This is a genomic window from Thermoactinomyces sp. DSM 45892 (assembly GCF_900107305.1).
In the GTDB taxonomy this organism is placed as follows: Bacteria; Bacillota; Bacilli; order Thermoactinomycetales; family Thermoactinomycetaceae; genus Baia.
The window spans coordinates 56530-111757 of record NZ_FNPL01000009.1 but is presented as its reverse complement, the minus strand read 5'-3'; the positions used below and the strand labels follow the sequence as shown (position 1 = coordinate 111757).

The following is a 55228-nucleotide window of genomic DNA, read 5'->3' as shown; positions in this document are numbered from 1 at the left end:
TTTGAAGAAATCGCGACAGAAGGATTTTATACTATATTCCCAAATGCAAACCACCTATCATTCTGGGAGGGCTTTGTAAAAGTAATGTTATTCACCTTCCCAGTAGCACTGATTTTTTATCTAGTGCCTTTTGCAGCAATGATGTCCCGTGATGATTCAGAGGACTACTTATTACAAAAGGCGGAAACATGAAGAATCAGCCGATATGACAGTCTAGCGAACGAGATTAAATCGTTCGCTTTTTTTTGTTGGTTATTGTTCGATAAAGTCTGTCTATTTTGTTCGCACTTTGTTTAACTGTGAAATGGTTATATCATGAATTATCATGCTATATTTAATATTTGTTGTATAATAATACTTTATTTTAAATTTTTAGTTTAAAAAGAGAGGAGGAGGAAATCACGGAGTTTAGGTACTTTACTACAGAGCAAGTGGCGGAGCGGATTCAGCATAGCAAGTCATATGTGGCTAGAATTGCACGCAAGGCTCAAAGAGAAGGTTATCCGTGGCCTCAAAAGAGAGGTCGTGCATGGGAAGCTCCTATACAGGAATGGAGAAACGTACTTGTAAAGTTTGGGAGTAAAAAAATGATAGAAGGGGTAAAAGTGTGGTTCAGGGATAGTGAAATGCTGGATATTCCATACATAAACAATCAGGAATACTCTGCTTCTCGTGCGGCCAAAATCCTAGGGAAATACTCTATAAAGTGGTTAACCCAATTAGCACTGCGTTGCAACAGAATTGGTTTGGAATGGCCAAAGAGAGTTGAACAGGAATGGATTGCACCTCTTGAGGAGTGGAAGAGAATAGTCCAAGATGAGACATTACGCTCTTGGATGACGAAAAAATAAAAATGGATTTATTTTTACCAAACACTTGAAATAATTCATGAAAATGAACATAATAGGAAAAGATTCATTTTTTTTGAATTAGTTCAGGGTGGTTTTCTCCCACAGAAGATCACGACAACCTGACAATAGTTCCTGCTTCCTCGATAGAAGCTCGATGATGAATAGGTGCGAAGATCCTTGTTTGTGAGACTTGTGGGGGTCTTACGAAGCGTTGAGCGGTGATCCTTGTTTATAGGGGGAGCCAGCGCAAGCCAAGGGAGCATCCGAAGATCATTCGAACCATAGGAACCAATATACAACACGGGGGAATACCTTTGAAAAAAAGACTTACCGCAACAGTGTTAGCTCTATCTTTAAGCGCAGGATTGGTATTAGTACCAGCATACGCTAATGAAAATCCACCAGTTATACCAGGTGGAGGAACGATTGTACCTCCTGGTGGTGGACAAGATCAGCCGAAGCCTGAGCCGAAGCCAGAACCAAAGCCAGAACCAAAGCCTGAGCCGAAGCCAGAACCAAAGCCAGAACCAAAGCCAGAACCAAAGCCAGAACCAAAGCCTGAGCCGAAGCCAGAACCAAAGCCAGAACCAAAGCCTGAGCCGAAGCCTGAGCCGAAGCCAGAACCAAAGCCAGAACCAAAGCCTGAGCCGAAGCCAGAACCAAAGCCAGAACCAAAGCCTGAGCCAGCAACCCCAGCGACAGGTGGAACAGTTCAACCACCAGTAGCTAGTGGTAGCAGCAGTAGTACTCATTCGGCTAAATCATCAGCTGGTGTTGTAGGAACAAAGGGTAATGAAACAAATATTGCTCTTGGTGATGGAACGAATGGAACTTCTGAACAAAAAGCAAGTGTTGATGGAACTGTTGTTGCACAAAACGATAGTAAAGAACCTATAACAACCGATCCTAACGAAGTAGCTAGTCCACCAACTACCGAAACTACATACAAAGTAGTCAAAGGTGATTGCTTATTTGACATCGCTAAGGAAAAACTAGGTGATGGCAACAAGTGGACAGAGATTTGGGAACTAAACAAGGATATGCTAGTGAAGCGTGACAAACGTAATGCCAAGGATCACGGTCACTGGATCTTCCCAGGACAAGAACTAAAACTTCCTGAAACAAAGGCCAAATCATAATAGAGTAGAATCATAGCTTATTCCAGTCAGGCTTACTATTTTTCGTAGGTCTGACTTTTTTTCTGGAAAGGAGTGCACAATGAAAGTATTCCAAAATCATAAATTTCGTATGGTGGCCAGTTGGTTGTTTGTAGCTGTTATAGCCCTATCCATAGCGACTGGAGTTATGGCAATATATCAATTGCAAAATGCGGTTATTTATGTTCAGGAGATTCGTGCAAATGTAAAGAAATCACAAATCCCGAAACCAATCCCTACCCAAGCAAAAGAAGTTGCAAACACCTTTACAAGTATCTGGCTATCCGATGCATATGGAAATGATACAGATAAAAAAATCGACTGGTTGAAACCTTATATATCAGCTAAATTCGAAAGTTTTTTGAGTGCAAACAATGCCTATCTGGTTAAATTCAGTAAAGAGCCTATCAAGGTGACTCAGCTCTTCGCTTTTGATGAAGCTTGGGCACAAGAAGATAAAAAAGCACGAGTGAAGCTTCGTGTTCACTTAAATGATGGTAGAATTCTTTACTTCGAATGTCCTGTTGTTCGTTCAGGTTCGGGTTGGTTCGTCGATCAATTCCCAAGCGTAGTTGATCCACCGAAAAAAGATCTGGAATCAGAGAAGGCCGAGGAAATTCCGCTTGATGATAAAAAGCAGGAAAAACTCAAGACCACACTAGCTAACTTTATGCAAGTTTGGATGAAAGGTGAGCCAGAAGCCGTTCAAAGATATACATTGGACAAAAAGAGCATACCTTCAACCCAGTTACCGACAGCATACAAAGAGCTAAAGAGTATTCAAGTATTATCGAGAGCGGATCAAGAGTATATCGTTCGGGTTTGGATAGCAGTAGAAGATCAGTCAAAATCTACTATGACATTGAGTTACGATGTGAAAGTCATGGAAAAAGAAAAGGATTGGTTCATAGTGTCAGTGAACAAGTAGGAGGATTTTAAATGGACAAGTTGTTTAGTACTTTGCCACAAAACATACTGAATGGTATAGCCATTTGGATTTTGGTTGTTGGCGTAGGAGTCATGATTTGGCATAAGGCGAAAGGTAGAACCTTAAATCTGTATACTACATTGTTGGATATAGCAGTAATCGGGGCGGTGTCTTTAGGAGGACTTGGATTATTAAAAATCCTAGCGGATGGATTTAATAAGATGGCAGGACTTGATTAATATGGCAGATCAAAAACCATATACCATCAGGACGTATTCAACAGGCTTTAAAGTTAAAAAAGAGTTGTATCATTGGGAAGGAATTAAGCTTCCTCGTCCTATCATGGTATCTGTTGCAGTGTTCTTAGTTCTTTGGGAACTGTTCTTTATACCAGCTACTCTTGTAGGATTTATTCCCCTAATGAACTTTGAGTTTTTAGGCGTGGATTTCCTTGTGATTGATGTCATGGGGCGATTTTTGGTATTTCCCTTTGTCATTGCATGGGCTATCTATAAAGCACCAGCTCAAGGAAGGAAGCTAACTGTTTTTGTAGCTTCCTTCTTAACAAGGATATTACGTTCTAAAGTAACGAGATTGGGGCATCCAGTCAGTCACGGACGAATTGAAAATAAACAACTTACTAGATTGGATGGTGGAAAACAGAAATGAACTTTTCGGATACCCGTGTCCCGACACAGATAGTAGAAAACATAGCTTTTTTCAAAGAATCAAATCCGGTAGCCTTCTATGGCTACCTTTTTACTCCCTATCCCTCTAAGAGCATGGATGAGAAGAAGGGGAAATGGGGAAAGGATGTACGCTTATTCACATACCTTCAAGAAAATGGGTATCAAGTACGTATGTGGAGAGTCAAGGTACCCGATACCTACCATGTACAGCTCGATAATTTGGTGAAGAGTATTGGAGATGAACATGCGGAAGTAGCAGCACAAAAGATTTTTGATCAATGGAAGTACGTTGTTGATTCCAATGTAGCCCCAAAATACATCACTATTTTTGGAGTAGAATTACCCAACAAGACAAAAGTGAAGGATCAGGATAACACAACAGGACATGTATTTCGATGGTTCCAACGGGGGCTGGGAATTGGTGGAGATCAAGTTTTTAATGACGAATTAGAGAAAGCATTTGAAGAAGATAAAAAAGTTGAAAAACGCATAGGAGTAGACGTATTTTCAAGTTCAATGGTACGACTTCTCCCCCACGAGATATGTAACTATGTGTATCGTCACCATACGTATAGAGGGATGGAAATGCCACCACTTCCAGAGTGGATGAAGCGTGATTTCCCGATGAAAAAGAAAGCTTACACTTGGCTTTGTGAGGCACAAGTGACAGAGTATCATGACTGTGTTCAGATTGACCATGACAACGATCAACGCTTTCTTTCATTCATCACAGTGGCTTCGCTTCCAGATACCATAGAAATGCCTGGAGATGAACTCCTTTATAAAGTGCCGCTTAGATGTAAAGGCTACAATGTTGATTCTATGCTTCACTACACTCATATTCCTCCAGTAGAGACACGAGAGTTTGCGAAGGCTAAACAACGAGATGTGAATGATGAAGTGAGTCATGTTTTAGAAGGCAACATTCATCCAAGTATGGAGATGCTTGAAAAACACGAAGAGGTAGAAGCCTTTGCTGAGTATATACGAAAGTCAGAGGTGCCTATGCTACACTCGCATATAGTTTTTTGTGTAGATGGAAGGACAAGGGAAGAAGTAAACCTCAACGCAAAAAACTTGATTCAAAAACTGGAAGGTTTCCAACTCATAGGATATCAACCAAGCAACATACAGTTAGAACTATATCAGAACTGGTTGCCTGGACCATGGGATTCCAAAATCGGATACGATGAGCCAATGTTGCCAGAGATAGCAGCTACATTTGCTTCTCCTGGATCTGCTGACTTGTTAGGAACAGCAAGTGGTGTCCCTCTAGGATTTACGGAATATGATGCGTTGGTATCTTTAGACATAGCATTAGGTCCCCAAAATAATAAAGATGCTGGGCTGGGCATTGTAGGTCCCTTGGGATCAGGTAAATCATTCTTAATCAATACACTGATATACTACGCTGCTCTGGTCTGGCGAGCAAAAGTATTTGTAATTGATATCAAGGAAGAGCGTACTCACTGGGTAAAAACAATGCCAGGACTCGAAGAAAATGTCTATCGACTAGTATTAGATGGTAGACAAAGACCTGGTAGTATGGACCCATTTCTTCGTATGGAAGATAAAGAGATGGCTCGTGCGGTTGCAGTATCAATGATTGGTTTAATGAGGAAGCGTGGTTTAGAGGACGATGAAAATACAGTTCTTCTAAGTGCCGCAAAAAAAGCAGTAGAAAATGAAAAGCTCCATGGTATCAAAGCATCAATGCGTAGAATGATGGAGCATTTGGAAGCTGATACTCGCCCTGTAGCTCAACAAATATCGGGATTTTTAAAGGAAGTTGCTGATTTGCCGCAAGGAAAGTTGTTATTTGGGGATCGGGAGAAAGAACAAGAGGCAATCCAAGATGATCTCTTTGCAAACGAAGATTTACCTGAGTATGGAATCGTTCTGCTACAGTTGGCAGGATTAAAGCTTCCCAACCCAAACAAAACAAGGGAGAGTATGGAGTTAGACGAGCGTGTTACTCTTGCGGTAATGATGTCTACTGCAATTCTTGCTGAAAGTTTTGTGCTTCGGGATCGATCCAAGTTTAAAGTTGCGGCACTTGATGAGGCGTGGGCTTGGTTACGGACTGAATTGGGTAACGAATTAGCGAACAAGTTACAAAGGGCTGGAAGATCGGCGAATGCTGGCATCTGGTACGCTACACAGAAGCCCAGCGACCTCAAAGATGTTGTGGATCTCATGAGTACCTATGTATGTTTAGGGACAACATCTGAGGAAGAAACAACTCTAGCTATAGAAGCCCTGCGTATGCAAGATACAAAGGAAGTACGTGAAAAACTACAAAATGTCAGAAGCAACGACTCTCGATCATCCAACCGAGAGTTTGCAAGAGTTGCGCAAGCTCAAGCAGCGCAAACATCCAAAGGATATCTGAGAGATTTGGATGGACGAAGTGGATACTGTGAGTTTGTTCTACCAGATGAGCAATTATCAGAGATATTTAACACAAAACCAGAGGCTGTAGCGGCTTCTAAAGTATAGAAAGGAGGTATTTAGTATGATTCGTTTTTTAAACGCACAGAGGGGCTTTCTAGCTCTTCTGGGTTTGTGTATAGTGGTTGCAGTTTGTGGTTGTTCATCCGAATCAACTTCAACAAGTGAGCCTAAGAAGATTGAGGACCAATCACTAGATGAAGTAGAAGGGCTTGCGATCAAATATTGGCAGGCTGGTATTCGTGGTGATGTAGCTGAGTTGGAATCTATTGAATATGTGAGTGAATATGGGAAGATAGAGGATCAAACCTACCACAATGTCCAGAGTATAATGATAGAGCAATCAGGTGCTGTTTATATAACGACGTTACCAGAAGGACCTAACGAAAAAGAGGTATATGCCTATGTTTCGCCAGAGATGACAAATGGAAAATTACTTAAAAAATTTGATTTTCGAAAGGTAAGTGGAGGATGGAAGCTTTCTAGTATTCAAGAGTACAAAGTGGGTCGAAACACCTTTCAACATTTCACTGGATCTAGTATGTATAGTATGGAATTCGGTTCAAAACCTGTATCTGAATGGAAAGAGGTGACGTTGAAAAAATGAAGAGATTCCTGAAAAGGAGTGTCATTATTGTCATGACACTCCTTTTGTTATGTTCTTCGTCGATAAGTTTAGCAGCGGATCGAGATCCCAATAAGCTACCTGGAGCTGAGGAACAAAAAAAGAGAATAGATCTACACAATAATCCAGCACCAACAGGATGTCAGGTTCCTATAGGCAAGTTCGAGGAATGCCCTTCGTCATATTTTAAACTAGACTACGTTGGAAAAGATGTTGGTACATTTGATGTAGAAGGCTATATGGAAGAAGGAATAAATGAGGCTTTTACCTTCATCATGGATTTGCTATGGAGCTTATATACTTTGATTGTTTACACAGTCATTTACTTCTACAAGTTCTTTTCAGTTGGCTTATCTAAGGTAGTTACGTTTGCAGACTCTGCTAAGAAAGTACTTGATAAATCTGAAACGTATTTGTGGATACCAATTTCAGCGTGGTTGTTTACGATAAGTTTTATAGTGGTTGTGTATCGCTTTTTCCAGGGACGAAAAACAGAAGGGTACATGTTGTTACTTCGGAATGTGGCCATTATTGCATTTGCTTCAGTGTTCCTTCAATTCATGCCAACCGTGATTAAAACGTCGGCTAATATGGCCGAAACTCTATCCAATTCAGTTTTGGTCGGGTTCATGAGTGATGATAAAACTGAAGATACCCGACCAGATAATGAAAAAATGAGAGATTATCAACGATGGAATAAATTAAGTGCTGAGGAAAAGGTGAAGGAGGAAAAGAAAGAAGCCGAAGAGACATCAATAGATCGGGTTGCAGACTTTCTGTGGACACAACTTTACTTTAAACCGTATCTGGTTTTGGAATTTGGGTCAGTGGAAAATGGACAAAAAAATATTGGACCCCTATTTACTTATGGAAAGGACAACTCCGAGGATAGAAAAGATTGGTTTAGAGGCAAAGGTGACAACAATACAGAAAAAGTCACAGACAAGGGGAAAGCCCAACCTGGATTTGAGATGGTTACGGAATCGCATATGGGGAAACGTTTTTCATATGGAACAGTGACTTCTCTGGTTAGTATTGTCCTTTGCATTATGCTCTTTTGGTACTGTGTTCAATCTGCAAAGTACTACTATTACGGTGTTGCTTTATCCATGTTCGCAATAATACCTCTCATGAAGGCCATGTGGTACAACCGAAATCTGAGTGAGTTAACTGGATGGATTCTCAAAATTGGATTCGCATTCTTCATGAGAGTTATTATGTCCCTGCTTCTAGCTGTCTGTTTGTTGTTATTCAAAATAATGTCAGATGTAAAAATAGATAGTGGTGGGGATTATGGTTGGCTCATGGATTTTGTGATCAAAAATGTCCTGACAGTCATTCTTTTCTACTCTCTCTACTTGGTAATGAAAGAGTCAAAACAACAACTTGGCGAGCTGGTAGGATCAACTGTTCCTGTAGGTTCTGGATTCACTAAAAAAGCAGGTGGATTCATTGCAAATAAACTTGCAGGCGGATTAGGAAAGTTGAAAAAAGGAACGCATCAGGCAGGTAGGCTAGCTGTAGCAGCTACAGGAAAGAAGGCATGGCTACGTGAGAATGGTGGCATATCAAATGCTATCGCTACAGCTCAACAGATCAAAAAAGCCGAGAATGATTTGACCGAAATGGGCTTTGATCCATACACTGAGCAAGGTCGCTTGGATTATCAGAACCATATGAATGAACAAGATGCTGGTCATGAAGCGGCAGCAACCCTAGCAAAGTTACCATATCTGCAAAAAGGAGCTAAGAAGGCCGAAACTCGACCTCAATTACAAGCTAATATGTCCAGTAATGCATCTGCAATCTACAAACACATGAAGGATAAGGGATATAATCCGCATGATCCTAAGAGTCGGGAAAAATATTTACAAAAAAATCCTAACAACACTAACTATGTTGAAGAAATCGCCAAATGGACGGATCTACCTGTGGAGCAAAGAGTATCGGGTGTAAATGCAAATAGCCTACCTCCATCTCGTCCTGAATCTGGTACCCCTGAAGCATCTGTATACTATCAGATGAAAATGGATCAAGATCAAGCTTTATATGATCGCACGGCCGACCAACTAATACAAACGAGGAAACGTGAATATAGTGATCAGAAACAAGCTCATCAAGCTCAATCTATTCTAAAACGTACTTTTGCAAAGAAACCACAGTATCAACATCCTGGACAAGAAGACATCACACAAGCGTATCTGAAAGCGAAACATGCGAGGAACGATATATGAGAATGATGAGAAGCCTATATTATAAATTCAGGGGAGCTTACAACAAGGCTCCCCTTGCTGTTGTGTTTTTCGCCGTTATCTTGTGTCTTGGAGTTATTTTTTTAATCATAGGGATGCGAGCTAAACCTCCCGTAAAGAAAAGTCCTTCCACAGAATCAACAATAACAATGCCAGTTAAAGAGACTATCGAGAAAACACTCAAGAAACCAGCTTACAATTTTGTTGACATAGGAGAGGACAATGCCCCTACTGAAGCTCAAGAAGTTGCAGGGAAGCTCTTATGGTTGCTGAATGTACCCACAAAAGAGTCTGAAAAAATACTTCAAGAGATCCAAGCTATTGTAAGTCCAGCTCTGTTTTTTAGTATCAGGCAAGAATATTTTCCTCCAGAAGAAGAAATGAACTGGACAGAGATTAAAGTTGTCACATCTAAAAAGTATGAGAACGAAGACGATTGGTGGCTTCTCTATGTGTCGGGTATGGCTGGAGAAGAACAAGATGCTATGGTATCAATCCAGATTAGGAAGGTGGATGGTACATGGTTAGTAACCTCGCTCGAAACGCCATCGACCAATTAAAAGAAACGATAAAGCTAAAACTCTTACTCTATGTTGGATTCCCATTACTTGGTGCTGTACTAGTATTATTGCTTTTTATTTTTCTGGTGATCGGTTTGAATCAAGGAATACCCTCGATCACCGAAACGGCAAAATCAAAACAAGAAGCAAGCCAACTGGGAATAGATCCCGAACTCATGAAGATATACCAAGAGATAGCTGAAAAATATGGGATTCCATGGGAAATTCTAGCGGCGGCTCATCAAGCATCTGGTGTTGCTGTTAGTAGTACAGGAGGCGGTACAACCAATGTTAATGTATCAGGTCAGTACGGTACAGAGATAGCAGCTGCATCCTCCAAATATGGTGTTGATCCAAACTTGATTAAAGCAATCATCCAACAAGAAAGTGGATGGAAACCGACTGTAGTGTCAAGTGCTGGAGCGGTTGGCCTCATGCAAGTGATGCCTTTCAACTGTCAGTCGAGCGGACTAGATCCACGAACAACTTGTCGTGAGCCAGCGAAAAATATTATGACGGGGACGAAGATTATATCCTCGTATTTGAAAAGGGTAAACGGAGATCTAAAATTAGGACTCGCTTCCTATAATGGTGGTCCTAATAGGGTATCTGGTCTTCAAAAGAAGTACGGTCAAAGCTACGAATCAATAGCCTCCTATCTACCAAAAGAAACTCAAAACTACGTTGTAAAGGTAACTGGATACTATGCAAAGTATGGAGGTACAACACCGATTCAGGGTGTGGACCAAAGAAAATCAATTGAAGAATTAGCACAAAAAATAAGTGACAGCAAGAAAACTCCAGCCGCTGGATGCTTAGATCAAGCTAAATCACAAACAAAACTCAATCCTGATCTTGCTTGTGGTCTGTATGGAGTCAAGAATGACTGGGCGTATGTGAAGCAGGTAGAATCCTCTTCCCAAACATTTAAAGCGATATCATCACCAGCACCTGGAGAGATCAACTCAAATATGAAGTATTCAGGCGGAAGGTTCCCATGGCCAGTAAATGGTAGGCTTACATCCAAATTTGGGCCTCGTTGGGGACGGAACCATAATGGACTTGATATTGCAGCTCCTATAGGAACTCCAATCTATGCCCCAGCAGATGGAGTTATTAATATCAGTAAGGCTAATCCTGGAGGATTTGGGTGGTATGTGAAGATTGACCATGGTGGAGGTTTTGAAACACTCTACGGGCATATGTATCCCAACACAGTAACGGTCAAGGTAGGTGATAGAGTCAAAAAAGGACAGAAGATAGCCGAAGTTGGGAATAACGGGCATTCTACAGGGCCTCACCTCCATTGGGAGGTTCATGTACATGGAAAGCCAGTTAATCCAGAACCATATTTGATGAAATAGACGGGAGTTGATAGATATGAAAGAAGAACAAGAGACGATTGCTGGTCTGTGGCTTCGAGTTGGTATTCTTGGAGCTATTGCCCTCTTGGGTGGTTTCTGTTGGTTCATAACTAGTACAGATATGCCGATGGATCAGATATGGAATCTGTTAGCGGAGAAATCAATTTACTATGGTAAGCTATCGCTTGCGATCTTAGTAATAGGTAGCATTTCTGTATGGACTATTTTGTCAGTGGGCCGTTTGATCCTGCATATGAGATATAGAAAGAAGGCTTCTGTGGATGTGAGATACATCCGCATCCTTCCATCTATCGAAAAGATGGAGACTAGCAAGGTTGTAACCTTTGTGAAGGCTTTTGCAGGCATGACACGCCATTTAGAGGAACGCTGGAAGAAAGGAAAGCCGTGGTATCGATTCCGCTTTGTAATGCCCGAAAATAGCAACGAGATTGCAATTTATTTAGGGTACCCACAAGACAAACACAATGGGGTATATGACACTATCAGAAGTGTCTATCCCCAAGCTGAGATCCACACTATTTCTCATCAAGAATTCCCTCAACCCACCAAACAGGGAGAGGGTGGCCATTTCTTTTTGCCAAATAGTCGTAAGCGACAAGGTTTACCACTTTCTTCTATTACGGAGAAAAAGGAGAGCCAGCTAGGTATGATTTTAGGCAGTATGAGATCCAATACCATAGTTGACCTTCAATTCTCTCCAACCGATTGGGAGAAACTAGAGAAACGCTCTGAGGATGTTCTTCACGATCTACGAGACAAGAAGATATCAGAATTAAGTCCAGAGGAGAAAGCAAAGAAAACGAATTTATCTAAGAGGCTAACAGGGCGAGAGGATACGCTGTTTGTGAAAATTTCGTTATGGTCTGATCACAAATATGCAAGATCTGTGATTCGATCAATAGCAAACAGTATACAGGCTACCTTGAGGCATGATGGAAAGATATCGTTTTGGCGATGGCGGAACAAGTTCTATCGGCATCCATTAATTGATAGGAATCCGATTCCTCATCGAATCCCCAAGACGATCATGACATTGACTCATGAGGAGTTAGCAAACCTTCTTCATATACCATCAGGGGATTCAGAGATTTACAAGAAGCCTGCCAGTAGTGGAGATAATGAACGTGGTTACATACCACATTTACAGATTGGCCATCGCACACTAAAAGACAATGAATTAGCTGTTGGAGCCTTCATTGGGGAGCAGATCCATCCTATTAAGCATCGAAACATAAAGATCGACTTTGAACAGCTTACCAAGCATTTTTTGCTTACAGGGTCTCCTGGTATGGGGAAATCGAGTCTTCTTATTGAGATGATCGATGGCATGATACGAGAGTGGGTTGAAGATCCTAACCATCCAGGAATCACGGTGATAGATCCGAGTGAAGAAACTGTAGCTGTCGTACAGAATCGACTTGCTTATATGGAGAAGAAATTAGGATTGAAGATTCCAAGAGATCGCATTCGTTCCTTTGATTTGACTAACCAATCTAGGACCTATCCAGCACTGAATATCTTACATGTACCAAGAGGGGTCGACTTCCAAACGGCAGCTGATGACGCTGCTGATGTGATTCTCCACTCTCTAGGGAGTGGGGATAGCCTTACAGAAGCCAAACGAATCCTTAAAAATACTATTCAAGCCCTCATCATGGATTCAAAGAAACATTCTATCCTAGCTATTCCAGAATTTTTACGAAGCCCTAAATTTCGTTCTGATGTATTGAAACGCATTAAAGGAAAGGATTCATATGTCTATCGTGAAATATTGGCTTGGGGAGATGAGGAGATAGAGAATGAAGCCATTTTGAACCGTATTGACCCTCTTCTCAGAAATACCTCTATGAGACGGATGTTCGGCCAGAAAGAGTGGACATTTGATATCAGAAGATATATGGACGAGGGGTGTTTTACATTCATCAACACGTTAGGTATGAGTACCGAGGGTATGAGGGTTGTGGTTGGAAACCTCGTGAATCAGTACCATCAAACAGCTAAGAGTCGTCCAAAAGGATCAAAATACCACTTTATGTTAGTCGATGAATCCCATTTAGTTCAAATCCCAATCATGGCTAAGATTATAGCCGAGGATAGGAAATTTGGCTTTGGCATTGGTTTAATAACGCAAATGGTTGATCAGATCACCAACAAAGAGCTGCTTACAGCACTTAACCTGATTGGTACGATCATTACTTGCGCTCAAAGCGGTACAGGGGCCTCTAAAATCGAAAAGATGACTGAGGGGCATTTTAAAGCAACTGACATTTCAAGGCTTCCGGAACGTCATGCAGCTGTCTTTACACGTACTAAGGTTGAGGGCGAGAGCCAAATCATTAGTTGTGTGGTTCGCAACCGTCCTCCAACTGTCTACCTGCCTAGTGGGAAAGAAGCTGATTATCGAAACCACGAGAAGGGAATCGCAGAGCGGTATGGGCTACGTTGGGCAAAGGGGTTTATGGAGTCAAGTGGAGAGGTTCAGTCCAGAGAAACGATTGATAAATTGATTCAAGAGTACTTTGATGAGATTGATCGTATTGTATCGGAACCAGGGCCAGAGGAAAAAGGAAATAAGCCTACTAAAGCAGTACCACTTTGATGTTATGATAAGTTGATAGGAATAGACTTTCCTATCAACTTATCTATTTATCTATTTGAGGAGGGGAATAGAATTGTTATTTCGATGGATAGGACATGCATTTTTACGTCCACATGAAAGACTAATGCTAGTGCTGTTTGAAATGAAGGTTTCTAGTTTGGAGGATCTGGCAACTGTTTCAGGCTATACAACTAACCGCATTCTTCATCTGTACAAGCAGATTCGAAATATACCAACCAAAGCAAGAGTAGATGAGCTTAAAAAGGAGTTTAATGTGATTGCGAAGTCAGATCTTCCAGACAAACAAAAAAAGAAGAAAATGACTGAAATTAAAGTACAGATACGAGAATTAAGAAATCAATGGGCAAAACCTCATCGCCAGATCTACGAGAAGCAGGGGAGTAACAAAAGACTATACTCACTTGGTCCTAAAGGCATAGAGTATTGTCTTCATATTATGCAAGTGAATAAAGGTACATGGGATATAACTGGAGAACAGAATGCACATCATAACGGCGTGAATGGGATTCTAACTCGTCTGATTCATTTGTTGGGACATAGAGAATTCAAATGGTTTTACTCTAGCGAATCATCTGATCTGATAGTCAGAACATGGGAGATGATAAAAAAGGATGAATGGAGTAGTGATCCAAAGTTGGCCCGCAAGGAGAAAAAGGAAATGATTCGCCCTGATGCCTTGTTAGTTATGCCTAACAATTTTCGATTGTGGTTTGAGTTTGACAACAACACAGAGTGGACCAAACAGATCACCGAGAAGTTTAGAGCGTACAGAAATACCATTTCTCCAAATTCAGCAGAAAGTATAAATTATCCGGTTATTTGGATAACTCCAACAGAGTATCGTGCTGAGGAGCTAAGAAATATCTGGGAATCTGTTAAAGATGAGTTTTATTCGAATCAGAAAGTACCCGATATGCATTTCTTTGTTGAGGGCGAAGAAGTTGAATGGATTAGAAATAATGTAGCCCAATTAGTTACCAGTTAATAGTCTAGTTAATGATTCAATTAACTACAAAGACAACTATAAAGATGACTACAAAGACAATTACAAAGATAACTACCAGTTGGTACAAATCGAAATCGGCTAGATCGCTTGATATAATTGGGTAATCCCAATTATAAAATCTCGGACTTGCTTACCTGTTACACATACTTTTTTCGACTTTTTTTCACAGCTCCGCTACGGGTCTGATCGGACGGCAAAATACGCCGTCCTTCTCATCCCCCAGCTCGCCCTCTCCAGGCTCCCCTTCCCCGCTTCCTCCCCCCTACCACACAATATAAGTGTAATATTCTGTCTAATAAGTATGCTTACTAATTATGGATTTCATCCTTATATAACCATTTTTTATATTGATCAATTACTGCAAATTCTAAAGAAGAAAATGTCTTGATTAGACGTTCAAGACATTTTTTAAATGATTATTCTTTTGTAATTTCTTTCCAAACATACCTATCAGATGCATCTGGATGAACTAAAAGTAACTGACCACCATTATCCCGATCCCATTCAGTGGTATCGCCTATGTCATTCATCTCGTCTAACGCATCCATGATGGCTTCTATATCCTCATCGCTCAGATGTAGATCTTCATCTGCAACTAAATAATATCCTCGAAGCTCACCAACTACACAATAATCCAAATCTAGCACTTTCTTTCGTGTCACAACGGGACGATAAGTGTAATTCACTTGGATTAATTTATTTTCTTCGAGCGAACCATCTTCAAGTACTTCATCATATATTTCCATGTTAGAATCCCATGTACACTCACTCAAAAAATACTCTATACTTGCTTTCCAGCCCAGACGATCCATGATTATTCTCAGATAATCACGTCTAATTTTAAATTCAAGGTAGTTGTATGTATCTAGTGTGATCCATTGTTTATTCAAACTATCAGCTCCTAATTTGTGGTGAGGGTATTCTCTACTAGATTGTGCATAGAAGAGACCTTTATATGTTAGGCTCTTCTATTTCTCCATAGTGACAATGTCCACAGTATACCCAACCAACAGAGGTTCTTTTGAGGGTTGAATAGGTATTTCTACCGTTCACAAGGTTGTAAGGTTCACCAACTTGAATGAGATAGGGAGAATCATAAGCAGGAGGCAAACAATTTTCAAAATCGTCCTTGATCTCATCGGATACTAAGTCACCAACTTGTAAGGGTTCCTCCTCTGTTACATTTGTGTATGTTCTAAATGGAGTACCATTATAATCTCCAGTAATTCTTGCGCTAAGTAGCCTAATTGCTTTGTGCGCATCCTCTCTTGTAGGAAATCTTTCTACATCTACTATATGTGTGAAAGACATCTTCCCCTTTGTATAATGAGCTATCTCAAAATTTTCACCTGGGTACCAACATTCTTCCATCTCAATTAGTGAAAAACTATGCACTTCGTTAACTTTTACCATTTCTCTACTGATCACCATATATATCATCCTCCAGATGCGATTTTATGTAATGGGATTGCATAGCTCGTCGTGGCGTACCTTTCGGATCTAGGTGGCTCGCCCAAAATGGGGGTCATGGCTCACTCCGCTCAAAGCGTTGTACCTTGCTTACATATTTATTATAACATAATGTAAGGTATATTGCCATACATTATTTATATAAAAATCATTTAGATATTGATAATTTTAATAAAATAAATCAATAAATGTATGGACATATACCTTACATTATGTTATTATATATTTAAGGCAAACAACAAGAGGAGCTAACAAAATGACAAACTATCTACTACCACAAACAACAAAAGAAGCTGTGTTCTTGCTAGGACCTCCAGCCGCAGGGAAATCTACCACACGCCAAAAACTATATCCAACGTATCAAGTGATTGATCCTGATGAGATCAAGAAGGGACTTGATGGATATGATCCAAAAAATCCATCTACGGTACATACAGAAAGCAAGATCATAGCTCGTGAGATGTTCGAGAATATGATCGGAGGTAACGAATCGTTTGTGTATGACACAACGGGCGGAAACCACAAACGTATGATTCGTGAGATGTACGAAGCTCACGAAAAAGGCTTCACGATCACGATCTTGCAGGTTACTTGTCCACTAGATGAGTGCTTGAAACGGAATCGGATTCGTGACCGAACCGTACCAGATCGGATAGTCAGGGAAATCTGGCAGGAGGTTGAGGAAGTCACTTCCAAGATACTCCCACACTCTGACCACCACATACTGATTGATACCTCCCGATAATGGGGGGTATCATATCACCAAATAAGAGGATTTTTAAAGTGTTCGATTTTGTCAAAAAGGGAATAAAATCAATGACTTGTTTGATCGGCGGAATGAACAAGAGGAGGCTACAACATGGGAAAAAATGTATATATAAATTTTTCGGGTAAGAAATGGGTTAATGAGTGTGTAGAGGTGGATATAAAGGTAGGCGTAACAAGGAAAAATGAAATTATGCTAGAGGCAAGTAGATCGGTTGAGCAGGTAAGGGATATACTTCTGGAATCGGAAGAAAAAGGATTTCCACTGGTAACAGTGATTGTACCAGATAACGGGGTATTGTCGGTGGCTATCATCCAAGCAATTCGAGGACTAACGGGGAGCATCCCGTTTGTGCAAGGATTAGAGACGGAAGCGGTTGACACGGAAAGCATCCGTGAGTCGGCGAGGGACAGTTTAACGTAGCATGTGGTATAATAATAGTGTAGTAGTAGATAGTTTTTAAATAGAAACGGGAGCTGTGGTAGGCTCTCGTTTATTTGTCGTAGGGATTAGGTGAGATGGAACTTGTTCAATAAATACGAAGTTTACATTCGCGAAATAATTTATTTTATTTAATATAAAATTGATTTATAATAAATTAGTAATAAATGCTATACAGCAGGAGGATAATACTTAGATGAAAAAATTAACTAAGCTCTTTACAGTCTCAGTCCTATCATTGATGGTTCTTTTCAGCGGTGTTTCAAGTGCTGCTGAAAATGTTCCTCCAGGTGGTCATACTGGCAGTGCAGTTTCAAGTGCGCCACCCGTCGAGTATGGGCAAATTAAGTTTAAAATCTGCACAAACAAGAAAGCTAATCTATTGGTTTATCTACAAAGAAAAGTAGGAGGAAAGTGGAAAAATGTAGGCCACACTGGATATAGTCCGAATGGATGTGGAGATCTATACTTTGGTACTGAGTACGGAAAAAGTCCTCTTATCAGAAAGTTCGCTGCATATCGAGTACTAGTTGTAAATAAATCTTCAAGTACTGTGAAAATCGATATCAAAACATACTTTAAAGCACCTTAATAAGAAGCCACCCTTTGAGGTGGCTTTTGTTATGTGCCCTCCTAGTGTCCAGGTGGACCTACTTGAAATAGGGGTACAGACAGCATTTTAACGGTTTTCTACGTTAAGGTTGTGTTTCAAAAAGTAGGATTTTTGAAATGGATAATCAAACTCCAGTCATATCAATACTCTCAGCCTTAGCGTGTGTTTTTCTCCCATCGGTACCGTGACCCCAAACTATTAGCATAGGGGATTTTGTAGAAGCAAAAAAGCACCTAATGGATATAGGTGCGAGGGAAAATTACAATGACTAGTGTGGTCTCTGGTACTACTAATTTGGCCAAAAAAAATGGAATTCAAACTTAATGTGTTTTATTACATATCACAGCATCAAGCTGATGGTAAATGAGGGGTCCTGTTTATTAGCGTTCTAACAGGAGTTTCGACAAAAAACACAGAACTAACAGTTATATAGGTTTTAAGAGAGGTGTCTTATATGGGATGGATATCTGTTTATGCAATTATCGAGAAATACCCGAAAATGAAGGCAGACATGGTCTATTCATTAGCAGAGAGTAGACTCAGGATGTTTAGTGACGAATTTGAGGTTCCTGAATATGAAGCCCCTTGTGAGTGTTATTGGCTTAGTCCAAATAAAAAGGAATATCAGAAAGACTGTGAATATTGCCTTGGAAAAGGAATAAGAAAAACTAATGTAAATCCATTATCACGCTATAGTTTCTATGAACTGGGAGATGATGCTTTATACATGGATATGGAGGAATCTATGCAAGATTTTCGCACTTTAATGTCCAATGGTAAGCCAACTGATATTCTTACGACAGGACAATTGCTGAGTTTAAGAACAGTTCCAAATGGAATTATCACTCCCGAAAAGCACTATTTTGATTGTGATATTTATAGAGATAGTGAAGATTGGACTAAGCAGTTTAGGGAACTATGTAAGAAGTATTCAAATCATTATGTGGTTCCTGCATCATGTCATTGTTGATAACATGTGTAAGCAACCACTAATTATCCGTGACGGGGAAGAGAAAGAGAAACATTTTGCACACTTTCGTCCTCAAGAAGAGTGTGTGCTACGTAGTTTTAGTGAACAATCAGTGGTGTTGTATTAGGAATGGGGGAATCACTAATGAAGGAATCTAATCTCATTAATGTTATCGAAACAGAAGTAGTCAACATGCATGAATACTTGATGTCGTACCGAATCAAACACAATATCATGAATGACCCGTATATGGCGGAAGAATTTCACTCTATTGTGGATTATTTGATGAGATCCTACATCCGCTTTTGTAACGCAACCCTTGAAAAGACTGGATATTACGAAACCACAAAACAGTTAGATTATGTAAGGATGAGGATAGATTTACTTGAGGCACGTATTAAAAGCAGTAAAACAAGTTCCATCATTAAATGATTCTCATGAGCTGAACAGGACGTTTAATAAAGAGAGAGCTGCTGGTCAAAATTAGTAGCTTTCTTTTTTGTCATGTCAGGCATGAGAAACTTCACCGATCCGCAACTGGATCTCACTGATTGCAAGTGAGCCATCCCCACCCGTCCCTAAACTGATCGCACCTCCCTCCACAGGTCCCCCTTTTCTTCTCACGATTCCCTAAAATTGAGATATTAGGGAATGCATTTCCGCTGTCATTAAACGGATTGAGATGAATTGCGAAATCGCCCCGATCAATTGGATAATGAGTTCCTTCAGCTGATCCTCTCATCATTTCTCTTTATTACAGGTGTCTGAGAAGGTGTACCTTTATCGAAGGACCGTTTTTTACCTTAATATGATCTGTAAAAGGCACTAAAATTATTTATAGATGTCTATAAAAAATCATACACCTTTATAGACTGATACGTGCTATAATATCCTTAGTTGGACAAGTTTATATATTTTGTTTTATTTTTCTAAGGAGGGTCAATTGATCGTAGATTTGATACAAAGGAGAATGTATTATGAAAAGTTTAGTGGAATCTAATGTGGATTTTTACGAAGAGATGATACAAACAATTTTTACAAAAGAGTGGACTACTAATCAAAAAGGAGAGGCCCTCGCTGAAGTCCTAACTGATCTGGCGAGAGTATGGTCAATCCCCATGGAGTCGCACGATATGCCAACTTGGTTAGCGGAAAACCCTACACATGGACAGATATTAGAGTTGTTTTTAAATACGACGAAAAAATTCGCAATGGAATTGAACAAAAATGATAAAGAAGTGCTAGAAAAGGATTTTGATGAAATAATCAAACAAATATCAGTGAATCCTGAGGGCATTACTCCAATACTGGACAAGATAATTCCAATATTGGATACATTGGATGAGAAGGTTGCGCAATTTATCGAGGAGGAATCCAACTGAAAAGGAATGGTGGGAAAAATGGAATTGACCACACAACTCATAAATCATCCATACTTAATCAAGAAGGGATATAATGAGGAACACCAGAAGTACACGGGATTCATGTTTTCTTTCCCTAATGGTTGGAAAGCTATCGTCAATTGTACATACGATCCCCTCTATGAAAACTGGTTCAATGATTTTATTGCCTACCCACAGGAGTCAAAAAACTATGATTACATAACACTTTTTGCTCCTGTTAGAGATCAGTTTCCTGATTGGTTTCAACAGGATCTAGATCCATTGGATGAGGGGACAATCATGACCTATCTGCAAAACATTGAGAAGGAACTGCCAGCAAGTGAAATGATCGAAAATTTGATAAAGATTGTGAGTGAAAAATACTTTATTCTCCACTGTACCAAGAATGGTATAGATCCAGATAGCCATCCGAAAATGCGCCAGGTGTACGAATTGGCATGTCAGATGAATGAAAAATACCGTTTTGATCCAAAGCCTATTCAAGATATAGGTTCATGGATGCGGTTAATTCTGGATATAGAACGGACTCTAGAATAATATTCCTAGAGTTTTATCAATACATGTTACCTTCCAATGTGTCATTATCTTAATACTATCCTAGTATTTTAGTATAGGGAAATGTTGGAGAAGGATTTACCCAAGATATTATCTGTAGCATAATTGTAGGGGATCAGCCAACATTTTAACGGAAATATACGTTAAGCACTCAAACAGGGACAAAACCTGATTTTTCACTACGCTAAGAGATTGTGTATCAAATTGTCTTCAAGATCATCGACATGTTTCAAATATCGTTTTGTTGTAGTTCTGACACGCAAAAACAACTGATAAGGCACATGTCAAAGAGTCTACTTTTTGAAACACAACCTTAACGTAGAAAAGCGTTAAAATGCTGTCTGTACCCCTTGTATGAATAAACTTGTAAGAGGAGCTTTATATGCGAATAGGCAATCAGATTTTTAAAGGACTTCTTTCTGTAGCAGCAGTCATTTTAATTTTTATGGCCTCACGGATGAGTACGAGTTATATCTATGAGATAGGCCATTTTTTTAAATGGAATGTCCCACTATCCTACTTTGATCCATCTCTGACGAAGGCCGTACCAACTATTATGTCAATGACTGCCGTTCTGTTTACAATGCTTTTCCTAATAATTGTACTAAGAAGGGAACAGCAGCCAAATCTGTACAGGATGATAACAGTAGCTATTACCATCTTGTTTCTAATTCCTGGGGTTGTAGCATTTACCCTAAACTACACATCTGACAATCACTTATCTCCTCTTATTAAGGACGGGGTTGCAACAAATAAGGCAGTATTGGACGTACGTACTGATGCATATTTGGTAGCTGAATATAGAGATGGAGTTTTACTACCATGCTACTCATTTGAAAAAAGGTTTGATAATACCTTAATTAACGAGATCGGAACTGGAATTAAGCTGAAACCTTATACGCAACAAGGCTCTACATCATCAATCAAATGTGGAAAATAGTCATAAATGAACAATACCCCTATTCCTTAAAAGGAATAGGGGTATTGTTTTGTCCTCCTGGACGTAGTAACTTCAAAATCTCGGCTCTCCTGAGCGTAGTTGTTCTGTTACCGTCATTATATGAGATATTGCTTAGAGAGTCAACATTTCGGAAGAACTAGTCTTGCGAAGCTGCTACCTGAATCTTAGTATATGCGATTTCTTGATTTCTGATACGCTCATCTTTAGTCCTACCAGTCGCATTTGCCCATTCATATAATAATTTCTTTCTTTCAGATCTACTTAACATCGTCTTTTTGCGATAAAGAGTGTATATCTCATTAGGTTGATTGTGGAGTGTATATCTCAGCTGATCGTGACTACTCGAATGGATAATAAATGGTCTGTTTAAATGGGTATACTGAACACTATGATCATCAAATATCGGAAGACAATCCTGACGATGTGTCAAAATTTCCTGGAACAACGTATTCTCTTTAAAGTCTTTCACACGAAGACCATCTTGTATTCTTTCCATTTGTTGATTATTTAGTCTCACATTCTTTAATTTTCCTTCAGGATCATGCGGATCAAGATGTCTGTTGCTTAGTATTTTTTTACGGGTGACAGATGTGGCATCTTGTAACTTTACAACAGTCTCTTCTCGGAGAAAACCAACTTGTCCAATGTTAAACGTTAGACCGTTTTCCTTTGTTGAATTAGGTTTAAAACTGGTAGTTGGTAAAATAGAAACCTGGTCAAGAGCATGTTTGACATCCCACACAACTCCATAATGGATATCGTCTAATTCAGACCCTAGACCAGCAAACTGAATTACGACAAGCTCTCCAGTACGTATAGTAGGGACATATATATTTTTTTTATGCTTTGGACTAAAACGAACTTCATCATGCTTCCTTGCAATAGTAACAAAACGAAGAATACGCTCAAGTGTGTCTTGACGTGTTCTCGTTGGTACATTGGGATCTGGTTCTATGAGACATAGCTCCTTTACTATCTTACGAAGTACTTCTTCCTCAGAAGCCTTTTGTATGTAAGCGAGCAATTCATTTTGGAGTGAAGCATCCAGTTTAGAAACGTAATCAATCAAATTAAGGAAATCTACATCTTCCTTGTTTTTACTTAGGAGTGCCAACAATTCACGTAACATCCAAAATGCTCCTCACAGATTAGCGTATATTTTTTTCGTTAAAATGCTGACTCGTCCCCTCTTAGGAGTATATCTAATGCCACTAATATACTAAGAGATATGATCATACAGTACAGGCCATTAATCCAATTAACAGACTTCGTTGCTAAGAGTTCAGCAGCTATAGATGTCAAATAAACTGAACCACCCAAAATCCAAGAGAACAAGATAAGTGATTTTATCTTTAGATTCAAGAAATATTCCTCCTTAAAACTCTTTGGTTGTAGCTGTTTCATTATTTAGCATGGATATTAAAGCTTGTCCATCCCTGGAACCTTCGAATTCTTTTGCTAACTTGTAGAATGTATCTTTCTTGACACCCAGCAATTTCATGAACTCTACACCTGTAATCTCTTGGTTCTTCCATTCTAGAAAATGAGAAGCTAAGAGCTTCTTCTGTTCAGATGAAATGGTTGATAAATTCATTTTGGGCCGTCCTAATTGTCTTCCGTTTTTTTTTGCAAGAGCAATTCCTTCCTCTTGTCTCTTTCGAATCTTCTTGCGCTCTTGATCAGCAACAAAAGAAAGAAGGCTCAAGAATTGATCCTCCATGAGCTTCCCCATTTCACCCATAGAACGAAACTGCCTACTATCAAAAAGAGATGAATTTTCTAGTACAACAATATCGGCTTTGATATCTCTTGTGATGTACTTCCACTCTTTGATGATCCCATCATAATCTCTCCCAAGACGATCTATGGAGTCAACATAAACCAAATCGCCTTCACGAATCACACCCCTCATAGTCTGATAGCCTGGACGATCAAAATTTTTTCCGCTCTGTTTGTCAACGAATATAAATCGTTCTTCAATGCCCAACTCAAGCATTTTTTGTACTTGCCGATCTTCGTTCTGATCTACAGACGAAACACGAACATAACCGAAAGTATATGACACAATTGACCCTCCTTAGAAAAATAAAACAAAATATATAAACTTGTCCAACTAAGGATATTATAGCACGTATCAGTCTATAAAGGTGTATGATTTTTTATAGACATCTATAAATAATTTTAGTGCCTTTTACAGATCATATTAAGGTAAAAAACGGTCCTTCGATAAAGGTACACCTTCTCAGACACCTGTAATAAAGAGAAATGATGAGAGGATCAGCTGAAGGAACTCATTATCCAATTGATCGGGGCGATTTCGCAATTCATCTCAATCCGTTTAATGACAGCGGAAATGCATTCCCTAATATCTCAATTTTAGGGAACATCATCAAGGCAAGGGCAGGGGGACAGGGGGAGGACGAGCTGCATTTATCACATGCTAGGTAAATCATGATACGTTGGTAGTTGAGTCCAGTCCAAGACGAGGGCCGTTCCGTACTACGGGTGCTGCTGAACTTGTTTCGATGGAGTGGATCGGTAGCAAGTGGTTCCCATGGGACCAGCTCGTAACGGGAGAGGGTTGAGATCCACGAAACATTCATACACCCGTGGATCTCGAAGCTGTTCTTCCTAGTTTGTTGTAAGGGTGCTAAGAGGAAAATTCGACTTTTAGGTTAACAAAAACCATCTATTGGAAAATGTGCCAGATCATCTTCCGATAGATGGTTTTTTATTTTGCTTTTGGTTGCCATACCCCTATATGATATACGTATCGTGGCGATTTCCGATTTCACCCAAACAAAGAAAGAAGTTGCTTTCATCAGTAAGACGAGAAGACAACTTCTTTCTTTGTTTGTTATCCATAGAACAAATAGATTACATTTTCTTTTTTTGTTGATTTAATCTACACCAACTAATCTTAATAATACGGGTAATTCCAAGGCAAACCAAACTAAGTAAGATGTAAATCAATAAAAATAAGTAAGTATCTGTATCTGCCATGTTCATTCCAAAATACAGTTTCGTGATCAGTAAGCTGAACACAAGTAGTACTAACAACACTGGCGTTAGAGATCGCCAAATTCGATCTTTCTTTAGACCCATTACGATTCCTGTGAGAATAAAGGATAATGGAAAGAAGAAATAGTACCAAAAGATAATTTCTCCCAACATAGATTCACGGCTCCCTACTGAATAATGGTAAAATCTTGTACCAATGTCTCACGGATATTAGGAATGCGAAACTGCTTGATCTGCTTCCATGTTTTCGTGTCATAGACACTGATGAGACCTGCATTCTTCGGATCATAGTTTAACGGCGATAAGACATATAATTGATCGCTCGATAGTCTGGCTTTGTAAATACGTTGTGGGAGTTGAGCGGTTTCAACTACTTGAAAGGTTTTTCGATCTAGTACGGTGATTCTTCCATCTACTTTGTGCGTTACGATGATCTTATCCTTGTTCGGATAAAAAAATTGTGGCTGCGCATAGGATAAGTCTCGGTATTGTACCGTCCAATCCTTTTTGTTAATGACAGCGATTTTATGTTGGTCATCTGTAGACGATACCAGTATATGTTCCTCAGTAAGAAGGAGATCGTCTGTTAAATCTACTTTGATTGATATCTCCTTTACCAGCTTACCTGTCTCTCTATCTAGCACATAGAAAACGGGTCTTTTAGCTTGGATAATCGTTGCAGATACGTATACATACTTAGCATCAAATTGGACCACACTCAAATAGCCATCTAACTTGACTGTGTGAACTTGATCCCCCTCCTTGATTTCGAGGGTTCCATAGTCCATATGTGTATTGTAGGTCGTCACTCGTATGGAGTCGTCCGTTCTGACATACAAAGGAAAGGCAGGTGTATCTTCTTTTGAGATGATTCCACCTGAAGAAATCTGAACCATTTTATCCCCGAATTGAACAGGTAGAAGAAGGCTCCCATCTTTTTTCTTGGCTATTTGAAAGATCCCCTTTTCTTTGATTCCACGTTGATCCACGATCTGTCCGTCTTGATTCAACAATACAAACTCACTATCTTCCTTTAACGAATCTGTATAGATAACACCGATACTGGCTTTATCTAATGTCATTCCCTCGGTCGTGCAAGCGCTAAGAAGTAAGAGAAGGGAGATCAGAAAGGCATAAGATTTTTTCATTACGACTCCTTTCCAGAAAAAGCAGAGGGAATCCCTCTGCTTCTCTAGTAGATATAAGACTAGCCTTTGCTATAGAAAATAGTCGTTTTCGGGCTTTCGATCAGATCGACTGGCCACACAGCACCGCCGTCGTTTAGATCAAATCCTTTGTTGTACCAAGCACGCCAAACCAATTGAGAACAGTAGAATCGACTTGTTGTGGAGGTGTTAAAGAAATTGAAATTGTAAGGAAGACCAATTTTAGCGCGAGCGTGAGAGGCTGCGTAATTATAGTCATCCCCGTCTGCTTGCTTTACCCAGAGGCCCCGAACATGTTTATATCGATCATCCCAATTATTGCGCCAATGCTGAACACCATTTTCACTTTCCTTCTTATTACCATAGCTCTCTACAACAAATCCAGCTACTTCCGAAACAATGCCAGCGTGCCCTCCTGCCCATGCAGAGGAGCCGGAACTTACTCCAGATAAGGTAACAAGAATATCACCCTTTGTACCAACACTAGTTGCACCAATCTCTTGTTGTTTAAGAATAGTGTCATAAGAGACCCCCCTTTGTTTCGATTCCATTTGAACGACTTTTGGATCGAATTTCTTAGATGGATGCTCTCTCTCCTGAATGGTTCGCTTTTTAGCAAGCTCCACTTCTTTCTGTTGTGCAGGTGTAAGTTGTATTTCTTCGGTTGCATAACTACTTACAGAACCAATCGTCAGGCAGATTGCGAAAGAGAACAAGGCAACAGTTGTTTTAAACGTTTTCATTCGACATCCACTCCCTAATGATTAGATTGAACCCAAATCGTAACTAGGTTAAACTTATACTAAACGGTTAGTATATTTTAATTGTAACGAAGCCGCACCTCATTTGCAATATATTATCTTTATTCTAAATATTAGAGAGGACGAAGGAAGAATGACGAAACACCAAGAACGATCTTCTATAACTTTACGCAAAATCAAAGATGCAGGTCTTTGCTTATTCGCTCGTCATGGGTATCATGCCACCAGCATAGATGAGATCATGAGAGAGGCTGGATATACAAAGGGGGCTTTTTATGGCCATTTCAAAAGTAAGGAAGAATTGTTCCTAGCAATCATGGATGAGCGAATGTTAAAGCACCAAACGGAAATTATGGACTCCTTTTGGGTTCATGAGGATGATGGATTGAAAACAGTCTCACACCACTTGGAGTATATTCTTCAACAGGCTCAAGATGATTCGTGGGCATCTATTTACTTCGAGTTTTTGGCGAATACTCGTAGAAACCCTGAAGTGCAGAAGAAACTTGCTTATATGTACAGCAAGTGGAGAGAGTTTGTCATAGGATTCTTTCAAAGCCTCCAAGATAAAGGACTTATCCAAATCAATATGGATATACAACTATTGTCAGCTACAGTTATTGCGCTATTCGATGGTTTCAATATCCAATCTTATGTCGATCCAAATGAAGATTCCAGAAAGCACATTCAGATTATCTCTCATCTTCTAGGCGTAACCCCTTAAACGCTTGCTCACAGGGTTCCTGCGCTAATCCGTCACTTTTAGTTAATGAACATCAAAAATCAATGAAAATTAGCATCATTGAGCCTTGTTCACTAACTACTATCTTTCTGGACATCTACTTTGCGGTTCACAACAGGAACCCTGTGACCTCGTTTGTAGCAAAGGAATTAACGTTAAGTGACGGAGCAGAGCAAGAACCCTGTTAGTACCCCTAAAAGCACTAGATAAATATAGTAACTCATAAGTCTCATTTCTTTTTTAGTACAAAACGCAACTTGGAATTTTCTTTGTTAACTACTTTGGTCTCGTCAATTTTTTCCCAGTCTGAGCTTGTCAGTATATCGAATCTATACTTACTAGGTTCGAGTTTCAAACGAATCTTTCCACTAGTATCTGTACTAGACGGTCTGAAAGGATACATTTCTCCTGATTCAACGACGAACATACTAACTTGTTGTGGCACATTCTTTTCATCTACAACCTCAATTTTTACGTCCACACGATCATCGTAGAGATACCAATAGCTACCTCCGATGATCAGTACGCCAAACAGAACCAACGCAGGAATTAAACGCTTCTTCGGCATTAATTATCCCTCCAGTACCCCTTCTCAAATAATATCAAAAAAATATGGTATACAGGCATTGAAAGAATGGGGCTCTCCCTATTTCCAATGCATCATCTACTCAAATGAGGGTATATAACATAACAGCTAAACTTGGAGGTAAATAATGAAATCACGTTTTGATGTATTCGACAAAAAAGAATTGGAAGCATTGCAACAAGGCATGTATCTTTTTTTGAAAGAAACAAACTCCAGAGAATCCCTTGGTGTCGCTGGAATTCTACACGCCGAACTGTTCGTAGCTAAGTCAGAAACAAGAAAAAATGAGTTAGGGTAAACTCCTCGTAAGAGCTTACCCTAACTCATTTTTTGGATGCAATACAGTTGCCTATATTAACTATCAATCTAGCTCTAATTTCACACCTCGATCAAAGGTAGATCTGATCGAGTACCAGCCATATAATTTAATATCGTGTTCATATTTTGATGGATAACATATAGTACCCTAGAGTATTCACAGGACATCACTTCTAAGCTCTGTGCTTGATTCAACACATAGCCCTCAATGACTCCAGACGGGTTCTCTGCATATGCCCTGACGAGTCTGTGATTGCCGTCTATTACCATCGGTTTGCTAACAGGATCAAAGTAGACAATGATGATTGGTTCATGTGATTGGCTTTTAGATTTAATGAAGTTCCAATCAATATTTTCATCAGAGACTAGTGACCTAAGTTCTGCTATGGGACCTGTTTTTTTCTGCACATGAGTACGCTGGATGAGAGAACTTGCTTTGTTGATATCCCAGAATACAGTGTAGTAATTGGAAGTATCTCCTCCTAGAGGATAGATATTTTCTCCGTAAAATTGATGGGATATACTTTTAAATGAAATATCGAAATATGGGTTAAGGGTTGCAATAATTTGCTCATATCTTTGCATCAATTCATCATAGGTCGATACTTCCCTTTTTATAGGAATACCGTACATTTGAAAGATTTCTTTTGAAGCCATTTTCTGAATGAAACGATCTAGCACAAACCCTGGCTTTTTACCCATCAGGACATCATCAGTATTAAACACTCTAATCCCTTCTCTCTCATCCTATTTATGTAATATGCTCTACTTTTACCTGGGGGAGTATATTGTTTGCTTCCTGAGGTATCTTGTTGGCCCTCAAGAATCCCAATACTTCCTCTTCTTTTCTGGTAGTACTGATCACATCGCCACAATAACGAACCTGCCAACCCAAGCAAACTCCCACGATGATTCGGTCAATGATAATGGTTCCTTTCAACCCTTCCAAGCTTTCCGGGTATCCTACCCTGATCCGTTCCAGGTCAATGTCAATTCCCTTTGTAGCTACTAAAGTCATGATGATGTTCCTTTCTTGATACCATTATCAAAGGTAGAATACATATCTTCCAATCTAGAAGTTGGTTTCTTGTTACCTTAGTGACCAAAGCTAAATCTTCGTGACAATTGTCTACCAATGTTAAAGGCTGTATCCTCTGATTGCTCAGCCTCCGACATAGGTTTGCATTCTCGATCTATTTCTAAATGCTTGGAATGTGCTTTTAAAAGTCCTACGTTTTCACACTGACTATCTTTCTGCATCCAATGTAGGAGATCTTTCTCAGCTACAAAATAGTAGGAATCACAATACTTGAGGTATCGTTGCCACTTTTCATCCTTCGTATAATCTTGATAGCTTGCTTTACACTCAAGAATGCATATCTTCCCTTCTTTATCTACACCGATCACATCACAGCGGAGATTATCTGGCAGAGTTAGTTCCGTGGTTACCATATATCCCTTATTATAGAGCCATTTTAAGCCCAGTGCTTGTAGTTGACCGTGCTTCTCCATATCAAAGCTGGCAAACTGATTGGATCGATGTAAAGATTCACTAAAGGACTCTGGTCTACGTTTGCGGAAAGATTTAAATCCTTCTTCCGCTTGTTGAATCTCCTTTTCAATCTCCTTCAACCGCTTCTTTTCTTGAGTAAGTTTAATGCCCTTTAGCTTCGATAGGGAATCAATCCCCCAGTACTCAGCTTCTTCAGGAATATCCCAATAAACCCAGTCGTTTTGTGGAACATGCTCATAATCGTATTCGGTTCGGTATCCTCGTTTTTTACGCCTTTGGTAATCTTCTGCTATCGCTATGACATCCATTACATAATGAGTTCGGAGTGTCTTCCACTTATCTTCCGGATCATCCTCTTCTTTTAGGATAATAATTCCCTTTTTCTTGAGGTTGCGCTGCCAATTATAATCTAGTCTCTTTGCTAAACAAATCTGTCCATTACGATGACCTAGATGATCCATGAGGAAATCTAAGGCTTCGTCATTCTCTACCTTCTGTAAGAGATCGGGTAGAAGTTTCTTCGATTCTTCACGATTCTTTTTTATAATTGCAACAGTTTCCTCTAGTTTCCCTCGCTCTCGCTCTAAATCACGGACCTTAAACCTAACACCTGTTTCTACTGCTTCAATCCGCTCTCTCTTCGCTTGGATAAGTGCAGGGTACTGTACTAAATCGTCACGCTTAATACGGGGATCAACTGATAGCAGGATCTCGCCTAATCCTTCCCAATCATTTTGTTTGAACATAGAAAGAAGAAACAGACCTTTGAGTCCTAGCTGGCTCCACTTTTGCACATGATCAGTCTGACAATGTTCCTCTAACTGTAAGAGACAGTTTGTAAATTGACTCAACTTCTTTGACTGGCTATCTGTAAATCCATGTTTCTTTAGGTCAGCTGGCTTCCATCCCTCACGAAGTTTTTGAATAGCCCATAGGCTACGCTCATCTTTACCAGTAATCATAGATGTCACCTCGGTACTCGGAGTACTTTTTATCCAGTATATCAAATCGAGTACTCGGGGTACTAAAAAAATAGCCCCCTTGTTTGGAAGCTATATATCATTCGATCGCTGGCGAAACAATTGTAAGGCCATATCGTATGCTTTGTCTGGTTCATATTCGGTCATATAGACTTTAGCTCTATACATACACTCATCAACAGTCCTTTGATCGAGACCAGCGACACAGAGAGCTAGATATAAGTAAGCTCTCGCCTGTTTTGGAGTCATTGGTTTTCCTTGGGATTTCATTGCTCCACTGCCTCGTATTGCTTCACGAAGGCGCATAATGACCTCTGGTGTAACCTCTCGGTCTTCTTCAAACACGTCCAAGTCTTTCTTTCCTGCATTAATGATCTCCTCTAAATTCATACGATCAAGCCTCGCTTAGATTTAGTTCATGGATCAAGTTGTCCCACGCTTCATACACATTTTCTGCCTCGATGTATTTGTAATCTTTTAATCCATCGAGTGGTCTGAATTGATATGCTCCAGCATACAAGCCTGTTTGATACCAGTCATCTCTAGGGTCATAGACACCCTCTAACTTAATCAAGCGGCTTACTTCCTGATGGATAGCCGAATGATACTCCTTCTCCAGTTGTTTCATTCTACGATTCAATTCCTGATATTCATCTGTGGAGATACGGGATTTCCCTGTCTCATTGAAGTATTTTTGGTCATGCTCTAGTTGTTGATTCAGCTCGTCCAATTGCTTTCGGTTCTCAATCAACTCTTCTTGAACAGATACGACTTGAAATGCTTCAGAAAAAATATTTTTGTTTGCCGATTCAACCTTTGGTAGCACTTGCTCCTCCTTGTCAATCAGTTCGGAAAACTTTTCATAGGCACTATGGCCAAGATTTTTTACTAAGTGATAGATAATCTCTTCTTTATTTACATCGTCTAATTCCATGAATCTTTCTACTTCTTCCCTAACATCAAGGTCAAAAAGACAACGGCCACAGTAGATATAGTCGCGAGGCCAAGGGTGAGGGACAAATGCGCATCCGCAATCTTGGCACTCATGGTAACCTTCTTCTGCTAGTTTTGGATCATATGAAGTGTTTAGGATTTTGGGATTGGTATATCTCATATGTGTGTCCCCCTTGATCTCGATAGGTTCTGTTGCATGATTATCATGATTATCGCAATGATGAAGCAATGGATAGGGACATCTGCCCTCTTGCAAGGTAGACCCACATTCTGAACATTCCTCAATACCTTCTTGATTCCCACAATGTAAGCAGGTTATCTTTGAGGGGTCATCAGAATCCCCAACTTTGAGGAATACATGGTAGCAGGTTGAACATGTCCACGTTTCCTTCAACAACAGCGGATTAATTTGCTGAGTCATTAATTAACCTCCCTATCGAATGTATGAAATAGATGATATCTTACATACGACTACAACGCGGGCATAATTTACGCCCGTCTTCCATGACCATATACAACTCCGTAAGTTTCGTGCATTTATCACACGGTTCTCCTTGCTCCTGAATCATCTCTGGCAAAACGCCTGTGCTTTCGTAATCCGAATTCAACAACATATTTAGGGTAGAAATTGCCCTGTCGATATCATGCTCGTTGATAATCCCACGATTATCAACAAAGATAGCCCATGAACCTTCAGGATAGCCGTATAAAACATCAATCACTTTATTTTCATAACACAATCGACGGGGATTTCCTCTTTTAGCTGAATTCAAAACATCGATTATGTATGCTTTGTTTACAACTACTTCTTTCATTTTTTATCCCCTTTAAGTCAAAATTCATTAATCCAAATATCGTAACAGTTAGAGCATGCGCGAAGTTCGTTGTTATATTCTGTTCTTATACCGCAGTATGAGCAAGGTATGATCTCAGGCGGTCTTTCTTTTACCTTTTTCATTGTCTTGTAGCAATATTTGCATATGTGAGGGTCAGATTCGAAAGTAAAGGTGTTTGTTGACTTATGTATTTCACAAGTCGGACAGTACCAATCAGTGAATGTATGTGACATTTGAGTCCCCTCCCCTTTTAAGCATCGTGCGCACACACAGCCCATTCACCACAGGTTGCACAATGGTACACGTTCAATCCTCCGTCTCTATGGAGGTTATGTTTTTTAAGAAGCTCGCAAAGATTATACAACCAGTGATCCTTCTCAATTTCCTCATCATTGTTATCCGTGAAAATGTTATCCTCTGTCCACCAAGCTACAAGGGGATGTGTCCCACTATTCATTTCTCCACGACCGCACTTACAACCGAAGTTAGAGTGGTTATACTGTCGGTCGAACCACCCCTCATCTACGTTATCTGCCACCCACTGAATTATTTCCTTTTCGTTTATGTCGTGTTTGATGTTCTTTGTTAATTCCATTTCAATATCTCCTTTGAATGTACGAAAATGATAGGAAACTTACATATGTCAATGTAAGAATATTGTATCACACATTTCTCAAAATGTCTCAATTAACCCTAGTCTATTGATACATTTTTTCACTCCTGATATAATCAGCATTGGGACAGTCTCAAATACATGTCTCAAAATAGAGGTGAGATTATGGCCGTTTTTGGCTATGCACGGGTATCAACTGACCACCAAGATATTAAGCTTCAAATTGATGAACTAAATAAATATGGGGTCGATATCATCTACCAAGAAATTGTAAGTGGAAAAAATCTCGATGACCGACATGAGTTACAAAAGTTGATTCACATTACACAATCAGGCGACAAAATTGTTTTTACCAAATTGGATCGGTTCGCCCGCTCCACTATCGATGCTTTGACTGTCGCACAAGAGCTGAAGAAAAAAGGCGTAAGCATGGTCATCTTAAATTTTGCAGGTGCGCAGATTGATGTATCTACTCCCACAGGAAAACTATTTCTTACACAACTAGCATCATTCGCCGAATTCGAACGGGAATTAATGCTGGAGCGACAAAAGGCGGGTATTGCACAAGCCAAAGCAGACGGAAAGTACAAAGGACGGGTGAAAAAATACCATGAGCATCATAAGGGTATGAATTACGCTGTTGAGCTGGCAAACGAACGAGATCAAAACAAAATGACCATAGATGCGATATGCGAAATCACACAAGTTAGTAGGGCCGCATTGTATCGTGAACTAAAGAAGCAGCGGAAACATCCTAAATAGTGAGCCTACAGTAGTTCCGATAGGACCGCAAGAAAGCGGGCTATCATTTAAAATGACAGCCCGCTTTAACTTAGGAACACCTATAGGTTGCTTATTAGTTTCGCCCAATACCTGTAAACGTATACTACTAGATATTACGAACGGGAAATTGAACGCTTTCCACGACATCAAAAGCTAAACTAAGCCAACAAGTAGATTCGCAATCCCATCCATAAAGACCCGTCTTGGTGTAACGCGTTGCATATTCTCCGTTGGCTGTAAGATGGATTCCATCTATACCATTCTTCCGCATGGATTCGAAATCGAGAGTTCCTAGAAAAAAAGAATCCGCAGAATAAATGATAGAGTATTTAGAGTGAAGTTTCTCCAAATCTTTAAAGCTATCGATTTGTATGATGTTCGCATTCGGTCGAGCTTGGATGATATATCCACTCCATACTCCATCCTCCGGAATACCAAAATCCTCTAATTGACACCATTCAACCCATGCACTACTTCCATCTATCCAAGATGAAGACCATAGAGCATTTTTAGGTTTATAGCGATATGTATTACGAATATCCAATGAATCAGGAAGTTCGGCAAGACCTACAATTAATTGTTGATTATACATAAAATCATCTCTCTTTTACCTCTAACCCTCCTATACTCATGTTCTATAGTTCGTTACATAAAGTTACTTATCCTTTACATAATCAATCTCCTAAAAACTAAAGTCATCTTGCAGTATATGGTGATTCAGGTCCACACCCACTACCATCGACCGAACATGCGCGTTAATCAAGCTCGCTATAGGGTCAATGCGGTTTGACGACTTGTTCTTATCTAACATTATGTTTTCGTTCTGATCTTGCCGAATAACAGCATTTCCAATCGCCCAACCCAAAACAGGATTGCGGTCATGAATAATCCTCTTAGAGAGGACAAGTTCACGAAAATTTTTAGTTGGCTCGGATAAAGTCTTCATTCCTTGCCGTATCTCTACCATTATGTAGCCTTCGGTCTCCAGCTGCTGCGCAAATTGTGTAGCGTTAAATGGGTCGTAACAACATTCTTTTACGATCCATCCGTTATTTAAAACCTTGTTCTCAAGGTAGCTTTCAATAAAACGATAGTCAACAACCGATCCCGGTGTAGTAGTAATCCAACCTTGGGAAACCCATAAATCATACGGAACCTTATCCGTCTTCACCCGCTCCTGTAGAGCATCTTCGGGCATGAATGAGTGACTGATTACAACATAGTTCCCATCATAGGGGAAAACAAAAGAGATAGAGGTTAAATCAATTTTCGTCGACAAGTCGACACCGACAAAACACTCGTACCCGTACAGATCGGGAAGTTGATCGACTCCACACTCCATCCATCGATCCATCGGCATGTATCCATTTTCCTTCATGTCGACCCATCGGTTCATATTCTTCGTTAGGAAATTCCGCATCTTTTCTGGAACATCCAACGCGGATCGCAATTCACTACGAAGAAAGTTCATTCCTTCATCGTAAGTAGCAACGATGGGATTTGCCTTGATCCAAACTGATTCATCTTTTATATCATCATCTCGATCCAATTCGCACACCATTATAAAGTACTCTTCATTCTCAACAGGGGAATTGGAATCTAAAATGTTCGATACATATTGATATTCCTTAAAGCAAGGTGCATTCAAATTAAATCCTGCTGTTGTAATGATCACAATAAGCGGCGAGGGACGGGCCACCATACCCGATACCAAAACATCATATATTTCTGATGTTTCATGTACATGGAACTCATCAATAACGGCTATACTTGGATTTTTTCCATCACCAGTTTTTCTCGCTTCTTTTGACAACGGTTGAATAACTGAACCGCTTTTTAAATGAGTGATACGGCCGTATGAATCCTTATACTTATCATTAATTAACTCACAAGATTTAATTTGACCCAATATTTCTCCATACACAATACCCGATTGTTCCCGCCCCCATCCAGCTATATAGCATTCCTCTTGTTGATTTGACAAGAAAGTTAGATAGGATGATATGAGCGCAAGCAACTGTGACTTAGCGTTCTTTCTGGCCAACTGTATATAAACCTTCCGGAACCTACGCAACCCATCATCTTTACGCTTCCAACAAAATATATTAGCAGACACGAACAATTGAAAATCCGTTAATTCAATCCGTTTCCCTGCAAGTACACCTTTTGTATGTTTGAACATGCATGACCACTTGTAGAATTTATACATCTCTTCCGCATCAAATTCATAGGGGTAATCATCGTGGGGAATCCCCTCTATATTCTTTAAAAAACGGCTACACGCTGCTATATGTTTTTTACTTGCAATAGTCTTTCCTTCTACTATATCAAGACTATAATTGTATATTCTTGCAAATAAAGACTCTATCACAGTGCATCACCAAACAGTTTTTCTTCTTCGGTCTTCTCTATCTTTTCTTCTTTGGGCGGAACAACTAATTTACATCTAGATGAAATAGTAAGCCCTAAATCGGCAGCCGCAACCCGACACTGCTTAAAAAGACGATCCTGATTTATGAGTAATTTGGAGTATGTCTTATTAACTTCGATTTCTGTAATTTCTTCAATAACATTGCCTTGATCATCTTTTTTCTCTTTAACCTTGGTAATAGTCAAATCAGTTTGTAGAAGCTGGTCGCTTATCCTTATATACATTTCACGCGATAGTAAGTATCGTGCCAACGCATCTATATCTAGATTGGACATTATTCCTACTTCGATTAGTTGCTTAGAAATTTTAGTGAACTCTTTTTTTAGATGAGTTGGTAAATACGAAGGAGCTTTGACCTTATCAGACGGGGCCTTTACTTCTCGCTTTTTCCGTTCCTTAACTTCCTCTTTAGTTACATTTTTTCTTCCTTTGTATACGATTAAATCTATTGGTTGTGGTGGTCTAGCCATATTTTATACCTTCCTTATCCAAAATAATAAAAGGGAAAATAAGTAAAGAAAAGGATTTGTTCCCTTAAAAAAAGTTTTCATTTAGGGAATTTTGTGCGTATGAAACCCCAGTCTGGTCTACGGACAGAGAAAAAAAGTTTCAGCTGCGGGGGGGCTTTAAAATATTTCCGTATCCACCATCTTCGCGGTTTGTTTTCGCTTGGTGACAGCTTGCGCACATGCTCTGCCAGTTGTTCGGTTCCCAAAACAAAGAATGATTACCCTTGTGTGCCTTAATATGGTCTACTACTGTTGCCGATCTACCACAGACTACACACACAGGGAACATAGATAAATGATACTCTCGCGCCTTCCTCCACCGCCTATTATATCCTCTCTTGCCTGCGGTCTCTCGCTCTCTATCACTACGCGTTAGCTCTGTCATATGATGCTCACAGTAGCGGTCACGGGTCAACTCATTACAATACGGCTTATTACATGGGCGAAGTGGTTTTAATGCCATAGAATACCCACCTATCAAATAATATGATATACTGTTTAAGTTCTATCCTTTATGTGGATATAACTGGTACAAGAAGAAGCCTGCAGGAATGATTCCTGCAGGCTTCTTCGATTGCTTATAACTCTTCTGTATGGTACAAATCAATCTTCTTCACTCTCATCCCACGATTTACAAAACAATTACTAAACCGTCGTTGTGCTTCTTCAAATCCCTCATGCGTATTCCATCCCGTACCACCGAACACCTTCCTTTTTGTCATTGCTTCATAGTACATATACATACCATCCTTTGTAACATCCAGATAGAACTTTCGAGAGGGTTCACCATAGAAAGATACATTGTAACAATACCGTACTATAGGTTTATCCATCATAGGGATTCACCTCGTTTGGAGAAAGATAGTTGTTTCTCGATCTCTTCAAACTCTTTGCCTTGTTCCTCAATGATGGGTTCAAGTTCAAGCATCTTCATTTTAGCGTTTGCTTTTGTGTCAAGATTGCTTCCAAATACAATAAGACCCTTACACCAGTTGTAAATAGTGATCTTACTATCAAGACTTTTTTCTAACTCATTGTATCGCTTTTGTAGCTCTTCACGTTCTGTCATATTAACCACTCCTAAAATGTGTAATGTAACTGGGTACATTTTTATTATATACATTTAAAATAAATTAGTCAATATATATTATATATAATAAAAGAAGTAGAATATAAAAGAACAGGATGCATCTCGCCTACAAGATGCATCCTGTTCTTTTATATTCTGTTGTCCAACAACTCTATTTCAAAACCTTCATCCTCTGCATACATCTCTATATAACGCGCGTCCTCGAAGGTATACTCATCTAGAAATTCCCATGTAGAGATATAATCGTAATATCTCACAAGTATATGCCATAGATCACAGGTGCGAATTTTAACATCATTGTTATACGAGGATAGAATGACAAAGTTTTCACTAGCCTTCATTATTCTTCCCCCATTTCTTGAGCGCAAGACAAATTCATTTCACTTAAAGTTACATCCACATAACACTCAACAGCTCCACCTAAATCATTGTCACATATTTCTGTGTGTAAAAAATCCTCCATCATTTCAATACATGTAGAAAGTTGATCTCGTGTCATTTTCAAATCCTTCGACTTCAACCATGAGAGAATATCATCTGAAAAACATTCCGGCTCAACCTCAACTATTTTCGTAAATGTCATCTTTTTTGTACCTTTTAGAATATCGACTATCTCTTGATCGCTCAACATAGAAAACCTCTCCTTTATGATGTGATGTAACTGGTTACATATTTATTGTATATAATTAAAGTAAATTTATCAAGTATAAATAAAAAAACACAAATAAACTATTGACTAATTTATTTTAACTATACATAATAACGAATGTACACCAGTTACATCACATCATAAGGAGACGATCACATATGACAAACTACTTTTACTTTTCAACACCTGTTTCATCTTTAATGGAATTACGCAAGCAATACCGCATGTTAGCGATGAAGAATCATCCAGACAAAGGCGGGTCAGAAGAAGCGATGGCAACCGTCAACAATGAGTATGAAGAACTGAAAAAAAATCTAGGAAGACATGAAGCAGACCAGCCGAAGGAATCCCAGTACCAACGTTCGGAAGAAGAAGAGCAGGAAATCGATGAAAAGCTACGGGCTATTATCATGGACTTAATACATCTTCCTATTGAAATCGAGATCATCGGCGAATGGATTTGGATTGATGACGAACTAGCCAAACCGTTTACAGATGAGTTAATCAGGCTAGGGTTCCGTCTCAGCAAGAAACAAGGGCGGTGGTATTGGTCCCCTACTCCTTACAAAAAACGCCGCGGCTCTTTATCTATGGAAAAAAAGCGCAAAAAATTTGGCTCCACTACTGTTAAAGGTAGAGAGCCAAAGACGTTAAATTAAAGACAGGTTTTAATTAGCGGGGTAGTTGCGACCTACTCCGTTACCATATCCATTATACAATATATAAAGGGTCTAGCAATTTCAATGCTAGACCCTTTTTTGTTTACAGTAATCCCTACTAACATTATAACACGGATTTAGGAACAGGATTGTATCCTAATTGTCATCTTCTTGTTTAGCCGACTATTAATATTTCTTATGTAAGCATAGCTATAGCCTAGATTTTCGGCTATTTGTTTCAAAGTCATTCCTTTAACTTCTCGATAATAGAGAATCTTACCCTCAATTCCTTGATAAGTAGACATCAATTTCTCTATGTCTTCTTTTAACTTGTATTGGAGGGCTAACAAATCGGTATAAGTATTAATTCGCTTGCCAATCCTTCGCATATTCTCCACGCACTCATTCAATGGAATATGTGGAGGGTGCTTAGAGGGGTTTAATTGTCCTTGCCACCATTTGTAATCTAGCTCTAATCTTTCTAGCGTTGTTTCTAGTATCTCAATTTCGACTTTCGTATCATAGTATGGTTTCATTATTTATCACCATAATAATATTACCCTGATATAAAGATATATATAACTTTCAATTTTTTACAGTAGTTTTTACAGTAGAATATAAAAAAGCTAGACTCCATAAGAATCCAGCTTAGAAAGTAACACTATTGCTTTTTTGCTTCTGTCTGCTTTGCAACTGCCGACTTAACTTCCCAAATCTTACGGTCAATCTTGCGGTCCAGTTCCTGCGCCTTGTCATAGTGGCTATCAACTAGAGACAATAATTTATCTTCAATTCCATCCACTTTTAATTCCACGTTGTTTAACCGCTCATCGACTTTTACGAACTGTTTCATGTTTTCCTCTTTCATACTGGATACCATAGATATTAATTGAGTGACCATATCACCAATCTGATTTAAGTCGTACTCCTTGTCCTTCTTTTGATTAGACATCTCAGACCATTCCTCCGTTCGTTCCACATAGTAATCTGATTATATCAGTTCATTTGCCATCTAGCGGCGACTTTTAAGCAGGCCCTACAAGTAATTTTCGGAACATAGGTAATCCCGTCATCATCCGTCCTCGTTTCCTCCTTGCTACCACTCCAATTCCTACCGTTTGAACCCTTAGAAGTAGTACAAAGAAAGTCACCTTTTAATCGTTTAAATCTCCCTTCGTTGATATCTTCTAAAAGAAGAATGTGCTCAACGGTGGAACTCTTTCGACCATCTCCCCAAGAATTAGCACTTAGGCCGCTTAAAACATCCTTTATACCAGATGTCCATAAAACAGGTATTTTGAGACTGGCGTTAAATTCTTCGGCTTCTGTTCTCACCTTGCGTGACCGCTCCGCCCTCCTTATCTTCGCTTGCTTTTCCTCTTCTTCTGTTGCCTTTTTGCGCCTTGCTTCTTGTTCCAGACGGTCCGTATACTCTTGTTCTGTCTCATAATAAAAGAACCTTCGGACATGGATATATACCTCTGTACCTAGCGGGATATCCGGCTCACCATCTGTTATATACAGGTAAACTAAGTTGTTACAAATGTAAGTGGTGATAATCCCTCTTTTACTATAAACACCTTTTAGATTAGAGGGAAACGTCCACAATGGATGGATGTCACCTATTCGTAATCTATGAATTGTAATCAACCTCCTTTGATAAACCATCGTTTAATGCTTTGATTGCGGCCCGTTTCTGTTGTATCTTCGAATCAATCTGGTTGATATGATCATACACCATTGCCCCATCAATCACGCGGCCAATGATACAGTTTTCAATAACTCCATTAAATGTAAAACTACTTTGTTCAGTATCGAAACCACTTTTCAAACCTTCCAATCGCTGAATCTCGGACTCTAATTCTTTGACTACTCTTTTAATTCCGCTCACCATCTGTCATGCCTCCTATATCATTAAGGATTACCCCTAATGCTAATAGGAGTAATCCTTTTGTTAGATACTAAATGAATTCGGAAACAAATAATCAATCGCAATAACTGTGTCTGTACCTTCTTCATGAACCACTCTTTCACAAGCTGGATGATTCATCATTTCATCTGTAAAGGGGGGTGAAATCTGACTCATTGTAATCTCTCCCTCTGGAATAGTATAATGATGGTAATAGAATTTTTCTTTTATTTAGGAGGGTGGCTAGACCCTCCTAAATCGACTAATGACTACTTACTTTTGCGCTGTTGCTCTTTTGCGATTTCTTTTTGACGATCAAGATACGCTTGTTGCTCTTGAGTGGACTTTTTGTCCCACTCTTTTTTATTCTGTAAAGGCTTGTGATCTTTGCTCATTTGTTCTCACCTCCTTATATTCTTATTATATATATTTTAAATAAATTAGTCAACATATAAACAATGTTTTTTATTTTTAATAAAATAAGAGGATGCGCTATACTAGGCATCCTCTTTCGTCTATTTGTAGTAGATTCTCAGCTTCCAACTGGATAAATAACTGTTGTAGCTCTAACCATGACACCATATCGGGACGCCTTTCTAATTGATTGGATACCCAACCACAGTGGCCAAACCAACCGCATAACTGGACTTCCGTTCGCTCTTTATCAAAGTCTTCATAGTACGAATCATAAATAAGTTCTTTCAGATCGGTATATGCATCTTCTAACAATCTTCGTTTTTCTGCTGTTGGCAATTGATATGCTGCTCTCGTTCTTTTTCCTATTCTTTTCCATTTGTGGAGAATCATTTTTTTGGTGAAAGATTGCTTGTACTGCTGGATCGACTCCGTAACCTCTGGATCGAAGACTACTAAATCATTTTCTGCTTGCTCCATTTCGAACTCTCCTTATAGGGGGATGGCTGTTTACAATTACACTACTACATTATTCCTAATAATCCTCCCTATATAATAAATAGAAGAAGGAAGGGGGACATCCCTTCCTTAACCATTTCAAACCACTACTTTTATACCCCATTCTTCTAAAGTATTGTGTATAGAACTTGTATCCTCGTCATCAATTTGTATATAACCGTCATAACTTACACTGTCATCGTCGTATTCTGCTATCTTTTGTTTGTAATACGTTTCAAGCTCTTCATTTCCTCTTGCATGGATGAGTAGTGACATATATTTGCCCTTCACGGTAGTGCCTAGTTCATAGTGAATACGACCTATGACACGTCCATCTATTGTTTTATGTAGATGGATTGAAGCTACTGCGTTGTTGTATGCTCTCTCATCATTCGCTACTGTTACAAACGCTTCTTCCAATTCATCCGAATAACCCCAATTCTTGAGAGTATTAATTACTTGGTCAAAGCTAGGCTCATATTGATTCACTTCGGCGACTGTCATTTGTTTAATTTCCATATGTTTATCCCTCCAGTTGAATAGCGCATTGTCAACGCCCACATAACAACTTTCGTATTCTCTTCATCCATACTCCACATGATATCAGTAATTAAATTATTTTCATCACGAAAACTGTGATACCTACTTTTGAATAACTGAAAGCCTAATTCAATCAAAGCCATTTCAGAAGTCGACCACTTAGATGGGATGCTTTTTTCAATTTCTCTACTTCGATTCCCTTTTTGTCGAAAAAGGATTTTATTTCCGTCTTCTCTGTCGCCGAAAACGCATACGCACATGATAGGCACTCTCTATCCATTTGTTGCCAATCCTCAAAGCCGCCTACAATGGTGTGAAATAATCTTTCGTGGCGAGCATTTTTAAAATACATATCAGGTCCTTCTCCTTTGTATGGTGTACTCTGGTACATTTTTTATTTTATATATTTAAACTTAATTTGTCAATTATATAATCATTAATTTATTTATTGTTGATTAATTGACTTAAATTACATATAATAAACTCAATCAACGACCTTTAAGGAGAAATGATACATGTCACGAAAACAGGCCCTTATGGAAATCGAAAAGCGTATATCCTCTTTTGACGGAACCAAAAATAAAACGGATGAACTAGAATTTCTGCAATCCCTCCGCCAATTATTAGGCCCTAAGAAGCTTGATAGATTTACGCCAAACTTTGATTTATTATCATCAGAGAACGAAATGCACGTTAAGTTAACAAACCGATTGAAACAAATTTTGTTACAAATAGAGATAGACGGGACCAGAATTCCACGAAAAAATCTTGCCGATGCGGGGGGTCTTTCCCGTCCATTAGTAAGTCAATACTTGGGAAATGGTGTTGTTCCGTCACTAGAGGCCGCTTATTATCTAAAAGAGGTTTTTAATTGCGATATTGAGGATTTATTTGAGGAAAAAATCACTTTTGTTCCTATCAAGCCAAGGGATAAAAAAACTAGTTTTCACTCAAAAGACCTTTCTCATCAAGTATTGATCGAAGAACTCCAGCAATGGGCCAAAGACAACAATACAGAATCACCAATGATAAAAGACGTTCCGGAACCTCTTTCACGAAAGGGAATATATCACTTTGGCTCTTGGACTGATTTTGTACTCGCAGCAGGTTTGAAACCAAAACGAAATCGTAAATCGCAATCAAAATGATGATATACTTAGGGTTAGAGAAAATCCTTATCATCGGCTTTCCTCTAACCTGCAAAGAAAAAACCCGCTATCTCATTACGAGAAGCGGGTTTTTCGTCCTGTTTAAATGCTCTTTTCATACACATGTTTCTTTTTAAGAATAACATATTATCCTTCTAAATCACTTAACAAATCGTAAGAACTCTCATTTTTAGGTCTATATCCTGTAACATCTGATATCATAGCGGAATCCTCTCTTTTAGGGGTATTCCCTATGAAACCTAGTTGTACTGGTTCATCTCTCAAGCAAGCCATAGCCATATTTTTAATAATGGATTTTACCTCCGGTATGTTGAAAATACGCTGCTCTTCTGCTGTCAGGGGACGATCTAACGGAATCCGCATCTCATTCTCCCTTACTTTTTGGCGTATTGTCTCTAGAACAAGTCTCGACACATACGGATTCCCTTCGATTTTTCGGGACGCATTCAAATACGCCAATTCGTCGTCTCCAATATCTTTGGGAACCCGGAATGTAACCGGGTCCCCTCTTTTTAAATCCTCAATTTCTTTCTTCTTTCGAACCATTCCCCTACACTCCTACACTCTTACTTTGTTTGATTCGGGCGCACTTGTAATAACTTCTTGCGTTAATCCATATTGAGTCCTCACCTTTAAGAAACTCCATTCCTAATGGGTGTGGATTGCTTTGGTTGATTTTCTCCAAGCATTCTTTCAACAAAATCGATCCACCACCGATAAAAATAGTTGTTTGTAAATCCGTTACCTTCTTCCAACTAGCGTCAACAATCTCATAGTATATACGACTTGCTAAGCCTTCCATTTCGTCTTTGACATATTCCATAACAGGGGTAGCCACTCCCCGAATCATAACCTTATTAGGATGTTCTTTCCCGTATATCTCATTTATTAATTGTTGTCGGGTTTGGATTTGCACTTCGTCGCGCTTGAAAATTTCCTCAATCAACCGATCCATAATAACAGAAGCTCCGAAACTCTTCCCAACCGAATTCAAACTATCTACTCTGCCTTTTTTCAAAATTGCTCCCTCGGTGGTCCCCCCTCCAATATCAACAAGTAAAACATGTTGTTTCTGCATATTTGGATAGAGAGCATTTACATTGTCATCATCCGGCTCAGATAAATCCATAGCTCCCGTCGGACCTTCTGTGTATATTGCTACATCGTCTAACCGAATTTTAACGCGTTTCCCGGCGTACTTGTTCACTTGGAGAAACTGAATCTCATGTACGTGATCCGTCAGACGCTTTCGAAACTCACTTTTTTTATCAACTTCATTCAGGGGTAAACCTGTCGCGAGCATATAGCCCGATGCATCAATATATCCATGTTCATTAACTTCCAGCGTTTCGGCAGCATCAATAGCAATGGAAAGGAGAGCATGAATCAAGATTTGATCGTTATTATATTTTTTTCGTTGAACTCCGATCTCATTTTTGAGATGAACAGAGCCTGTTGCAAGATTCCCCGACACATAGACCCTATTCCCCTCGCCTAATGCTGGGCTACATACTCGATAATGTAACGTATCTAGTGGATCGCTACCTTCATCGCCTGCTATAATTCGATGTTCGGCCGCTGCTGCTATGATATTTGAAAAAGAGTAACGATTTTTCAGTCCACCTGCAACCACTTTCACGAAGTTGTTTCCATTGTCCACGCCAATTATACGTTTTTCCATTTTTATACTAACCCCTTTTGTATGTTTTATAGAAATCGCTTGAAAGGGGATTACAAATCGCCTTATGTAATCCTCAACAACCGAATTTCCCTAACCTGCAACCCCATTGTAATCGCACGATTACATAAAGTCAAACAGAATTTTTTGTTATTTCCGAAACCCCTTTATTACCAACTGTAATCATGAGATTACAAATTTATAAACGAATTTCATAAATTAAATTCATAAATGGCTAGACACGTTGGTATATATATGTTATCGTACGATTACATAACAACAAGAAGAAATCACAGAAAAAAAGGCGATCCATTACACACAGGATCGCCTTTGAACCGGGTTTCAAGACTTAAAATTTTCAAGACTACAACTATTCCACAGTATTCCAATTCTAGCAATCTACTTAATATCTTGTAGACGAGAGTTGTAGAATAAGCTATAATTTTGTCAAAGAAACGCAAAAAAGCGATCTTTCTGGTTGGCTCCCTAAAAGATCACTTTCTTACTCAGAAGACTGTAAGACTTTGGCGGTCCTTTCAGTCATATATTTAAATTGTATACCCTTATTCTAATCATATACATACATCATGTCAATAAAAAGGGTAGAAATTGAAGATGAGTAGAAAGTGGTAACAGGTAGCCTTCCAATAAAAAATCATTGGAGGGTTTTCTTATGAGCAAAAACGAAACATGGATCAACGCAAGACGAAGAAATCACACTACATTGGATGACTCATTCATACAGGACGCACGGATTACATTGCAAGCAAAGGGGCTTCTAACTGTCATCATATCCGAAGAAAAGTATTACGACTCTGAGAAAGCCAAAAAGATAGAGCTACTAAAGCTAACGGAAAAGTCGGCAAATGGAAGAGATGCTCATTTTAATGTCGCAAATGAATTAGAGCGTTATGGTTACATCCGTCGTGTCAGGACAATCGATGAAAACAATAAGTTTAGCAAGATTTACTACATATTCAGCGATAACACCGAAGAAGTAAAAATGGAATTGGAATCTCTCGAAAACGCTCTGAAAGAAGAGGGAACCAAGTATTTTGTCATGACTGATGGGAAAGGAAAAAGAAAGAAGGTTCCACATCCTGAAAACCCGGATACGGAAAGTCAGGATAAAGAAAAAAATGAGAAAAAGGCCCCACATCCTGAAAATCCGGATACGGGAAACCCGGATACGGAAAGTCAGGATGATAGTACTTTAGTACTTAATACAAAAGCTTTTGTACTTAATACTTATGTATGTATGTATGTATGTGATGTGATCGAAAAGTTTAAATATTTCTTTCCAAACAAAGGGAGCAAATATACAGAAATAACAATCTCGGACTTATGCCAATCTATGTCTATTCCTCTAGTAGAAGCTGCTGTAGAAAGAGCTGTTTTTGGCGAAGCTTCACATCCTGTAGCATACGTAAAAAACGTACTTAAAAGATGGAAAGCCGCAGAAGTTCAGACAATTGAAGATGTAGACCAATATGAAAAACAGTTTTATGAAAAGAGAAAACACCTTACTTCTGATAATGGCAAAGTTGATTTAGGAACTGTAAAACAGGGGAAAAAGAGAAGTACAACTACCGCTGACCAAAAACTCCCTAAATCAGTTGCTCAACAATTAGAAAGGGAAAAAAATGGTGAAAGTTACACCCCAGCTAGCCCGGAACAGCGAGCAATATGGGCAGAACAACTAAACAAAAAAATGAAACAGATGAATGATGCCCTAGTGTCTAAAAGCAATGAATTTGCTGGATAATAAGTATTTTGTTGTACAAAAGGGTTTGTATAGCAAACTAGATATTTTAATTTGGTTGGTAGGAATGAGGAATATCGTACACCATGACTCACAATTTTAAGAATATACAAGCCGGGTCCCCGCTCTCCATCAAAGGACGAGAAGGAACCATTGTAATAGATTTTATGATGATTGGCTTTGTTCCGGGCTGGCAGATCCGCTATCTCGGAACAATAGCCTTTGCCAAAAAAGAAGAAGAGATCATCCGATTTCTAGATGAACACGAGCTACGTCCCCCTATTCGGGACGAACCCATAGTCATAGAAAGTCTATTCTAGCTTTTTACAAAAAGGAGGATATAACATGATCGATCCAATAACGATGATAAAACATAAGGGTATCATCCATGAAGCATATAGCGAATTTATCAAACTGATTCAAACAAAAGACCTTGATAGAAACCAGATGAACAAGGAAAAGATAGAAAAGGCAATAAAAAAAGCAAAGAACCGCTTCCTCACCAACGAGCAAAACGCAATCGTCGAAGGATTTTTTGATACATACGTTGGTACTTGTCTTTCAATGGGACGGGAGTTTGGGGACCAAATGGTACAAGCTCTATTTGATCCGTCAGAAGCTTCTGCTCCCGATCAATTAGTCGAAGAAGAGGAAGAAATTGTCGTACCAGAAGAGTACATCCAATGCCTAAAAGCTGTATTTGATGAAAACCAATATAACTTTCCCCCTCTCGTTCTAGTAGCAGAAATGCAGAACGATCCTATCTTACTTGGGAAGATTATGTCCATCATTCACAATAAGGCAGAGGAAATGAGGATTTCCGGCATTCTCGAATGGCTTTCTACAGAAGATGGCCAGTTGATAGATGGCGAAAGATTAGAACGGTTATTCGAAGCCGTAGACAACATAAACCCGGATGATTCAGGCCGTCTCTTACATATGTACATTCATTTAACATCAGAGCGCAAAAAGGAACTGTTGGAATACGCCGATTCTTTAACATTCGATACAGTGTCCGAGTTAGTACGAGATCAATTGGACAGCACAAAAAAGCAACATAAAGAATTAAGTTTTACATGGTCTATACTGGATAAAAAGGAAAAAGCGTCCACCATTCAATCGTATACAGAGCAATTGAAGGCGATTTCCTTCTTTGAACAGGAAGTAGAAGTATATAAGCAAAAGCTAGTTTTACCAGAAAGATTAGAAAAGGTCCGTGAAGTCGAAAAAGACATTAACGCATTGCATACACTCACCAATGAAATACTTTCCTTGTCGAAAAATAATAAACAATAGTTTGATATAAAAAAGGCTAACTATCCATTAATTCAATGGGGAGTTTAGCCTTTTTTACTGTTTCAGGGAATTAACTCTTCATTTGTTCCTGATTGGAAATACTGGCATACCTTCGATCCATGTGAATTTGGTTATATAGTTCCCTATGAACTTCTAGATGTGAAATTGTCCAGAATATACCGTACCCAACACACACACCTGCAAAATTACAAATCAAATCAATTATATCGATTTTAAAGGTAGTGTCTTGTAAGCTCCAAAGCAGAACCAGTTGGATAAACTCAATCAGAAAGCAGAATAGGAATCCCCACATTAACACTTGTCTTGTATTCAGTTCTTTTACATAAGATATTCCCAAACCAAAGGGAGTCGTCATTAAGATGTTCAACAACACCTGTCCACTAATCAGATACTGCCATGATTCGATTTTGATTGGATTAAGATTGATTGATGATGATATATCAATCTCTCCTAGATTAGGGTCAACAGTGATAGGAAAGAGTGAGTAGTGAGCAACCCCCATCATATAGACATAGAAAGTCGTGAAACAAAATAAATAGGCAGCACTCTTTGAGCTTCTTTTTCGGAGATGAACTAAGCATAGTCCCAATATCCCTACTGTAGGGACCAACACAGGTAAATCGAATAAAGATAAGCTATATCCAAGCCTATATGCATCATCATGATCAAGCGTATACATGAACCAAAAGGAATAACCAAACAACAAAAAAAGTGTGATTAATACATACAAACGATACATTTATATCCCCCTCCATTTTTTAAAAACAAAGTGCAGCTCTATGAAGAGAGACTGCACTTTGTTGAAATATTAGTTTGTTATTAGGTCCCCGTATCCACTGATATTGTACCCGTCATCATCTTTCTGTTTTGCGACAACAATGTAGTACTTTCCCTGCTTCTGTTTACCAAATGTGGCCGATACGCTTCTTCTGTCACTTTTCGAAGGAGTGACACTTGTCTTTCCAACTAGCCGATCAGGGGACCAATCAACCCATTCTTTGACAGTGAAATTAAGAGTTTGGATTTTGAGGTTTCCGTTTGCGTATGAATCAATATTTACGCTTCCCGAAAGCTTCATATTGCCAGCATTCATATAATGGTACTCTTTATTTTTGTCTCCGTTCACTTCGGCCCTATCCATGTAAAACTCCCATGATGATGAGTTAGCTAAAGCCACCATCGGTAAGGCCATCATGCCAAACATGAGAGATGCTACACCGAATCCTAGAATCTTTTGCTTTCTTTTCATTTCAAAATCCCCCTAAAAATGGTATGTAAGGATTAATTTTGAACTCCTTATATATAGAATTCGACATAAAAATCATAATACCTTCACAATTTTTAAAAAAATATAATACTTTTTTCCTATCCATTTTTTAAAATGCTTGGTATCAAAGGGATTGTGAGACTAGGGACGTTAGTCATGTATGGACGAATCGGTACTAATACATTACCTACCATCATAAAACCCCAACACAAGGGCGCTAGACCCCTTAAAATTGATTTTAATAGCTTAGTAGATTGCTGTTCTCCAAATAAAAAACCAAATAAAATCTAGTTGGTTGATTTCAATATGGGGTACAAAGATACGTGTAAAAATAGGACATAGGATAGGAATATTTGGAAACATCAGTAGTATCAACAATTTGGTGCAAGTGGAACAGCGGAAGCGACTGATCCAGATATCCGATAACTTACAATATCGGCAATAGAGATACCATTTCTATGACGTATATATCCGATAATGTAGAAAATATCCCATAAAATCAATGTCCGATAAGGTCTAATACCCCCTTCTGTTGGTCCCAGTTCCCCCAACACAAGCGGAATACATGGGGCGGTAGCGCAGGGGTATGGGGAGCAGTGGAACAGAAAATAGCAATAGACCTTAGCGGACATTGAATTCAATGGATATTTTCTACCTTATCGGACATAGACCACATGAAACAGAAGGCATCACGTCCGCTAATGTATCTTATCGGACACGAAATGTGCCCATCTGTAAGTGATAAATCCGTTACTGGATGGCAACCAAAAGCGAAATAAGGGGCCATATGCAAATTTATTCCAATCCCCATGTCCGATAAGGCTTATTCCGGTTTTCTGTTCCGTTGCTCCCTATACCCCGCGCACAGGAGTAGGACGAAAAAGAAAACGAATGCCGCCAATTAAGATTCGGGGCATTCGTTTTCTTTTTCCTTTTCTTTTACTACTATTGGCGGTAGGTAATCTCTGTACTTTGCCATAAGTAAGGCCGTGGCTTCTTTGGCAAGAGCTAGTTTAGGTTTATTTGTTGTGAATGATAGCACATCCAAAACATCTAATTGCTCCTCCGCTAGAGAGAATATTAGTTCATATGTCTGTGATTTCGTTAAATTCTTCCTCTTTGTATATTCATCCGCAAATTCCCATAGCTTGGAACTTATGCGACTTCCTAATTGTTTCGTGTCATTATCATATGAATTACTCACTTTTGGTAATGCCCCTTCCATATTTAAACTCGTTTAGATCCTCCCTGCCGACGTGATATCCGTAGTACTCTCTATCATATTCGACTGTACAGTCATCACATAGGAATAGATGGTCTTGTTCAACTTCTAACAAACGCTTTTCTTTCCTGCACCAATCGCACATTTTGTTCATTCTGTTTCCACCTTCCTTTCCAATTATAAAATCAATATCAAAATCCCGCAAGTGATATCAAAAATAAATATTTGATATCATATTGTTGCATTTGATATCAAATTAGAATATAATGAAGTTAGGGATTTGGCGGGTAGATTCGACTAGGTAATTAACAGAAAATAGAGAGAAAAAAGAGTATTGTAAAAGAAAGTTTTCTTTGTTTTTCTGAGTCATTCGATCTTCCTTTTATCCTGATCTATCAAGGTGAATTACTTAACTGATGGGGTATGCTTTATAGAACTCCATAAAGCATACCGAAAAACATACCCCTATACCGGGGCTAAGGAGATGAAATTTCACAATGTTAGAACAGGCATTAGGTGTTTATTACGCTACCTATGGCATCATTGGTATCGTGTTAGGTGTCGTATTATCATTCATCGTTTTGGTGTCCATAGTAAATGTCGGTAAGCAAGTAAAAGCTGGAGATAATGGTTTGAAGGCTTTACGGTCTACCGCGATAGCTGTTACTTGTGTTGCTGCGCTTCCTTTGTTGGTTCCAATCGGCGTTAATGTCGTTCAATCCTTACAAAAACCAGCCGGAAAGATAACGGATAATATCAAAACACAGATCGAGCAAATCGATGTCAAAGGCGGTAAGAAGTAAATGTCGGGTGTATTATTTTGGTTCGTCATGTACTACGAAGTTGTGATCGTCTTAGTTGGTGTCATTGTAGGGTCCGTCATCATCATAAAGCGTATGAATGACGACCAACTACATCACACGGCGTTAAAACTTTTACTTGCGGTCGGGATAACCAGTGTCTTAATGAATATCGATGTAGCTTATATAAAAAGCCAATACCCGCAAACACAAGCGGAAATATTGAAGAAATTAACCGATATTTCCGCCGCCTATAAATAGAAAAGGGGGCTAACCAATGTTGGAAGTTATCGCTACGATTTTCTTGATAACCCCAATTGTATTTATTTGGTTGATCTACTGGTATCAGAAAAGAAAATATAAGCAAAAGAAACCATTGATAGTTGTAGCTAAAAAATCAGATTACGAGTAGGCATTTCGCGGGCTGACATAACTCCCTTGTTGGCCCGTTCATCTTAATTGAAAGGATTGGATAGCTCATGGAAAATCGAAAGTACGTTGTCACTGAAACGTATGAGGTAATTCCGTTTGTACGGATGAGCGGCAATGGTGGCAACCAAGATTCAACACAAGAAATGAAAGAGTTCGTAAAAGAAGTAACGAGGATGAACAAGTACTATGCACCGGAAGGATGGAATGAGGAACAGCAAGCACACGTAGAATCTCCCCATGTAAGTTACAAGATCATGAAAGATCGCGGACGGGTGCATCAATACGTTAGTATTCCAGTAAATCAGGTTCAAATCATCCAAACCGCCATACATCAAGATACGGTTAGTTGTAAATTAAAGAGAAGTAACCTTTCCTTTTTCGATGAAAACATGCACGCTTTTGCTGTTCAAGGTTGCGATCACCTATCTATCGAAACGCAAACGCAATTAAGATTTAAAGTGAAATCTCTTCTCCAGTTCATACGCAATGACGAACAATTTTTATATAGCTTCACAGGTAAAGAAGATGTTAACCACAAAGCTTTAAGAAAAAGACTGCAGCGCAAATTGCATGGGATCGACTCACTATCTAGTCGTATCATGCATGGAATCAAAAAAGGAACGGCGAAACAATGGGAAAAAATACATCATCAATCGAATGGTCTTAAAAAGGAAGTACTTGATAGCATTGACGGATGGAGACAGTTACTGACTGGCAAGGTATCAATCAGAGGGGAAAAGATTCGGAGTCCAAAAAAAAATGAGCAATCAGAAGCTAGATTACTTCTAGAAATGACGCACTACATTCATGGCGAATTTCTGTTTATTCTATGGTCGGATGACAAGTCACGGGTACAAGTGTTTAAAGAGTATTTACAACGTCTTTTGAATGGCATACAAGGTGAGAATCAATTGAGTTTAGTTCCGGTTTCACCGGATTTAGCTCGCTTGAAAAACGGGCATCTAAATACTGATGTTCCGCGTCTCATTGTAACAAGAAAGGAACTCGACCGATTACTCTGGATTCCTAAAGTAAATGAGATTGACGATTCTTTTTGTGTAGAAATCGAACAAAAAACATCTGTACCGGAAGTGTTACTGACTGAGAAAAAAGGATCTGTTCCCTTTGTCCGGGACATCACAACCAATCAAACCGTTTCAATACCACGGCATAGAAACGCAGAGCAACTTGACGACAGGGTGAAATCAACAATTGTAAGCGGGGAACAAGGCTCTGGGAAAACTAGTCTTCTAGTAAATCAAATACTAGGAACATACCTTGGAGGGGCAGAGAATGCCGAAGAGTGGCGGAAGTACGGGCGCGCAGTGATCGCCTTTGATGTGGCTGATGGAAATTTGTGCAGACAGATATATCGTTGTATTCCTGACTTTGCACAAAGCAATGTAGTAGTACTCAATCACGCAGCATCTGACAGCCCTTTACAAGTCGGCTTTCATGACGTTATACAACATGAAAGTAAAAGTATTAGAAAGCATATAGCCGACACAGAAACGCAGATCCTACTCGATAGTATAAAAGAAGATGGACGGACTGTTGCTGTAGATCGATTTTTTAAAGCGTCATTACAAGCAAGCTATGAGGTAGGACGGGGAAATCTCGTTGATGCATTAAATATATTGAGAGACGCAGATTACTTGGACGAAATTGTATCCAAGCTAAAAAAGAAGAGTAAACATGCACTTGTTGAAGTCCTCGAAGCGAATCATGAGGACATGGAAAATGATTCAAGTGTTTTAAAAACGATTCGAAACAGAATTGTTCCTTACATGATGGATGAGGATTTTCTTAATGTCATAGATCGTGAGCATGACGAACGGATCGATTTTTGGAAGTGGATGAATGATACAACTGAGGGGCCGTATTTGGTTCTAATTCATCTCCCTCGAAGCGGGCAAGAAATTTCAAAAGAGTTAAGCAAATTTCTTTTTACGCACTACTTTGTCCGGATCTGGAATCTCATGGTAGCCCGGGCAAGTATCGAAGAAGAGAAAAGGAAAGAGTGTCTAGTGGTAATCGACGAGCTTCACCAAATCATCGACCAACGAGCGGTACAGGATCTATTCCCGGATCTGTTTAAGGAGCCTAGAAAGTTTCGTATACGATTTCTTTTTACGATTCATGGCTGGTCAAGTTTCAACAAAGCAGGCCGCAAAGAAAACGAGTTAAAGGAATCAATTTATGATGCGCGACCCAATTTGATTTTATTGAAAGGCGGAAGTGATTTTTTTGGAACTATGGAGCAAACCCTATCTCCCTACAAGGAGGAAGACTTTCATCAACTCATGAAAACACCATTCACAGGAATTGTTCGACAGGACTGGGGGAAACAATCCCATGTGTTCCAAGCAAAGCTACTGGAGCCTGCACATACGAGATTCCCTGTATACAGTCCAATTTCATTGGAAAAATTTCGTTCACATCCAAATAAATTAGGAGTCTCGAGAACCATTCTGGAGCGGAAGCGATACGAGAAAAAACAAGAAAGGAAGCAATCTCAATGCAAGGAAAAGGCCAATCAACCAACAAAGGAAAACGCACTCGCCAGCTTTACAAAAGGAAGAGGATTCCGAGGGTAGAAAAAAATTATGATTACGTGAAGTCGAATCAAATCCCCACCGAACGCAGGGCGGAAATATTAAATTTACTTGCGGAACGATTGATTATGACCTCCGAGCAAATTGAATACCTTCATCCTGAGTACGGGAGCCAGAAACGCTCCCGGTCTCTTCTAAATCGAAGCCTAAAACGTATGCATGAATATTATTTGATAGATCGTGCTTGTTATCAACAAGTAATACTATGGGATGATAGCGTGAAGCGGACTACCGTGGTGGCACTTGGAAAGTTAGGCAGTGAAGCGGTAAATTTTTTCCATCATAGAGAAC

General features: G+C 39.2%; 72 protein-coding genes (2 of these 72 running past the window's edge). 34 read left to right on the top strand and 38 right to left on the bottom strand.

Annotation, left to right across the window (positions count from 1 at the left end; translation table 11 throughout):
• The 13 genes from BLU58_RS08965 to BLU58_RS08905 all read left to right on the top strand — a co-directional run.
• Nucleotides 1–192, top strand: the end of a protein-coding gene (locus BLU58_RS08965; protein ID WP_093291893.1) for a hypothetical protein. Its footprint begins 348 nt before the window's first position; 192 of the gene's 540 nt are visible here — the last part of the coding sequence; its start codon lies beyond the left edge, outside the window; the stop codon is at nt 190–192.
• Between the two features lie 272 nt (nt 193–464).
• Nucleotides 465–851 carry a hypothetical protein gene (locus BLU58_RS08960; protein ID WP_143123753.1) on the top strand — a complete coding sequence of 129 codons (387 nt, stop codon included), beginning with the start codon at nt 465–467 and terminating at the stop codon, nt 849–851.
• Between the two features lie 314 nt (nt 852–1165).
• Nucleotides 1166–1990, top strand: a complete 825-nt coding sequence (locus tag BLU58_RS08955) for a LysM peptidoglycan-binding domain-containing protein (RefSeq protein ID WP_093291891.1) — start codon at nt 1166–1168, stop codon at nt 1988–1990.
• A gap of 79 nt (nt 1991–2069) precedes the next feature.
• Nucleotides 2070–2936 (top strand): conjugal transfer protein, encoded by an 867-nt coding sequence (locus BLU58_RS08950; RefSeq protein ID WP_093291890.1) that lies wholly within the window; start codon nt 2070–2072, stop codon nt 2934–2936.
• A gap of 11 nt (nt 2937–2947) precedes the next feature.
• Complete coding sequence (locus tag BLU58_RS08945; RefSeq protein ID WP_093291889.1) at nt 2948–3175, top strand: hypothetical protein; 228 nt, start codon at nt 2948–2950, stop codon at nt 3173–3175.
• A 1-nt stretch (nt 3176) separates the two neighbouring features.
• Nucleotides 3177–3605, top strand: a complete 429-nt coding sequence (locus tag BLU58_RS08940; protein WP_176786580.1) for a TcpE family conjugal transfer membrane protein — start codon at nt 3177–3179, stop codon at nt 3603–3605.
• Nucleotides 3602–6124 (top strand): ATP-binding protein, encoded by a 2523-nt coding sequence (locus tag BLU58_RS08935; RefSeq protein ID WP_093291887.1) that lies wholly within the window; start codon nt 3602–3604, stop codon nt 6122–6124. Before BLU58_RS08940 ends, BLU58_RS08935 begins: the two co-directional genes overlap by 4 nt.
• A 16-nt stretch (nt 6125–6140) precedes the next feature.
• Nucleotides 6141–6683 (top strand): hypothetical protein, encoded by a 543-nt coding sequence (locus BLU58_RS08930; protein WP_093291886.1) that lies wholly within the window; start codon nt 6141–6143, stop codon nt 6681–6683.
• Complete coding sequence (locus tag BLU58_RS08925; protein WP_093291885.1) at nt 6680–8935, top strand: hypothetical protein; 2256 nt, start codon at nt 6680–6682, stop codon at nt 8933–8935. Before BLU58_RS08930 ends, BLU58_RS08925 begins: the two co-directional genes overlap by 4 nt.
• On the top strand, nt 8932–9513 hold the full coding sequence (locus BLU58_RS08920) for a hypothetical protein (protein WP_093291884.1): 582 nt from the start codon (nt 8932–8934) through the stop codon (nt 9511–9513). Before BLU58_RS08925 ends, BLU58_RS08920 begins: the two co-directional genes overlap by 4 nt.
• Complete coding sequence (locus tag BLU58_RS08915; protein WP_093291883.1) at nt 9474–10877, top strand: peptidoglycan DD-metalloendopeptidase family protein; 1404 nt, start codon at nt 9474–9476, stop codon at nt 10875–10877. The genes BLU58_RS08920 and BLU58_RS08915 overlap by 40 nt, the downstream gene beginning before the upstream one ends.
• 16 nt (nt 10878–10893) lie before the next feature.
• A complete protein-coding gene (locus BLU58_RS08910) occupies nt 10894–13497 on the top strand; it encodes a type IV secretory system conjugative DNA transfer family protein (protein WP_093291882.1) in 2604 nt (867 codons plus the stop codon).
• Between the two features lie 73 nt (nt 13498–13570).
• Nucleotides 13571–14503: a replication-relaxation family protein gene (locus BLU58_RS08905; RefSeq protein ID WP_093291881.1), complete on the top strand. Its 933-nt coding sequence runs from the start codon at nt 13571–13573 to the stop codon at nt 14501–14503.
• A gap of 437 nt (nt 14504–14940) precedes the next feature.
• Here BLU58_RS08905 and BLU58_RS08900 read toward each other — a convergent pair whose 3' ends face one another.
• On the bottom strand, nt 14941–15414 hold the full coding sequence (locus tag BLU58_RS08900; protein ID WP_093291880.1) for a hypothetical protein: 474 nt from the start codon (nt 15412–15414) through the stop codon (nt 14941–14943).
• A 61-nt stretch (nt 15415–15475) separates the two neighbouring features.
• Nucleotides 15476–15964 (bottom strand): hypothetical protein, encoded by a 489-nt coding sequence (locus BLU58_RS08895; RefSeq protein WP_143123752.1) that lies wholly within the window; start codon nt 15962–15964, stop codon nt 15476–15478.
• A 286-nt stretch (nt 15965–16250) separates the two neighbouring features.
• Here BLU58_RS08895 and BLU58_RS08890 point away from each other — a divergent pair, with 286 nt between their 5' ends.
• From BLU58_RS08890 to BLU58_RS08855, 8 genes are all read left to right on the top strand, one after another.
• Nucleotides 16251–16739: an AAA family ATPase gene (locus BLU58_RS08890; protein ID WP_093291878.1), complete on the top strand. Its 489-nt coding sequence runs from the start codon at nt 16251–16253 to the stop codon at nt 16737–16739.
• A gap of 114 nt (nt 16740–16853) precedes the next feature.
• The gene (locus tag BLU58_RS08885; RefSeq protein ID WP_093291877.1) at nt 16854–17183 is read left to right on the top strand and encodes a hypothetical protein; all 330 of its coding nucleotides are present in this window, start codon (nt 16854–16856) and stop codon (nt 17181–17183) included.
• A 214-nt stretch (nt 17184–17397) separates the two neighbouring features.
• Entirely contained in the window at nt 17398–17793 is a 396-nt protein-coding gene (locus tag BLU58_RS08880) for a hypothetical protein (protein ID WP_093291876.1), read from the top strand.
• 475 nt (nt 17794–18268) lie between these two features.
• Nucleotides 18269–18784 carry a hypothetical protein gene (locus BLU58_RS08875; protein WP_093291875.1) on the top strand — a complete coding sequence of 172 codons (516 nt, stop codon included), beginning with the start codon at nt 18269–18271 and terminating at the stop codon, nt 18782–18784.
• A 144-nt stretch (nt 18785–18928) separates the two neighbouring features.
• Nucleotides 18929–19216 (top strand): hypothetical protein, encoded by a 288-nt coding sequence (locus BLU58_RS08870; RefSeq protein WP_093291874.1) that lies wholly within the window; start codon nt 18929–18931, stop codon nt 19214–19216.
• A 545-nt stretch (nt 19217–19761) separates the two neighbouring features.
• A complete protein-coding gene (locus tag BLU58_RS08865) occupies nt 19762–20166 on the top strand; it encodes a hypothetical protein (protein ID WP_093291873.1) in 405 nt (134 codons plus the stop codon).
• Between the two features lie 18 nt (nt 20167–20184).
• Nucleotides 20185–20724: a hypothetical protein gene (locus tag BLU58_RS08860; RefSeq protein WP_143123751.1), complete on the top strand. Its 540-nt coding sequence runs from the start codon at nt 20185–20187 to the stop codon at nt 20722–20724.
• A gap of 400 nt (nt 20725–21124) precedes the next feature.
• Nucleotides 21125–21682, top strand: coding sequence for a hypothetical protein (locus BLU58_RS08855; protein ID WP_093291871.1), 558 nt, complete (start codon nt 21125–21127; stop codon nt 21680–21682).
• 157 nt (nt 21683–21839) lie between these two features.
• On the opposite strand, the gene BLU58_RS08850 is transcribed toward BLU58_RS08855, so the two are convergent.
• The 6 genes from BLU58_RS08850 to BLU58_RS08820 form a co-directional block, all read right to left on the bottom strand.
• Nucleotides 21840–22832, bottom strand: a complete 993-nt coding sequence (locus BLU58_RS08850; RefSeq protein WP_093291870.1) for a hypothetical protein — start codon at nt 22830–22832, stop codon at nt 21840–21842.
• A 246-nt stretch (nt 22833–23078) separates the two neighbouring features.
• Nucleotides 23079–23768, bottom strand: coding sequence for a recombinase family protein (locus BLU58_RS08840; protein ID WP_093291868.1), 690 nt, complete (start codon nt 23766–23768; stop codon nt 23079–23081).
• 384 nt (nt 23769–24152) lie between these two features.
• Nucleotides 24153–24302 carry a hypothetical protein gene (locus BLU58_RS16415; protein ID WP_176786579.1) on the bottom strand — a complete coding sequence of 50 codons (150 nt, stop codon included), beginning with the start codon at nt 24300–24302 and terminating at the stop codon, nt 24153–24155.
• A gap of 278 nt (nt 24303–24580) precedes the next feature.
• Nucleotides 24581–24877, bottom strand: coding sequence for a hypothetical protein (locus BLU58_RS08830; RefSeq protein ID WP_093291866.1), 297 nt, complete (start codon nt 24875–24877; stop codon nt 24581–24583).
• A gap of 14 nt (nt 24878–24891) precedes the next feature.
• Nucleotides 24892–25872 carry a YncE family protein gene (locus BLU58_RS08825; protein WP_093291865.1) on the bottom strand — a complete coding sequence of 327 codons (981 nt, stop codon included), beginning with the start codon at nt 25870–25872 and terminating at the stop codon, nt 24892–24894.
• A gap of 59 nt (nt 25873–25931) precedes the next feature.
• A complete protein-coding gene (locus BLU58_RS08820; RefSeq protein WP_093291864.1) occupies nt 25932–26633 on the bottom strand; it encodes a YiiX/YebB-like N1pC/P60 family cysteine hydrolase in 702 nt (233 codons plus the stop codon).
• Between the two features lie 151 nt (nt 26634–26784).
• Here BLU58_RS08820 and BLU58_RS08815 point away from each other — a divergent pair, with 151 nt between their 5' ends.
• A complete protein-coding gene (locus BLU58_RS08815) occupies nt 26785–27375 on the top strand; it encodes a TetR/AcrR family transcriptional regulator (protein ID WP_093291863.1) in 591 nt (196 codons plus the stop codon).
• A gap of 247 nt (nt 27376–27622) precedes the next feature.
• Here the strand turns inward: BLU58_RS08815 and BLU58_RS08810 are convergent, their stop codons facing one another.
• Nucleotides 27623–27961 carry a hypothetical protein gene (locus BLU58_RS08810; protein WP_093291862.1) on the bottom strand — a complete coding sequence of 113 codons (339 nt, stop codon included), beginning with the start codon at nt 27959–27961 and terminating at the stop codon, nt 27623–27625.
• A 145-nt stretch (nt 27962–28106) separates the two neighbouring features.
• Between BLU58_RS08810 and BLU58_RS16410 the strand changes: the two genes are divergently transcribed.
• Nucleotides 28107–28277 (top strand): hypothetical protein, encoded by a 171-nt coding sequence (locus tag BLU58_RS16410; protein WP_176786578.1) that lies wholly within the window; start codon nt 28107–28109, stop codon nt 28275–28277.
• 80 nt (nt 28278–28357) lie between these two features.
• Here BLU58_RS16410 and BLU58_RS08805 read toward each other — a convergent pair whose 3' ends face one another.
• The 7 genes from BLU58_RS08805 to BLU58_RS08775 all read right to left on the bottom strand — a co-directional run bounded on the left by BLU58_RS08805 (nt 28358) and on the right by BLU58_RS08775 (nt 33175).
• Nucleotides 28358–29023 (bottom strand): hypothetical protein, encoded by a 666-nt coding sequence (locus tag BLU58_RS08805; RefSeq protein WP_093291861.1) that lies wholly within the window; start codon nt 29021–29023, stop codon nt 28358–28360.
• A 25-nt stretch (nt 29024–29048) separates the two neighbouring features.
• Nucleotides 29049–29315, bottom strand: a complete 267-nt coding sequence (locus BLU58_RS08800; RefSeq protein WP_093291860.1) for a hypothetical protein — start codon at nt 29313–29315, stop codon at nt 29049–29051.
• Nucleotides 29316–29392: 77 nt separating this feature from the next.
• Complete coding sequence (locus tag BLU58_RS08795) at nt 29393–30772, bottom strand: MmcB family DNA repair protein (RefSeq protein WP_093291859.1); 1380 nt, start codon at nt 30770–30772, stop codon at nt 29393–29395.
• Nucleotides 30773–30862: 90 nt separating this feature from the next.
• Nucleotides 30863–31180 (bottom strand): hypothetical protein, encoded by a 318-nt coding sequence (locus BLU58_RS08790; RefSeq protein ID WP_093291858.1) that lies wholly within the window; start codon nt 31178–31180, stop codon nt 30863–30865.
• A 4-nt stretch (nt 31181–31184) separates the two neighbouring features.
• Nucleotides 31185–31904: a BAR domain-containing protein gene (locus tag BLU58_RS08785; protein WP_143123749.1), complete on the bottom strand. Its 720-nt coding sequence runs from the start codon at nt 31902–31904 to the stop codon at nt 31185–31187.
• A gap of 301 nt (nt 31905–32205) precedes the next feature.
• Nucleotides 32206–32559 (bottom strand): hypothetical protein, encoded by a 354-nt coding sequence (locus BLU58_RS08780; RefSeq protein WP_093291856.1) that lies wholly within the window; start codon nt 32557–32559, stop codon nt 32206–32208.
• Between the two features lie 271 nt (nt 32560–32830).
• Nucleotides 32831–33175: a hypothetical protein gene (locus BLU58_RS08775; protein WP_093291855.1), complete on the bottom strand. Its 345-nt coding sequence runs from the start codon at nt 33173–33175 to the stop codon at nt 32831–32833.
• 159 nt (nt 33176–33334) lie between these two features.
• Here BLU58_RS08775 and BLU58_RS08770 point away from each other — a divergent pair, with 159 nt between their 5' ends.
• Nucleotides 33335–33955 carry a recombinase family protein gene (locus tag BLU58_RS08770; RefSeq protein WP_093291854.1) on the top strand — a complete coding sequence of 207 codons (621 nt, stop codon included), beginning with the start codon at nt 33335–33337 and terminating at the stop codon, nt 33953–33955.
• Nucleotides 33956–34082: 127 nt separating this feature from the next.
• Here BLU58_RS08770 and BLU58_RS08765 read toward each other — a convergent pair whose 3' ends face one another.
• The 7 genes from BLU58_RS08765 to BLU58_RS08730 all read right to left on the bottom strand — a co-directional run bounded on the left by BLU58_RS08765 (nt 34083) and on the right by BLU58_RS08730 (nt 38634).
• A complete protein-coding gene (locus BLU58_RS08765; RefSeq protein WP_093291853.1) occupies nt 34083–34568 on the bottom strand; it encodes a hypothetical protein in 486 nt (161 codons plus the stop codon).
• Nucleotides 34569–34658: 90 nt separating this feature from the next.
• Nucleotides 34659–36344, bottom strand: coding sequence for a terminase large subunit (locus BLU58_RS08760; protein WP_369813723.1), 1686 nt, complete (start codon nt 36342–36344; stop codon nt 34659–34661).
• Nucleotides 36344–36877 (bottom strand): phage terminase small subunit P27 family, encoded by a 534-nt coding sequence (locus BLU58_RS08755; RefSeq protein ID WP_093291852.1) that lies wholly within the window; start codon nt 36875–36877, stop codon nt 36344–36346. Before BLU58_RS08755 ends, BLU58_RS08760 begins: the two co-directional genes overlap by 1 nt.
• Before the next feature lie 139 nt (nt 36878–37016).
• Entirely contained in the window at nt 37017–37379 is a 363-nt protein-coding gene (locus tag BLU58_RS08750; RefSeq protein WP_093291851.1) for an HNH endonuclease signature motif containing protein, read from the bottom strand.
• Nucleotides 37380–37494: 115 nt separating this feature from the next.
• The gene (locus BLU58_RS16405) at nt 37495–37653 is read right to left on the bottom strand and encodes a hypothetical protein (RefSeq protein WP_176786577.1); all 159 of its coding nucleotides are present in this window, start codon (nt 37651–37653) and stop codon (nt 37495–37497) included.
• Nucleotides 37654–37748: 95 nt separating this feature from the next.
• Nucleotides 37749–37985, bottom strand: coding sequence for a hypothetical protein (locus BLU58_RS08740; protein ID WP_093291849.1), 237 nt, complete (start codon nt 37983–37985; stop codon nt 37749–37751).
• Between the two features lie 361 nt (nt 37986–38346).
• Nucleotides 38347–38634 carry a hypothetical protein gene (locus tag BLU58_RS08730; protein WP_143123747.1) on the bottom strand — a complete coding sequence of 96 codons (288 nt, stop codon included), beginning with the start codon at nt 38632–38634 and terminating at the stop codon, nt 38347–38349.
• A gap of 179 nt (nt 38635–38813) precedes the next feature.
• Between BLU58_RS08730 and BLU58_RS08725 the strand changes: the two genes are divergently transcribed.
• Nucleotides 38814–39314, top strand: coding sequence for a J domain-containing protein (locus BLU58_RS08725; protein WP_093291846.1), 501 nt, complete (start codon nt 38814–38816; stop codon nt 39312–39314).
• Between the two features lie 137 nt (nt 39315–39451).
• On the opposite strand, the gene BLU58_RS08720 is transcribed toward BLU58_RS08725, so the two are convergent.
• The 9 genes from BLU58_RS08720 to BLU58_RS08685 all read right to left on the bottom strand — a co-directional run bounded on the left by BLU58_RS08720 (nt 39452) and on the right by BLU58_RS08685 (nt 43027).
• A complete protein-coding gene (locus BLU58_RS08720; RefSeq protein WP_093291845.1) occupies nt 39452–39850 on the bottom strand; it encodes a hypothetical protein in 399 nt (132 codons plus the stop codon).
• A 125-nt stretch (nt 39851–39975) separates the two neighbouring features.
• A complete protein-coding gene (locus BLU58_RS08715) occupies nt 39976–40266 on the bottom strand; it encodes a hypothetical protein (protein WP_093291844.1) in 291 nt (96 codons plus the stop codon).
• A gap of 44 nt (nt 40267–40310) precedes the next feature.
• Entirely contained in the window at nt 40311–40964 is a 654-nt protein-coding gene (locus BLU58_RS08710) for a hypothetical protein (protein WP_093291843.1), read from the bottom strand.
• Nucleotides 40948–41208 carry a hypothetical protein gene (locus BLU58_RS08705; protein WP_093291842.1) on the bottom strand — a complete coding sequence of 87 codons (261 nt, stop codon included), beginning with the start codon at nt 41206–41208 and terminating at the stop codon, nt 40948–40950. The genes BLU58_RS08710 and BLU58_RS08705 overlap by 17 nt, the downstream gene beginning before the upstream one ends.
• A gap of 60 nt (nt 41209–41268) precedes the next feature.
• Complete coding sequence (locus tag BLU58_RS16925) at nt 41269–41400, bottom strand: hypothetical protein (protein WP_255404662.1); 132 nt, start codon at nt 41398–41400, stop codon at nt 41269–41271.
• A 92-nt stretch (nt 41401–41492) separates the two neighbouring features.
• Nucleotides 41493–41618: a hypothetical protein gene (locus BLU58_RS16920; RefSeq protein ID WP_255404661.1), complete on the bottom strand. Its 126-nt coding sequence runs from the start codon at nt 41616–41618 to the stop codon at nt 41493–41495.
• Between the two features lie 97 nt (nt 41619–41715).
• On the bottom strand, nt 41716–42117 hold the full coding sequence (locus tag BLU58_RS08700) for a hypothetical protein (protein ID WP_093291841.1): 402 nt from the start codon (nt 42115–42117) through the stop codon (nt 41716–41718).
• Nucleotides 42118–42234: 117 nt separating this feature from the next.
• Nucleotides 42235–42654: a hypothetical protein gene (locus BLU58_RS08695; protein ID WP_093291840.1), complete on the bottom strand. Its 420-nt coding sequence runs from the start codon at nt 42652–42654 to the stop codon at nt 42235–42237.
• A gap of 154 nt (nt 42655–42808) precedes the next feature.
• The gene (locus BLU58_RS08685) at nt 42809–43027 is read right to left on the bottom strand and encodes a hypothetical protein (protein WP_093291838.1); all 219 of its coding nucleotides are present in this window, start codon (nt 43025–43027) and stop codon (nt 42809–42811) included.
• A gap of 163 nt (nt 43028–43190) precedes the next feature.
• Between BLU58_RS08685 and BLU58_RS08680 the strand changes: the two genes are divergently transcribed.
• Nucleotides 43191–43823 carry a homing endonuclease associated repeat-containing protein gene (locus tag BLU58_RS08680; RefSeq protein WP_093291837.1) on the top strand — a complete coding sequence of 211 codons (633 nt, stop codon included), beginning with the start codon at nt 43191–43193 and terminating at the stop codon, nt 43821–43823.
• A gap of 147 nt (nt 43824–43970) precedes the next feature.
• Here BLU58_RS08680 and BLU58_RS08675 read toward each other — a convergent pair whose 3' ends face one another.
• On the bottom strand, nt 43971–44390 hold the full coding sequence (locus BLU58_RS08675; protein ID WP_093291836.1) for a hypothetical protein: 420 nt from the start codon (nt 44388–44390) through the stop codon (nt 43971–43973).
• Nucleotides 44391–44394: 4 nt separating this feature from the next.
• On the bottom strand, nt 44395–45525 hold the full coding sequence (locus BLU58_RS08670; protein WP_093291835.1) for a ParM/StbA family protein: 1131 nt from the start codon (nt 45523–45525) through the stop codon (nt 44395–44397).
• A gap of 670 nt (nt 45526–46195) precedes the next feature.
• On the opposite strand from BLU58_RS08670, the gene BLU58_RS08665 reads away from it, so the two are divergent.
• The 3 genes from BLU58_RS08665 to BLU58_RS08655 all read left to right on the top strand — a co-directional run bounded on the left by BLU58_RS08665 (nt 46196) and on the right by BLU58_RS08655 (nt 48580).
• Entirely contained in the window at nt 46196–47287 is a 1092-nt protein-coding gene (locus tag BLU58_RS08665; RefSeq protein WP_093291834.1) for a DnaD domain protein, read from the top strand.
• Nucleotides 47288–47370: 83 nt separating this feature from the next.
• Nucleotides 47371–47604, top strand: coding sequence for a hypothetical protein (locus BLU58_RS08660; protein ID WP_093291833.1), 234 nt, complete (start codon nt 47371–47373; stop codon nt 47602–47604).
• A 25-nt stretch (nt 47605–47629) separates the two neighbouring features.
• Nucleotides 47630–48580, top strand: a complete 951-nt coding sequence (locus BLU58_RS08655; RefSeq protein WP_093291832.1) for a hypothetical protein — start codon at nt 47630–47632, stop codon at nt 48578–48580.
• A 70-nt stretch (nt 48581–48650) separates the two neighbouring features.
• Here the strand turns inward: BLU58_RS08655 and BLU58_RS08650 are convergent, their stop codons facing one another.
• The 4 genes from BLU58_RS08650 to BLU58_RS08635 form a co-directional block, all read right to left on the bottom strand.
• On the bottom strand, nt 48651–49340 hold the full coding sequence (locus BLU58_RS08650; protein ID WP_093291831.1) for a VanZ family protein: 690 nt from the start codon (nt 49338–49340) through the stop codon (nt 48651–48653).
• A gap of 69 nt (nt 49341–49409) precedes the next feature.
• A complete protein-coding gene (locus BLU58_RS08645) occupies nt 49410–49850 on the bottom strand; it encodes a hypothetical protein (protein ID WP_093291830.1) in 441 nt (146 codons plus the stop codon).
• A 919-nt stretch (nt 49851–50769) separates the two neighbouring features.
• Nucleotides 50770–51093: a hypothetical protein gene (locus BLU58_RS08640; RefSeq protein ID WP_143123746.1), complete on the bottom strand. Its 324-nt coding sequence runs from the start codon at nt 51091–51093 to the stop codon at nt 50770–50772.
• On the bottom strand, nt 51065–51244 hold the full coding sequence (locus BLU58_RS08635; protein WP_093291828.1) for a hypothetical protein: 180 nt from the start codon (nt 51242–51244) through the stop codon (nt 51065–51067). Before BLU58_RS08635 ends, BLU58_RS08640 begins: the two co-directional genes overlap by 29 nt.
• Before the next feature lie 343 nt (nt 51245–51587).
• On the opposite strand from BLU58_RS08635, the gene BLU58_RS08630 reads away from it, so the two are divergent.
• The 5 genes from BLU58_RS08630 to BLU58_RS08615 all read left to right on the top strand — a co-directional run.
• Nucleotides 51588–51893 (top strand): hypothetical protein, encoded by a 306-nt coding sequence (locus tag BLU58_RS08630; RefSeq protein ID WP_093291827.1) that lies wholly within the window; start codon nt 51588–51590, stop codon nt 51891–51893.
• Nucleotides 51894–52151 (top strand): hypothetical protein, encoded by a 258-nt coding sequence (locus BLU58_RS08625; protein ID WP_093291826.1) that lies wholly within the window; start codon nt 51894–51896, stop codon nt 52149–52151.
• 16 nt (nt 52152–52167) lie between these two features.
• The gene (locus BLU58_RS16915) at nt 52168–52302 is read left to right on the top strand and encodes a hypothetical protein (RefSeq protein WP_255404660.1); all 135 of its coding nucleotides are present in this window, start codon (nt 52168–52170) and stop codon (nt 52300–52302) included.
• 67 nt (nt 52303–52369) lie between these two features.
• On the top strand, nt 52370–54919 hold the full coding sequence (locus BLU58_RS08620; protein ID WP_093291825.1) for an ATP-binding protein: 2550 nt from the start codon (nt 52370–52372) through the stop codon (nt 54917–54919).
• Nucleotides 54841–55228 carry the 5' end (the start) of a replication-relaxation family protein gene (locus tag BLU58_RS08615; RefSeq protein WP_093291824.1) on the top strand. The gene runs 551 nt beyond the window's last position, so the window shows 388 of its 939 coding nt (coding positions 1–388); the start codon lies at nt 54841–54843; the stop codon falls past the right edge of the window. The genes BLU58_RS08620 and BLU58_RS08615 overlap by 79 nt, the downstream gene beginning before the upstream one ends.

Bases quoted from the DNA above. Each gene is read 5' to 3' on its own strand.
- BLU58_RS08725 (WP_093291846.1), top strand. From the start codon at position 38,814: ATGACAAACTACTTTTACTTTTCAACACCTGTTTCATCTTTAATGGAA.
- BLU58_RS08800 (WP_093291860.1), bottom strand. From the start codon at position 29,315: ATGACTTTAGTAGCTACAAAGGGAATTGACATTGACCTGGAACGGATC.
- BLU58_RS08875 (WP_093291875.1), top strand. From the start codon at position 18,269: ATGGGATGGATATCTGTTTATGCAATTATCGAGAAATACCCGAAAATG.
- BLU58_RS08815 (WP_093291863.1), top strand. From the start codon at position 26,785: ATGACGAAACACCAAGAACGATCTTCTATAACTTTACGCAAAATCAAA.
- BLU58_RS08625 (WP_093291826.1), top strand. From the start codon at position 51,894: ATGTCGGGTGTATTATTTTGGTTCGTCATGTACTACGAAGTTGTGATC.
- BLU58_RS08825 (WP_093291865.1), bottom strand. From the start codon at position 25,872: ATGAAAAAATCTTATGCCTTTCTGATCTCCCTTCTCTTACTTCTTAGC.
- BLU58_RS08810 (WP_093291862.1), bottom strand. From the start codon at position 27,961: ATGCCGAAGAAGCGTTTAATTCCTGCGTTGGTTCTGTTTGGCGTACTG.
- BLU58_RS08910 (WP_093291882.1), top strand. From the start codon at position 10,894: ATGAAAGAAGAACAAGAGACGATTGCTGGTCTGTGGCTTCGAGTTGGT.
- BLU58_RS08890 (WP_093291878.1), top strand. From the start codon at position 16,251: ATGACAAACTATCTACTACCACAAACAACAAAAGAAGCTGTGTTCTTG.
- BLU58_RS08795 (WP_093291859.1), bottom strand. From the start codon at position 30,772: ATGATTACTGGTAAAGATGAGCGTAGCCTATGGGCTATTCAAAAACTT.
- BLU58_RS08880 (WP_093291876.1), top strand. From the start codon at position 17,398: ATGAAAAAATTAACTAAGCTCTTTACAGTCTCAGTCCTATCATTGATG.
- BLU58_RS08655 (WP_093291832.1), top strand. From the start codon at position 47,630: ATGATCGATCCAATAACGATGATAAAACATAAGGGTATCATCCATGAA.
- BLU58_RS08720 (WP_093291845.1), bottom strand. From the start codon at position 39,850: ATGAAACCATACTATGATACGAAAGTCGAAATTGAGATACTAGAAACA.
- BLU58_RS08865 (WP_093291873.1), top strand. From the start codon at position 19,762: ATGAAAAGTTTAGTGGAATCTAATGTGGATTTTTACGAAGAGATGATA.
- BLU58_RS08930 (WP_093291886.1), top strand. From the start codon at position 6,141: ATGATTCGTTTTTTAAACGCACAGAGGGGCTTTCTAGCTCTTCTGGGT.
- BLU58_RS08855 (WP_093291871.1), top strand. From the start codon at position 21,125: ATGCGAATAGGCAATCAGATTTTTAAAGGACTTCTTTCTGTAGCAGCA.
- BLU58_RS08775 (WP_093291855.1), bottom strand. From the start codon at position 33,175: ATGGAATTAACAAAGAACATCAAACACGACATAAACGAAAAGGAAATA.
- BLU58_RS08850 (WP_093291870.1), bottom strand. From the start codon at position 22,832: ATGTTACGTGAATTGTTGGCACTCCTAAGTAAAAACAAGGAAGATGTA.
- BLU58_RS08920 (WP_093291884.1), top strand. From the start codon at position 8,932: ATGAGAATGATGAGAAGCCTATATTATAAATTCAGGGGAGCTTACAAC.
- BLU58_RS08620 (WP_093291825.1), top strand. From the start codon at position 52,370: ATGGAAAATCGAAAGTACGTTGTCACTGAAACGTATGAGGTAATTCCG.
- BLU58_RS08650 (WP_093291831.1), bottom strand. From the start codon at position 49,340: ATGTATCGTTTGTATGTATTAATCACACTTTTTTTGTTGTTTGGTTAT.
- BLU58_RS08675 (WP_093291836.1), bottom strand. From the start codon at position 44,390: ATGGTTCGAAAGAAGAAAGAAATTGAGGATTTAAAAAGAGGGGACCCG.
- BLU58_RS08935 (WP_093291887.1), top strand. From the start codon at position 3,602: ATGAACTTTTCGGATACCCGTGTCCCGACACAGATAGTAGAAAACATA.
- BLU58_RS08785 (WP_143123749.1), bottom strand. From the start codon at position 31,904: ATGAGATATACCAATCCCAAAATCCTAAACACTTCATATGATCCAAAA.
- BLU58_RS08830 (WP_093291866.1), bottom strand. From the start codon at position 24,877: ATGTTGGGAGAAATTATCTTTTGGTACTATTTCTTCTTTCCATTATCC.
- BLU58_RS08700 (WP_093291841.1), bottom strand. From the start codon at position 42,117: ATGGAGCAAGCAGAAAATGATTTAGTAGTCTTCGATCCAGAGGTTACG.
- BLU58_RS08705 (WP_093291842.1), bottom strand. From the start codon at position 41,208: ATGGTGAGCGGAATTAAAAGAGTAGTCAAAGAATTAGAGTCCGAGATT.
- BLU58_RS08755 (WP_093291852.1), bottom strand. From the start codon at position 36,877: ATGGCTAGACCACCACAACCAATAGATTTAATCGTATACAAAGGAAGA.
- BLU58_RS16915 (WP_255404660.1), top strand. From the start codon at position 52,168: ATGTTGGAAGTTATCGCTACGATTTTCTTGATAACCCCAATTGTATTT.
- BLU58_RS08665 (WP_093291834.1), top strand. From the start codon at position 46,196: ATGAGCAAAAACGAAACATGGATCAACGCAAGACGAAGAAATCACACT.
- BLU58_RS08915 (WP_093291883.1), top strand. From the start codon at position 9,474: ATGGTTAGTAACCTCGCTCGAAACGCCATCGACCAATTAAAAGAAACG.
- BLU58_RS08630 (WP_093291827.1), top strand. From the start codon at position 51,588: ATGTTAGAACAGGCATTAGGTGTTTATTACGCTACCTATGGCATCATT.
- BLU58_RS08770 (WP_093291854.1), top strand. From the start codon at position 33,335: ATGTCTCAAAATAGAGGTGAGATTATGGCCGTTTTTGGCTATGCACGG.
- BLU58_RS08820 (WP_093291864.1), bottom strand. From the start codon at position 26,633: ATGAAAACGTTTAAAACAACTGTTGCCTTGTTCTCTTTCGCAATCTGC.
- BLU58_RS08685 (WP_093291838.1), bottom strand. From the start codon at position 43,027: ATGTATTTTAAAAATGCTCGCCACGAAAGATTATTTCACACCATTGTA.
- BLU58_RS08695 (WP_093291840.1), bottom strand. From the start codon at position 42,654: ATGGAAATTAAACAAATGACAGTCGCCGAAGTGAATCAATATGAGCCT.
- BLU58_RS08715 (WP_093291844.1), bottom strand. From the start codon at position 40,266: ATGTCTAATCAAAAGAAGGACAAGGAGTACGACTTAAATCAGATTGGT.
- BLU58_RS08780 (WP_093291856.1), bottom strand. From the start codon at position 32,559: ATGAAAGAAGTAGTTGTAAACAAAGCATACATAATCGATGTTTTGAAT.
- BLU58_RS08885 (WP_093291877.1), top strand. From the start codon at position 16,854: ATGGGAAAAAATGTATATATAAATTTTTCGGGTAAGAAATGGGTTAAT.
- BLU58_RS08635 (WP_093291828.1), bottom strand. From the start codon at position 51,244: ATGAACAAAATGTGCGATTGGTGCAGGAAAGAAAAGCGTTTGTTAGAA.
- BLU58_RS08925 (WP_093291885.1), top strand. From the start codon at position 6,680: ATGAAGAGATTCCTGAAAAGGAGTGTCATTATTGTCATGACACTCCTT.
- BLU58_RS08895 (WP_143123752.1), bottom strand. From the start codon at position 15,964: ATGATATATATGGTGATCAGTAGAGAAATGGTAAAAGTTAACGAAGTG.
- BLU58_RS08945 (WP_093291889.1), top strand. From the start codon at position 2,948: ATGGACAAGTTGTTTAGTACTTTGCCACAAAACATACTGAATGGTATA.
- BLU58_RS08640 (WP_143123746.1), bottom strand. From the start codon at position 51,093: ATGGAAGGGGCATTACCAAAAGTGAGTAATTCATATGATAATGACACG.
- BLU58_RS08660 (WP_093291833.1), top strand. From the start codon at position 47,371: ATGACTCACAATTTTAAGAATATACAAGCCGGGTCCCCGCTCTCCATC.
- BLU58_RS08740 (WP_093291849.1), bottom strand. From the start codon at position 37,985: ATGACAGAACGTGAAGAGCTACAAAAGCGATACAATGAGTTAGAAAAA.
- BLU58_RS16410 (WP_176786578.1), top strand. From the start codon at position 28,107: ATGAAATCACGTTTTGATGTATTCGACAAAAAAGAATTGGAAGCATTG.
- BLU58_RS08940 (WP_176786580.1), top strand. From the start codon at position 3,177: ATGGCAGATCAAAAACCATATACCATCAGGACGTATTCAACAGGCTTT.
- BLU58_RS08950 (WP_093291890.1), top strand. From the start codon at position 2,070: ATGAAAGTATTCCAAAATCATAAATTTCGTATGGTGGCCAGTTGGTTG.
- BLU58_RS16925 (WP_255404662.1), bottom strand. From the start codon at position 41,400: ATGAGTCAGATTTCACCCCCCTTTACAGATGAAATGATGAATCATCCA.
- BLU58_RS16405 (WP_176786577.1), bottom strand. From the start codon at position 37,653: ATGTACTATGAAGCAATGACAAAAAGGAAGGTGTTCGGTGGTACGGGA.
- BLU58_RS08765 (WP_093291853.1), bottom strand. From the start codon at position 34,568: ATGTATAATCAACAATTAATTGTAGGTCTTGCCGAACTTCCTGATTCA.
- BLU58_RS08680 (WP_093291837.1), top strand. From the start codon at position 43,191: ATGTCACGAAAACAGGCCCTTATGGAAATCGAAAAGCGTATATCCTCT.
- BLU58_RS08670 (WP_093291835.1), bottom strand. From the start codon at position 45,525: ATGGAAAAACGTATAATTGGCGTGGACAATGGAAACAACTTCGTGAAA.
- BLU58_RS16920 (WP_255404661.1), bottom strand. From the start codon at position 41,618: ATGAGCAAAGATCACAAGCCTTTACAGAATAAAAAAGAGTGGGACAAA.
- BLU58_RS08790 (WP_093291858.1), bottom strand. From the start codon at position 31,180: ATGAATTTAGAGGAGATCATTAATGCAGGAAAGAAAGACTTGGACGTG.
- BLU58_RS08860 (WP_143123751.1), top strand. From the start codon at position 20,185: ATGGAATTGACCACACAACTCATAAATCATCCATACTTAATCAAGAAG.
- BLU58_RS08645 (WP_093291830.1), bottom strand. From the start codon at position 49,850: ATGAAAAGAAAGCAAAAGATTCTAGGATTCGGTGTAGCATCTCTCATG.
- BLU58_RS16415 (WP_176786579.1), bottom strand. From the start codon at position 24,302: ATGTTTCGTGGATCTCAACCCTCTCCCGTTACGAGCTGGTCCCATGGG.
- BLU58_RS08750 (WP_093291851.1), bottom strand. From the start codon at position 37,379: ATGGCATTAAAACCACTTCGCCCATGTAATAAGCCGTATTGTAATGAG.
- BLU58_RS08870 (WP_093291874.1), top strand. From the start codon at position 18,929: ATGAAGGAATCTAATCTCATTAATGTTATCGAAACAGAAGTAGTCAAC.